Origin of the sequence: Sphingomonas sp. ABOLG (assembly GCF_003950435.1) — a bacterium.
Lineage (GTDB): Bacteria > Pseudomonadota > Alphaproteobacteria > Sphingomonadales > Sphingomonadaceae > Sphingomonas > Sphingomonas panaciterrae.
The window spans coordinates 1-55,746 of sequence record NZ_QQWW01000016.1 but is presented as its reverse complement, the minus strand read 5'-3'; the positions used below and the strand labels follow the sequence as shown (position 1 = coordinate 55,746).

Here is a 55,746-nt window from a genome sequence, read left to right as displayed (position 1 = left end):
GCAACTGGCCGGCGAGGCTGTCCAGCATGATGTCGAGCGCGAGCGCCGAATCGGACGCAACCGCCTCCTGCACGATCCGGGTCTTGATACGGGTGAGGTCGGCGAACAGGCTCTTGCCATAGAGCGGAGCGGGACCGTCATGGCTCGCTTTGGGCTTCGGCTCGGCCTTGGCACGATAGAAGCCACGCCCAAGCGATCCGTCGTGCGCGACCCAGAGCGCCACGCCGCCCACCGCGACCTGCTCGCGATTAAAGGCGCGCAAGCTGTCGGTGATCGCGTCCCGCTCGTCCGTGAGCGGGTCGATGCGTTCGCTGTCCTCGCCTTCGGCCTGTGCGATAGCCTCCATTTCGGCATCGATGGCGGCAAGCCTCGTCGCTTCGTCCTCGGTCGGCTCGCGGGTTGCCGGGTACATGCTGCCCTTCATGTAGAGGTCGTAGGGCCGTTCCAGCGCGGCGCGGACTTCGTGCCACCCGATAGCGCGATACTCGCCGGCGATGGCGTCCAGCTTCTCTTCCGCCAGTTCCCGCACAAGCTCGGGATCGTCCGCGAAGCCTTCGGCCCCTTGGCTGAACAGGTCGATGGTGATGGTGCCGCCCTTGGCCTCATAGGCTTCCCGCCCGACGAACAGGAACGCGCCGCTGGTGGTGTCCACCTTCTCGGTGGTGAGCATCCGGCGGATGGTGTGGGCGTGACCGTTCGCTGCCTTGCAGACCTTGATCTGCTGGTCGTGATCGTCGGTGAGGGTGAGCGCGCGCGCCGCCTCGAGGCTCAACTGGTCCTTGGCGATCAGGTCGATCAGCGCCGGGGCGAGCGCGGACAAGCGGAGCATCTTGTAGACGAAGCTGACCGCTTGCCCGAACCGGGCCGCGATGTCCTCGGCGTCCATGCCGGTGTCGCGGAGTGCGGCGAAGGCACGGATGCTGTCGGCGGGATGCATGTCTTCGCGCTGGAAGTTCTCGGCCAGCGACAGCTCGATGGCTTCTTCCTTGGTCCGCAATTCGACGGGGAAGGTGTCGCTGCTCTTGATCCGCTTGCGCTTCGCCAGGATTTTAAGCGCACGGTAGCGCCGTCCTCCGGCGAAGACCCACAACAGGCCGTCGTCCTCATAAGCGACGAGGTTCTGCAACAGGCCGTGTGCCTCGATGTCGTCAGCCATCGCCTCGACGGCAGATGGCTTCACGCGGCGCTGGTTGAGCGGGGAGAGGCGAAGCTGGGAGAGCTTGGGATGGATGATAGCCATGATGATGATGATGCTCCATGATCTCGATGGAATTGATGCTCGGGGAGGGGGTCAGCCTTCGAGGCTCGCGAGTTCGTCGAACTCGGCCGAGGCGCGCTGCGCGCTGCCGCCTGCGTAGGTGACGCCGGTGCGCGGATAGAAGAACACGCGCTCGCCCTTGGCGTATGGGGTGCCGTCCGCGCTGGTGCCGGGGGACTTAGCCCGCTTCCAATAGGGGTCGCCGGTATATCGGGTGTAAGCCATTGTCCTTTCTCCTTCTTTCGAGGCGCAGCCGGTTGCCGCTGCAACCGGGTCTGCCTCTCCGGCGAGGAGCGGGATGGGGAGGGAGGAGCTAAATCGATGGCCTGGCGCGGGCAGGCCGCCGTAGCGCGGCCGACGCCAACAAGGCGTCGGGTGCCGCGCTTGGCGGACCACACGGGGCTGTCGATTTTGCTTCGGGAACGAAAGGGCAGCAGCCCTTGGTGTTCCCCGCGTCGGCGGGCCTCCAGGGGAGGGCCGGTGCGCATGACCGGCTACGTGCCGCGCGAAAGGCGCGGGGCCATAGGTGTGCCACGTGGCACACCTCACGCGAGGATCGTCACCCGTATGGGCCGAGATGCCGGCACGGTGGCTTGGTCGGCGTGCCAGCGCCGATAGAGCCGTGCCCGGCAGGGTCGCGCCCGCGGGGTAGCTTAGATCAGGCCCAAATCGCCTCTGCGTCCCAACCGGCCAAGAAGCCGCCTTGGATGGGACTTGCGAACGGCATGGCCGGGAACGCCTGCCAGTGACCTTTCATGCGGGCGGGCCAGGATGTCCCGGGATTGATCCGCCCGACGAAGTAGCTCGCGACCGCCGCGGCACCATAGACGCGCGTGCGACGATGGAGATCGCTGCCGATATGGACGAGCTGGGGGGCCTCGAACGGCTTGGGCACCAGCGGCTGATTGATGATGCCCGCGTTCCACAGACGGGCGTGATGCGCGCTGATGTTGCGCACGAACGCGAGCGTCTTGATCCAGCTCACCAATGTGTTGGGAAGAAGGCCGTAGCGCTTGGCGATGGCGGCACGATCATTGGGGTGCGCCATCTCGAGCAACCAGGACAATGTCCCGAAATCCCATGCCTCGACTGCCATCCAGATCGGCACCGGCGGACTGTAGGTGGCGTAGAACTCCTTGATCCAGTCGTCCTTGGAGCGGGCGATCGCGCCATCGGCCTTGGCGAGCCAGTTCTGGTGCCGGGTGCCCCCTCCGGGCATCGCCTGGTTGGCACGACGGGCGTCCAGAAAGGCGGGCGAGCGGTGCGCAAAGGGATCGCGCTTGCCCAGCGCGTGCGCGAGATCCACGCGCAGCGCGACCTCGATCCGCTCGATCGCATCGAGGAAGAGAAGGCGGAGCTGCTTGTCGAACAGGTAGAGATCGACCGCGTGACGGAACTCGGCGCCTGGCCGGAACTGGTCGGTGCGGATGGTCAGCGTCGCATCATTGGGATCGGGGACGAGCTGCTGGAATGGCTGCCAATAGGGCGTGAGGCGCCCATAGCCGATCCGCTGAAGATGGAGGATCGCTCTAGCCGGGTCGGTCACGACCAAGCCGCGCTGCACGAGGAGGGCGAGCTGGTCGGCGAAACTGAGATGAGGTTTGGTATAGGGCGGAAGCATCCGGCCCAGATATGAAGAAGGCCGCCCCTTGATGCCAGCGGCAACAGCGGGGACGGCCATGTTGCGTCCGATATATGCGTGGGCGCATGAGGATTCAATTAAAACCTGAAGCGGGGTCAAGCTCCTCCTGAACCCCTCGGCCGCGATCCGTGCAGCGGATCACCGGCGCCAAGGGCGCCGGTGCCGGTCACGCCAGGGAACGGCGCGGCCCGGCCACCCGCCCGCGAGCGCCCGCCATGATCCCCGGCCCGCGCAAGGGCCGGGGGAGGGCCGGAGGCTATCTCATGCTGCCTCCTCCATCTGGGCCACATTCTCCGCGCCCATCCGGCTCAACAGCCAGTCGGCTGCGGCCTGGGCCTGCGCTGCGGCTGTGAAGATGCACCGTTTGTCGTTGCGCAGCGCCTGCAACCAGCTCGCCAGATACGCGGCATGGTCCTCCCGGTCGTGGAGCTTGATACCGATCGCGCCGCTGACGAACGCCGCGCCTAGTTCGGCGACCAGCTCCTCGCGAGCATAGTCCTCGCGCTTGGTGGACATGAGCGTCAGGCGGGCGAGCCGGTCGACATAGCCCGTCGCGTGGCAAAGCTCGTGGGCGAGCGTCGAATAATAGGCGTCGCTGGCGTGGAAGTCGGCAAACGCCGGCATGACGACGTGATCGCCGCTCGGCTGATAATAGGGCTGCGACCCGTGGTGCCGCACGGTGACGGGTACGCGGGCGAACAGCGCATCAAGCTCGGCGTCCCGCTCGTCCGGATTGGTCGCTGTGATGATCGGGGAAGGGGCCGGGTATTTCGCCTCGATGCCGTCGATCTGCTCGGCGTTGAAGACGGTGTATCGCTTGAGGAACGCGACCTGCCGCTTGCCCTCCTCGCTCCCCTGATCACCCTTGCCGTCGTCCACCTCGATCTTGTTGGCATAGACCACCGTGGAGCCTTTTTCCCCCTTGCGGACGCAACCGCCGAGGGCGAGCGCCTGCTTGAAGGTCAGCCAGTGCGGGGAGGCATAGCCCTTCGTCATGGATGCGACCCACAAGGTCAGCACGTTGATGCCGCGATAGGGAACGCCGGTTGAGCGCAGCGGGATATTGGGTGCGGTGCTGCCGTTCCACGATTTGGACCAAGGCCGGGTGCCCGCCTCGATCATGGCAATCATCTGATCGGTGATTTCCTGATAGACGTCGGCCCGGTTGTCGGTGATCCGTCCCATGATTTTTCCTTTCCTTTGAGGCTGAAAGCCGGTCGCAACAGCAACCGGCTCTGCCTTTCCGGCGAGGAACGGGATGGGGAGGGAGGGCGAGAATCTTGCTCCTGGCGCGGGCGAGCCGCCTTACTGCGGTCGGCGCCTATAAGGCGCCGACCGCAGTTGGCGGATTACACGGGGAGCACGATTGTCGTTCGGGAACGAAAGGGCAGCCGCCCTTGGTGTTCCCTCGAGCCGGCGGGCCTCCGGGGGAGGGCTGCGGCGCCAGCGACACTAGCTGCACGCAAGCGTGCATCCACTGGTGTGCCACGTGGCACACCTCAGTTCCTTCGGCCTCGCCCACCCAGGTCGATGCTGGCCGCCATGGCTGGCGAGTTCTGACACTGATTTCTGACATCGGCAGGCACGTGGATAACCGTGGCTCAACCACCCCCGTCACAACCGCCCGGTTGTGACACCAGCGAAGACCCGTTAGCCGACTTACAGGACTGACTGGTCGCATCTTGGATTCGGACGCCTATCATGCTTGTGCCTTGCTGTATGGTCAGCGAAGGCGTGATTGCGATCACCTGATGTCGCCCCCGGCCTGAAGCGCCTTAGAGCGCGACCCGCAGACGCGCCCTCAAACCCCAAAATAGTGGTCTTCAAATCAACAATAATGGACTTGGCTGACCGCGCGAAACCACCAACAGCATACTGCTGGTGGCCCGACTGAGGGCGACATAGAGCTTCGCGCGGGCCGCGCGGGTGTTGCTGAAATTGGCCGCGTCGCAGGGCAAAAGCATCACGTTCTCAAACTCCAGCCCCTTCGCTTTGTGGATCGTGCTTATCGCCTTCGGGGGAAGCCTGGGCCGCGCGTGGGTGCGACGACGAGCAAGTTCTGCGAACCCTTCATCGGCATTCTCGAATTTGGCGAGCTGTATCGCCTCAGAAAATTCGCGGCCGTGATGAACCCTCACGTCACCGAAGGCAGCCTCGTTCGCCATTAAATCGCGGAGGTGGGCCAAGGCCGCACCAACTCCCCGGTGATCCGGGGTCTCGACGATATGTCGCGCCATTGCCTGAAGGTGCAGCGGCTTGCCTGTGCAATTCGCCACGCAGCCGTTCTGGGCTTCGGTCACGAAGCGGTTGCCGAATGCTGACGGAGAAAAGCCCGTTGCAACGGCTCCCATGAAAGTAAGTGCACCCCTCGCCAGTTCGGTCGGGTTGCCTTGGTTTACATTTGCATGAGCGATCAATCCCGCCAAGCCGTCCCTGACGTGTCCTTCCCATATTGGAATCTGCCTGCCGAAGAAGGCACGAAGCGAAGTCACAGTCGCGTTCTGGCCTGTCAAAACCAAAAGGCCCGCCGCCCCGCCTGATCGGACATAGATCGGTTTCCGGAGATTATCCGCGACACTGAAAGCGCCATGCTGTTGCGCATTGTTGTCAGCGTAGTGGATGGAGAGCCCTTGGGGCAGATTTTGGGTAAGGTCGATCTGGCCGCCGTCGCGAAGCCTGGCGCGGGCGTCCAGTATCCATGCGCCAAGAGCAGGCTGGCTGTTCGCCCACCGGTGCGGCACATCCAATTCTTCAAAACGGTCTGCCGCATTTTTCAGGGCGGCCCACCGTTGGTCGGATGCTTCCATTTGCGCCTGTGTGCCGCCGAATATCTGCTGCATGGGATCGGCAAATATCCGAAGGGCGGAGCCCGCCGCGTGAAGGGTCATGATGACGGCGTGCTGATCCGCGCTTGCGTCCTGATGCTCATCGCAAATGATGATCGGATAGCGATGGGCAAGGCTGGCCGCGATCATCGGATTGGCCGTCAGGAGAGCGGCTGCTTTTTGGGCAACGGCACTATACCCGTTTGCACCCTCTCGCCGCGCCCACGCCCCGACATCGGCAGGAAGGTCCAGCGCCTTGTGATAGGCACAGGCAATCTCGGTGGTCAGGCCGTCGATCGTGCGGATTTCGACCTGACGGCTCATGCCCTTCGTGCGCGATGCGAACACGTCGCAGGCCGCATTGGTGTGAGTGAGAATGAGAAGACGGCCTTGGCCGAGTGTCGGCGCAACATCCCGCGCGTAGCTCGCTCCCTGAAAAGTCTTTCCGCAACCGCCCGGCGCTTCGACAACGACTAGGCGGGCATTAGACCTCAAGGCTTCGGCAACGGAAGCGTCGCTCATCAGTCCACCGTCTGCACCGCTGGCAAACCTATAGCGGCCCGAACGGCGTTTACGAACGGCAGAAGCCGGTCCTGCACCTTCGGCCAAAGGCCGAGTTCAAACACCTTATCGGCAAGCTCGGCGCCACCGGCAGACGATTTGAACCAGCGCTGGCCGTGCCTTTTCCAAGCCTTCTTGGTGGCGTCAGGCAGGTCGTTGGTGACGCTGCCGCAGGCCGCCTCGACCATTAGTTTTAGAATATTGTCCGTTGCAGCCTGGACGGCTGCTAAAGTTTTCTCTTCGGTGCCGGCACGCTCTGCCAATGTCCGCAACCGCTCACCGGCGTCACCGTCTGGATCGCGGATGAAGGCTTCGAGCTGGTCGTCGGTCAGATGGGGAATGACGTTCGTTTCCAAACATCCTTCCGGCCAGCGCATTAGAAGATCCCCTAGCTTCGCCTTCACCTCCGCCCAAAGGCCGGTTTGTGTTCCTTCGTTGTCGGCGAACCCGGCAACTTTTAGGCCGCTATTTGAAAGGCCGCGCAGGACGGTCAAAGCTTCGGAATTGCTCCCGCCGTCGCTAACCCAGATACCGTAGCGGCGCATATCCTCGCCCAACGACCGGTTGATGAGCGTGGTGACAAAGCCGACTTCCGTCGCCCCTTCCGCGATGATCGCAACACGCGCGAGGAAGGTTTCAGGGTCGCGCTTTTGCTGGGGGCCGATCGCGGCTGGCAGTTCGCCAACCGCACCGCCTGCATCGACATACCAAAGGCTGGCCCCGACTGCGGCGTTCACGGCAGGCGCGCTGTGTGTGGTGACGAACACCTGCGAAGGCCGGGCGATCAGTTCTTCCATCAGAATGCGCTGACGGTACGATTCCAGCCCGCGTTCGATCTCATCCACGACCATGACGGGGTGCTCGACTTGATGCGCTGCCGCTACTTCCAACGCGGCCAACCGTCGTGTGCCAGCGCCCCAGCTCGACAACGGGAGCAAGGTGCCGTCCTTGGTCGCAGTCAGGCCGATAAGCGCATTGAGCGAGAAGCCCGGCCCGCCGACGAGACCTAGGCTCAGGTCGGTGGGCAAAGCCCGCTTCTTGAAGCGCTCATCGAGGGTGTTGAGCGCGGTTTTCGCGTCGTCCTGTAGAACGTTCTTCACGTCCGTCTTCGCGATCTCATTGCCGAGCCGGGATCGCAAGGTTTTGTCGCTCAACAGGCGCTCTAACGCCGAGCCTTGGATAAGGCGAAGGTCCCGGTCATTGCGATCATCGCCGCTCAACCGGACCAAGCCGATATTCCTCCGCACTGATACAGGAAAATGATCAACGGTATCGTCTGGCTGCAAAATCTCGTGCTGCAACTCGAAGTCCGGCGTACCGGAAACGCGAAGGCAATAGACAGGATCATCAACGTGGCCGTCGCCCGTCTCAATGTCAGGAACCCTCGCGGTCTTTCCATTCCAATGCCAAGGCCAGACCGTCTTCTTCTGATCGGCAATGCCCGACGATAACGGCAAAGCCATGATGGCGCCGATCTCGAAACCGTCCTCGTATTTCCGCTGCCAATAATCGGAGTCAGACAAGGTGCTGGCGTTGGTCGGGTTGAGCAGCAAAGCGATTGCTTCGAGGATGGTCGTCTTACCGACATCGCCACCGCCGAGAAGAATGTTCACGCCGCGGCCGGGATACCAGATGAGCTTTTCAATCCCCCTAAACCGCTTGATCATCAGCAGGCGAATATAGGGAGCCTCGGCCAAGGGCGGGGCCGGCTGGGCGGGTTGGTCTGGCATCACCGAGTCCTAGCGGAAGGCGCGATCGGAGAAAACGGAAAGGCGATTTCCGTGAGACTAGGAAACGAGTTTTACCACGCCGTAAGGGACAATCGCCGTTGCGGTTGATGTGGAATTTAGAAAGTCCGGTAGTGCGGTCGTCGGTAGCGTGGCGACGGTCTTGTTCACTTCCGACAGCGGGTGCGACAAAAAATGCTGGTAAAGCGCATCCGTGATGGCTTTTTCCTTTCCGGCCTTTGCCACCTCCAAAACGCCTTGTCCGTCCTTCCAATTTATCTCCGATTTGGTCCATTTTGATTTGGTGCTTTGCAGGAGCACCAACGCATCCGGGTCAATCGTGCCGGTCGTCCAAATCTCGAAAACCTGCTTTGCTTCACGCAAGGTTGGGTGGGCGCGTAGATGGCCTCGGATTGTTGGCAGCTTCGCAATCCACTCCTCCACCTCCGCTTTGGAAAGCGATCCGCCGGGCATTTTGCCCTTTGCTTCGATTGTCGCGGCCTCGCTTCCGAGCGCTTTGATCTTTAGAATGTCGATGTCGGCGGTCTTGCCCGTGAAGGGATCGCGGGCTGTCACGCCCATCTCAATCGAAACGGCGTCCCTGCGGGCCAGATAACCCGCCATCAACTCAAACAGGATTCCGCGCAGGTTGCCTGCGCGACCCTCGATCTCAGTCAGGGTGTCGAGCAATTGGGTGAGACGCTCGGGGCTGGTGGAGGCGTAAGCCGCCGCATTGTTCAGCGTTTCCATGAGCGTAACGAGGGCGGCACCGACATGCCGGCCAAACAGATCCTTCGGGGTCGCCATCATGATGCCAGCGGCGTGGCCCGCTTTTAAGGCCGCGCCCGTAAAGCTTTCCGCGACGAGCATCGACATCACGCCGATCTTGGGCAGGAAGGATTTGAGCATTCTCGCCTTGCGGATGAAATACTGGATGTCGGACTCTTCAAGCATCCCCTCGGCAAATGCGTCGGCGACCCAAAATCCCGGTTGCGAGCCTTGGCCCTTGAGCGGCAACAGATAGCTCGGCCCTGCGAGATCGAAGGCGAAAGGTCCGATAGCTTTCAAGTCTGCCTCACCACGAATGCGAATGGAATTGAACCCAGCCATTCCGATGTGCCGCGCCCACTCGCGCACCGCGTCGAGCAGAACGCCTTCGGCAAGCATCCGCGCACGCATGTTTCCGAACCCGTGCGAATGGAGACTGGGCTGTATTTGATAGCACATGCCGTGATCGGCTGTTTCAATCTCCTTGATGAAACTGGCTTTGATCAGCGTCTGAGCGACGACGTCGACCGATAGCTGACCTTCAATTGGCAGAATCGGCGCGCCGCTGATCACCTTGAATGCGTCCTTGGTGACAAGTCCCCCCCGGGCACTCATTCCGTCGATCGCGGCCCCATAGACCGAGCCCGATGCGCGCAAATCGCGCATGAAGTTGTCCCAGAATTTTTCGGTGTTCCGCTGGTCTTGGAGGTAGAGAAAGAATTCGCCTTTCGGCAGGAGGCCTAGCGGAAATGAATAAACCGGCGGCTTTGCTCTGGAGACGCGCTGGCGCGCAGCAGCGGCCGATACACCTTCTTTCTTGAGTGCCGCCACGATCGTGGCGGAACGGCTCGGACCGTGCTCGTGCAGGTAGCTGGAAATGCTGAAAGTCATGATGTCACACTGCTTAATTTATTAATTACCCTACCTTGGGCGACCTCCTTTTTGAAGCCCCGTGTCGGATCGTTTAAAATCAAACAGTTACAAGTCGAATCTTCCGCACTGCCGGGCGTGGGATGTCACAGTAGGGTGTCACAGAGACGTCTGGAGCAACCCTCGCACACCGACAACGCCGAGTGCCAAGATGTGCCACCTGGCACACTCAACATGCGAGGCTATCGAGCTCGATAGCTCGCGGGCGAGACGATCGGCTGACGACTGATCATGAGCGTCTCTGCAATAGACTGGCACCCGTCAAGGCGTGCACCGCCTAGTCGATCGTCACCCGAATGGGCGGAAACCCGCGGGCGGGGTTCCGCGGAGCGGCGCGCCGGCGCCGCGGAGTAGAGCGCGGGCCGAAGGCAGGCCCCGCCTACTTTCGGATCGTCTCGACGGCGCATCCCTGCGGCACCTGTGCCCTGCGGATCGCGAGCTGCCGCATCCCTTCGTAGTCCACACCCCATAGGCCGGCCCGCTGGGCTGCTGCCTTCTGCATCAACTCAACATAAGCCCCGCCCGAGAACATGCGGTAATCCACCGCATAGCCCTGGGCGACCATCGTTGCGCCCACGCTCGCCTTGTTCGCAGGGAAGCGACACGCCAGGTTCAATCGCCCGTAGCTCTTGGGATCGGTCCGGCACTGGTTCTCGCGACGCAGCGCATAATCGAACATCGAAACCGAGCAGTCCAACCCACCGTCGCGTGCCGATAATTGCCGCAGGGCATCGCTCGACAGTGCCTTGAGCCTCGGCAGGTCGTCATCGGGCGCATCGATTCCCACGACCCGCACCCGCCCATTGGAGAAGTCGATCGTATCGCCGTCGATGATCCTCGGGCTCGGCGACGACAGGCGCGTCTTGGACACGTCGGCGAGGGACTGCCGGTTCTGCGAGATGGCATAGCTCGCGACGATCAGGAAGGTCGCGCCCATCGTCCATCGCTGGAACCGCGTCGCTCCGGGGAACAGCTTCATAGCGAGCGGATCTCACGCAAAAGGTCGTTCCAGTCGCCTGCATGGGGCGGCAGCTTGACGACGAGTCGGCGGCCATTGGCCAACAGGTGCGAGGTGGCGCGCTCGATCGCACGCGCCGCCTCGGCGCCATGCTGGCTGTAGATGACGACGGTATGGATGCTCTCCGGAATGGCGACGGCCTGATACCGCTCGATCCCCAGCACGGGCCATACGAAGTGGCCAGCGCCGAGCAGGTTCATCACGCTCGCCGCGTCCTCGACGCCCTCGGCGAGGCGCAAGATGCCGTCGAGCGGGATGCCGCCCCAGCGGACCGCCCCGGCGCCGGGATTGCCGAGCATCCGCTTGGGCTCCTCCATGTCGGCCTTCCAACGGCCATCAAGGGCGAGGAAGGTCCGGTGGATCGCAACGACGCCGGTATCCTCCTCGATCGGCACGATCAGCGCCGGTGCGAACGCCTTGGTGGCACCGGCGCCACACTGGCAGCGCGGATCGAAGCGGGCGTTGATCCCGTCGGGGACGATCGAGCGTCCCTCGCGCAGATAGCGATCGGCAAGCGTGCCGGCGAAGGGCTCGGCGTGGCGCCACACGGCAAGCGCGAGCTTGTTGAAGTTGGCCTTGCCCTCCTGCCGCTGACCGGGGTCATGGTCGGTAGGCGCGAGGATCCTGCCCGAGCGCAGTGCTGCCATGATCGCGTCGGTCGTACAGCCGGCGAAGCAATGGAAAAGCACGGCGCGTTCGCCGACGCGGATCGAAAGGCTGGCCCTGCCATCGGCGTGGGCAGGGCACCGACACATCGCAGACACGCCATGCCATTTACCCCCGAGCTGGCGGACGATGCGGTCGGCCTGTTCCTCGATCGTGGCAGTCTGGCGTTGGGCCATCTAAGATACCCCCGGTGCAGGACGCATAAAGGCTATCGGGGGAGGCCGCAAAGCACCAGCGAAAACAGCATGAATCACTACAGGGGGAAAAGCATGGAATTTGAGCTGCTGCTAGAACGGGAACTGACAACGATGCGACCCCCAGGGGGCACGCTCACTGACGTCCACGTCTGCCAGCATGACGGCGGCAAGTGGCATATCAATGTCCGTGTGAGCTGGCGTGGCACCGCCCTGTACCACGTCGGACTCTACGACAAGAAGCGTATCCGCCTGTATAAAAAGGCATCTTCTGCTATCCGGCACGTCATCCTCGACTATGGCTACGAGGATGTGGTCCACGTCCATCCGTGGCCAGGGCTGCGCGACGAAAAGGCGTTCTGACGCGGCGAGCCGTCCATCCGTTCTGAAACTTTTGTCATTTTCGGGCTAGGCAATCGCGACCGAGCGATTTAGCTTGTCTTCACCGTAGGAGTGAAAACATGGCAAATCGCTTGTTTTCGTATGTGCCAGTTGCTGGCCTCCTGACTGCCTCGATGGCGGCGCTTCCCGCTCGTGCAGCCGATTCGACCTGGGCGTGCGAAGTCCTGCTCTGCGCCAGCAACCCGGGTGGATGGATGCAGTTCGCCGAGTGCGTTCCGCCGATCCGTAAGCTCATCACCCATCTCGGCCTGGGCGGAGGTTTTCCGACCTGCAGCGCGGGCGGGGTCCGCAAGGCGGACTACACGAAGCCCAGGAACGGGCAGCCCGGCTACGTCGTCATGACGATGACCGACGGCACCCGGACCCGCTACACGGTGCCGACCAGTGCGCAGGTCGCACAGGCAGAGGCCACGACACGACCAGGGGCGCCCCTCGGTTCAAGTAGTACGGAGCGGTAATGACGCTCCCCGCCGCGGTCATCATGGGTCTCGCGGCGCAATGCGCACCTAGTGTGGCACCCGCGACCATTGCGGCAATCGTGCAAACGGAAAGCCGGGGTTTCGAGCTGGCGATCGGGGTCAACGGCCTTGCTCGCCAGCCCGCGCGTGCCTCCAGCGTCGCGCAGGCGGTCCAAACCGCCCGCTACTATGTCGGCAAGGGCTATTCGGTCGATCTCGGTCTCGGGCAGATCAACTCCCGGAACATGAAAGCCCTCGGCCTGACCTGGGACAACGTGTTCGATCCCTGCACCAACATCGCCGCGGCGGGTGCGGTGCTGTCCGGGAATTACCACAGCGTGCGTGCGGGGCTGCATCCCCAGCGCGCGCTCCGCATCGCCCTCTCCATGTACAATACCGGGTCGCAGTCGCGTGGCTTCTCCAACGGCTATGTCGGCAAGGTGGTCGGCAATGCCGGCGTCTCCGACGGCATCCGGCCCGTCGCGGTTCGCGTGAGCGCGTTCACAGACGCGACGAACACTGGCGAAGCGTCGAGCGCGGCTGCGCAGCTCGCCGCGCTGGTTGAGGAAAACACGTCCGATGCGGGACAGCGACAAGCTGCGCCTCCCCCACCGCCGCCATCGTGGGACGTGTTCGCGAGGGCGGAATATGAGCGAGCGCGGCTCGCCGGAGAAGGAGAAAACCGATGAACCTCGCATCTTTCGGCGGGCCCGCGCTCGCCCTCCGAAGCCGTATCACCGGCTATATCGACGCACTGACGCCGCCTCAGCGCAAGGCATCGCGGCTGCTGTCGATGTTCGGCCTGGTGGCACTGACGTCGCTGCTCTCAGCCGAGCCGGCGTTCGCCCAGACCAATCTGGAGAGCTTTGGCACTGCCGTCCTCGGCCTCCTGACCAACGGCCTGCTGCGCACGATCGCGATCCTGGCGCTCATCGCGGCGGGGTTCGGGTGGCTGACGGGCCGGGTCAACACCGGGGCGCTCGTCACCGTCATCATCGGCATCGCGATCATCTTCTCGGCGCCGTGGATCGTCGATCAGCTCGCGGGCTGATCTCTATGGAAGCGGGGCGTCCCCCACGCCCCGTTTCCGCCTGTGTTTCCTGGAGTGCGTAGCGTGAACGAAGAACGGGAAGTGATGGCGCGCAACACGCTGTTCCTGGCGGTGACGCGACCCGCGCTGTTCGCAGGCATCCCGATCGAGGCGGCGGTGGTGATCCTGCTGGCCTCAGTGATTACCCTGATCGGCACGACAAACCCCATCTATGGCCTGGTCGTCGCCGCGGTGATGTTCGGCATTTCGCGCCTCGTGGTGCGCCACGACGTCAACGCCTTCCGGCTGATCTTCCTGTGGGGTCGCACCAAGGCCGCCAACCGCAACCGCGTCTTCTGGGGCGGGTCGAGCTACACGCCGCTCCCCTTGAAAGGCATCAAGCGGAAGGGGTTCGGCCGCAATGGCTAGGGCCAATCGCCTCTCCGAACAGGTGCCGATGAAGGTCGCACTCAAGGAAGTGATGCCGACCAAGTTCCTGCCCTATGCGCGGCATGTCACCGATGAGGTGGTGATGCTCGATTCCGGCGCGATCATGCTGACGTTCGAGCTGCAGGGGCGGGCGTTCGAGACGGCCGACGTGCGCGACCTGAACGACTGGCACGCGAAGCTCAACGGGATGCTGCGCAACCTGCATGACGATCGCCTGTCGATCTGGACGCACCTCGTCCGCGCGCGGGTCGAGCAATACCCGGGTGGCAACTTCCGGTCCCGCTTCGCGCGGGATCTCGATGCCGCGTACTTCGCGCGGATGAACAGGGAGCGGTTGTTCATCAATCGCTTCTTCGTGACGCTGGTGCTGCGCCCCTCGGTCCATGGCGCCGACAAGCTCGGCCAGCTTTTCAGAAACAAGGCACGCGCAGAAGCCGAGGCCGATGCGGTCGACGCCGATCTGCTGGAGGCGCTGGAGGACAAGGCGCGCGATTTCGAGAAGCTGATGGACCGCTGCTCGCCGCGCCGGCTGTCGATCTACGGACACAACGGGCTCAAGTTCTCCGAGACGATGGAGGTCGCGGAAATGGTGATGACGGGCCGGCACCGCCGCGTACCCATCATCCGGGGTCACCTCGGCAGCGCGCTCTATCGCCAGCGCGTCGTCTTCGGCGGCGAGACGGTGGAGGTCCGCGACGCCGATCGCAGCGCCTTCGGCGGCATTTTCGGCATTCGGGAGTATCCGGCGACCACGACGCCGACGCAGTTCCAATCGCTGCTGGCCGTCGATTTCGCGTTTGTGCTGACGCAATCCTTCACTTTCCTCGGCCGCGCTGCGGCGTCGGAGCGGTTCCGGCTGCGGCAGAAGCAGATGGAAAACGCCGACGATCGGGCGGTCAGCCAGATGCTCGATCTCGTCGACGCGGCGGACGACCTCATGTCCAACCGTTTCGTCCTGGGCGATCATCACTTCACGCTCGCGGTCTATTCGGACAGCCTCAAGGGGCTGCGCGACAACATGTCGATCGCGCGCGCGGCGCTTGCCGATACCGGCATGGTCGCGGCCCGCGAGGGGGCGGCGCTGGAAGCCGCCTATTGGAGCCAGCTCGTCGGCAATTTCGCGTGGCGCGCGAGGCCGGCGCCGATCACGTCGCTCAACTTCGCGGCGTTCTCGCCCTTCCATACCTACCCCGCCGGCCTCGCGACCGGAAACCATTGGGGTGACGCGGTCGCGCTGATGAAGACCAGCGCGCGCAGCCCCTATTTCTTTAGCTTCCACAAGCGCGACATCGGCCACACGCTGATCGTCGGCCCCACCGGGGGCGGCAAGACGGTGATCGTCAACTTCCTGATGGCGCAGGCCGAGAAGACGGGCGCCCGCCAGATTTTCATCGACAAGGATCGTGGCGCGCAGATCTTCGTGCTGGCCTCGGGCGGTACTTATCTGACGCTCGAGAACGGCAAACCGACCGGCTTCGCGCCGTTGAAGGCGCTGGAGAACAAGCCGGAGGATCGGGCCTGGCTGTCGCTGTGGGTGCGCCAGCTCGTCCGCGCGGAAAGCCGGCCGATCACGGTCCAAGAAGAGCGCCTGATCGATGAAGGCGTCGCCGCGGTGATGCGGCTCCCGCGCGAGGATCGCTCGCTGGACGCGCTGCGCACGATGCTCGGCATGTCGGACGCGGGCGGCATCGGCGCCCGCCTCGAAAAATGGACCTCGCGCGGGTCGATGGGGTGGGTGTTCGACAACGCCACGGACGAAATGACGCTCGATGCCCGGTTCATCGGGTTCGACATGACGGACTTCCTCGACAATGCCGATATCCGCACGCCGCTGATGCTCTACCTGTTCCACCGGATCGACAAGCTGTTGACTGGCGAGCGGACGATCATCGCCGTCGACGAGTTCTGGAAGGCGCTCGGCGACGATGCATTCCGGAGCTTCGCGCAGGACGGCTTGAAGACGTACCGAAAGCGCAATGCGATGATGGTGTTCGCCACGCAGTCGCCGGCGGACGCGCTCAAGAGCGACATCGCGCATTCGATCCTCGAACAGGTGGCGACCCAGGTGATGCTTCCCAACCCCAAGGGAGCGCGCCGCGACTATGTCGAGGGCTTCTCCCTCACTGAGGCGGAATACCAGCTCATCCGCGAGGAACTGTCGCCAGAATCGCGCAAGTTCCTCGTGAAGCAGGGCCATGACAGCGTCGTGGTCGAGCTGGATTTGACCGGCCTCGACAACGAGCTGGCCGTGCTGTCCGGGCGTGCCGAGACGACGCCGATCGCGGTCCAGGCAACGGCCGAGTTCGGCCCCGATCCGGCCAACTGGCTCCCCGTCTTCCACCAACGTCGCCGGCCAAGCTGAAGGAGAGAGGGACATGCGTAGAATGAAAGCAATCGCACTCGCGCTATCAGGATCAGCGCTCATGCTGGCCGACTCGGCGCACGCCCAAGGCATTCCGGTCCACGACGTCGGATCGATCCTCCAGCAGATCGAGCAGGTGAGACAGGGCGTTCAGGTCATCCAGCAGGGCGCCGATCAGATCCGTGAGGCGCAGAAGCTCTACCAAGACCTCAACAAGATGACGGACATCGGCAACGTCGCCCAGCAGCTCAAGAACGACGTGCTGCGCACTAGCAACGTGTCGTCCAGCTCCCTCGACGGCTACACCAACGGCGATCTCAACGTCGTCGGCGGTCTGCGGGGGAAGGCCAACGACGTCTATCAGGATCTGATCGGGCGCGGCTCGCCAACGATGACGGCCGATCAGCGTGCCGCCTACGAACAAGGTTCGCGCGAGGCGGCCGTTACGACGGGCTTGGCCGGCAATGTCGGTGATGCGGTGACGAGCCGGCGCCAGGGCCTCGAAGCGCTGCGTAGCCGCCTCACCAGCGCGAGCTCGGCCGCGGAACGTGCCGATATGTCGGCGCGGCTCCAGCTCGAACAAGCGCAGATGATGAACGATCAGATGGCGCTTCAGGCGATCGAGCTTCAACGCCGCGCCAAGGCTGAAGCCGATTACCAGCGATATGTGGCCATGCAGCAGGCGGACCGTGCCAGCTTCAAGGCTGGGATGGGGATCGACTGATGTTGCTCACCGCGCGAACTACCACCGTGGTCTTCGCGAGCGTCGCGCTTGCTGCCTGCTCACCATCGGAGCGACAGCAGACCGGAGATGATCTCCGATCTGATATGCCGCTGCGCGATGCCACTTACTACACGCAGCACGAACAAGAGCGCGTGGAGATGGCGGCTATCTGTGAGACGTGGAAAGCATCTCAGCGACCTCCTGCAAGCTGGCCCTCAGTTGTCGTAAACAACTGCAATAACGTGGATACAGCTCGACAACTCCTTCAGTCGAAGATGGATCGAGACGACTTCAAGAAGGGCATGGGCATTTAACTTGTCGGTGCTCGCGGCCGTGTAGCAGTGAAAGGTCGGTGAATGGGTAACCTATTCCAGTCGATGTTCACCTACCTCAACGACGCTCTGGCGGCGATCATCGCGGTCTATGCGGGAGTCGTTAGCTGGATCTCTGGGCCTCTTCGCGTGGGTGTGACGATCTACATCATCCTCCTCGGCTTCGCGATCCTGCGGGGTGCAGTCGAGTATCCATTCCGGGAGTTCGTCTACCGCGGGATGAAGCTCGCCGCGCTCGTCTTTGCTGTCACGACGCTTTACGGTGCGTCGGTCAGCTTGTTCGCCATGAACGGTCTCCCGCGCGATGTCGCTCAGGCCGTTGGTGGCTCAGACGTCAGTGGCCTCGGTGACTTCTTCGATCAGATCGTGAGAGGCGCGTCCACCACCGTCGCTAAAATCACCGAGATTCAGGACGCGAGAACGGCCGCTGCTGGCAAGAATCTAGTCGGCCTGCCTAACAACATTGTCGAGATATTCTTCACGGGGATTTACTGCCTCGTTCTGATGGTAATGGCCATTCTGTCGGCCGCGCTCGGCTTCACCATCTGCGCCTTCGCCCTCTTCGCCCTGGCTCTGCTTGCGGCCGTGGGTCCGATCTTTGTTGCCGCCCTGCTGTTCGACTCCACGCGAGCCTTCTTCTTTGCCTGGCTGGGCTCCGCGATCAGTTATCTCATGCTCGTCGCGTTCGCGCTTTTGCTGACGATCTTCATCCGAAACACGGGCGAGGATTTCATGAGCCAAGCCTTCGCCGGTGATACAAACATCGCCGTAATCGCGATCCGTGCCATCGCATTCTACGTCCTAGGCTTTTTCTTCTTCCTCCAGATTCCGGGTCTTGCTGCTGGGCTTGGTGGAGGCGGCGCGTCGCTCGCGACGCAGTTCGCGAACGCTTCGACTGGCAATGTCGTCCCGTCAGCCGGCCGCGCCCTTTCCTCGGCTCCGGGGAGTATCGCCAGCTTGCCGTCGAGGCTTGGCCGGTCCTCACGCGCATCGCGGGTTGCCGGCGGCACCCTTTACAACAACAGCTAATCGGAGACCCGGCATGAAGCTCGGTTCGGCCTTAGCCTTTCTTGCTCTCGCGGCTCTTACTCCTCCGGTTCCAGCGGTCGCCGCGAAGGACGATAAGCTGCCCCGCTGCAACGGACGGCAGAAGCGTCCTGCAAACCTCTACGGGACGGTTCTTCCATCAATCCCGTCGCGCAACGCCACGTCGGCCGCTGCAACCCCGTCCGCTGCAGGTGTGCCACGTGGCACACCTCAAACAGCCCCAGCGCCGACGACGAACCTTTTCCCGCCCCCAAGTGCGGCAACACGCCCAGAGCAATCGGACACGTCGCAGGCCGGCAAGGTGCCGGCGATCAGCGCGCTCACTCCGAGCGCCGGCCCGACTGCCGCGCTCTCAACCTCATATGCGAGCTGCTGAGATGGCGATCGGCGTGAAGGACAAAGACGAGGATCTGAAGGCGTATTTCGTGGAAGCGGAAAGCTGGGATCGGGACCGGTTCGTGGCCGCGGTCCGCTCGCGCCGCATCGCGTGGATCGTCGCCATCGTCGCGATCGTGTTCGCCGCGATCTGCGCGGCTGCCGTGCTGGCGCTCTCGCCGCTCAAGACGGTGGTGCCCTATGTCGTCACGGTCGATCGATCGACAGGCGCAACGGAAGTCACCCAGGAGCTGCGTGGCGACAAGACGATCACCTACGACGAGGCGATCCGTAAGTATTTCCTCGCCGACTATGTGCGCGCTCGCGAAGGGTGGATTCCCCAAGCGCGGGAGGAGTTCTTCCGCAAGGTGCTGTCGCTCTCGGCACGGGAGGAACAGACCCGTTGGACGGCCTTCTACAAGAAGGACAATCCGGACTCCCCGCAAAATCAGTTCACCGCCAATGACGCCGTGTTCGTGGCGATCCGCTCGGTCGCGTTCATCTCGCCGAACGTGGCGCAGGTCCGCTTCATCAAGAGGCTCCAGCGCGATCAACAGGTGATCGAGACGCCCGCTATCGCGACCATCACATTCGATGTGCTGTCGAAGCCGGAAACGGAAGCCGGTCGCTACGCTAATCCGCTCGGGTTTCAGGTGAAGACATACCGGGCCGACGTGGAGGTTCCGACACGATGAAGACGACCCTGCTCCTGGCCGCAGCGATCGGCGCCGTGTCGGCAGCGCCGGCGCTGGCGCAGACCCCGGCGCAGCGCGGCCCCGACGCCCGTATCCGCGAGGTCCCCTATACCGACGGTAACGTGATCCAGATCCGGAGCGCGTTCCGTACCGCGACGCAGATCGAGTTCGCCCCGGGCGAGGTCATCAAGTTCGTGGCGATGGGCGACACGGTATCCTGGGAGGTCGCTCCCGCTGACAACTCGCTGTTCGTGAAGCCGCGCGAGCGCGCTGGCGCCACCAACCTGATCGTCGTGACGGATTTCCAGGGGACCAAGCGCAACTACACCTTTGAGCTGTCGGCCGTCGCTGGCGCGCGCTCCCGGAGCACCTTCTTCAAGGTCCGGCTCCGCTATCCCGAATACGAGGCGGCACAGGCCCATTTGGCGCAACAGCGCGCGCAGCTCGCCGCGGCACTCGCCGCGCAGAACGGCGCGATCAAAGCCGCGCTGGATATCGGCGTTCTCGAGGGCACACGGAACCTCAACTACAAGGTCCAGGGCTCGTCCGAGCTGCAACCGTCCGAAGTCAGCGACAATGGGCAGTTCACCGTGATGCGCTTCCCGAACCAGCGCGGGATACCCGCAATCTTCACCGTCAACCCAGATGGCAGCGAGGCCACGGCCTCGTTCGACGTCCGCGACGAGTTCGTCGTCGTTCACGGCGTCTACAAGGAGATGCGCCTGCGCCGGGGGAAGGTGGTGCTGTGCATCTACAACGAAAGCCCGAGCTTCTACGGCCGCGATCCCAAGACGGACACGGCATCGGAAGCTGTCGAGCGCACGACGGAGAACTGACGTGTCCGATAAGCGATTTGACGTCGATGCGACGCCCGACGTTGGCGAAATCGACCGCGCTCCCCCTGCGGCCGATCGCCCGAACCGCATCCCGTCCTTGAACGCCGTCCAGTGGGACAACAAGAAGATGGTCGTTGGTGCGGCGCTGGCCGGCGCGGTCGTGTTCGGCGTTCTGTCGCTCGTTTCCGGGTCTGGCGGCGACAACAAGGCGCTCGAAGCGAGGAAGGCCCCACCTCCAGCTGCGGAGGCGCCCTACGATCCGAACTCTGTCATTGCGCCGACGCTGGCGACCGCGCCCCGCGATCCGAACGCCCCGGTCCAGCTCACGGGCGAGCAAGTACCGGCCATCGGCCCCGACGGTCAGCCCATCACTCCCTACGGATCAGCGGGAGGACAGCAGCAGAGCCGTGGCGTGAGCGAGGCGGAGCGGCGCGCCAACGAAGCCCGTGAGTTGCGCGACAATGCGCGGCGATCGACGCTGATTGCCTACAATGGCGACCAGGCCGCCAGGCGCGTGCTCGGGGACGTCGCCGGCGCCGGCAACCCGCAAGGTGACGGCGAAAATGCCCCCTTGAGGACCAGTCTCGACAACCTCAAGCAGACCTCGGTGATCGGGACCGCCACGGCGCGCATGATCGGCGACCGCAATTACCTCGTCACCGCGGGTGCCATCATTCCGTGCACGCTTCAGACGGCGATGGATAGCAGCGTGCCGGGCTACTCGACCTGCATCATTCCTCGGGATGTCTATTCCGACAACGGCCGCGTCGTGCTGCTCGAGAAAGGCACGCGCGTTTTCGGCGAGTACCAGGGTGGGTTGCAGCGCGGGCAAAATCGCCTCTTCGCGATGTGGACGCGGGCGGTCACGCCTCGCGGGGTCGCGATCGACATTGGCTCGCCGGCGTCGGACCCGCTCGGGCGGGCCGGCGTCACCGGCAAGATCGATCGGTTCTTCTGGCAGCGGTTCGGCGCCGCAATGCTGTTCAGCGTTCTCGATGCAGGCGGTCAGATTGCCGGCCAGGCCGTCAGCCCGCAAGGCTCGACGGTGTTCCGCACCCCCGGCGATACGACGTCGCAGATCCTCAATGACACACAGCAAATCCGCCCAATCGTCCGCGTCAACCAAGGGACCGAGATGGCGATTACCGTCGCCAAGGATTTCGACTTCTCGCAAGTCTACGGGCTGGGCCTCAAATGAACGCCCCGTTCCGCAACACGGCCATCCTCGATCACGCCGTCCGCCCGCTGCGCCAGTATCTCGATGACGATCGCGTGACCGAAGTCGTGATCAACGAACCGGCGATCGTCGGCGTCGAGCGGCATGGTGGTTGGACCTGGGAGCGCGAGGACGATCTGACCCTCGATGCGCTCAACCAACTGGCCCGGGCAGCAGCCGCGTTCACGTCGCAGGACGTGACGCGCGAGAATCCGATCTGCTCGACGATCTTCCCGACCGGCGAGCGCGTCCAACTCGTGCTTCCGCCCGTGGTGCCCGACGGCACCGTGTCGATCACGGTTCGCAAGCCGTCGACGAAGACACTGACGATGGCCGATTTCGAGGCAAGCGGCCTGTTCACGGAAACGAAGGTTGCCACCAAGCGGGTCAGCCCCGTCGAGGAACGGTTGCTCGGCCTGCTCCACGCGGGTCAGCACGTGGAGTTTTTCGAGCTCGCGGTGCGCAGCCGGCTCAACATTCTGATTTCTGGTGCCACGGGATCGGGCAAGACGACGTTCTCCAAGGGGCTTATCAAGCTGATACCCGAAAATGAGCGGCTGCTGACGATCGAGGACACGCGCGAGCTGGTCGTGCCTCACAAGAATGTCGTCCACATGATCTACAGCAAGGACGGCACTGGCACCGCCAAGGTGACGGCGAAGGAGCTGCTGGAAAGCGCGCTGCGCATGAGGCCCGATCGCATCCTGCTCCAGGAGCTGCGCGACGGGACCGCGTTCTTCTACCTCCGTAACGTCAACAGCGGCCACCCCGGCTCGATCACGACGATACACGCGGACTCGGCCGAGTTAGCGTTCGAGCAACTGACGCTGCTGGTGAAGGAAAGCGAGGGCGGCGCAGACTTGGCGCGCGAGGACATACGCTCGCTGCTCAAGATCCTCGTCGACGTCGTGGTTCAGATGAAGAAGGTCGACGGCAAATTCCGGATGACCGAGATCTACTATGATCCGTCAGGCCGTCATGCCGCCTAGGAGGGGCGCAGTCCTAGCTCTCGGCATCCCAGTCGGGATCTTCGTCGCTTTTCTCATCACGTCGGTCGTTGCGTGGATCTACCTCGGACTCCCCAGCGCAAAGTTCAACATACTCAAGATGCCGGCTTTCTTCTGGTATTACCGGCATGATCCGGTGGTGCTGAAAGCTTTCGCCGCGGGTGCCCTCGTGGGCACCATCATCGCCGGGTTCATGCTGTGGTGGGTCGCCAAGCAAAAGCCGCCCCTGCACGGCGCCGCCCGCTTCGCGAAGGAAAGCGAAATCCGTCGCGCTGGCTTCCGTGCCAATGACGGCATTGTCCTCGGTAAGAAGGGCGGCAAGTTCCTGACCTTTGGCGGCAGCGAACATTGCATTGTCGAGGCCCCTACCCGCTCGGGCAAGGGCGTCGGCATCGTCATCCCGAACCTCCTGTCCTGGCAGGAGTCGGTCGTCGTCCTCGATGTGAAGCGCGAGAATTGGGACGCGACGGCGGGTTTCCGCATGAAATACGGGCAGGCGGTTTACCTGTTCAACCCGACCCATCCGGAAGGCCGGACCGCCCGCTACAACCCGCTCGGCTACATCGACCGCACCGATCCCGATCAGGTGGTGATCGAGCTGCAGAAAATCGCAACGATGCTGTTCGTGCCTCCCGAGCGCGGCGAGCCGTTCTGGACGGATTCGGCGCGGACCGCCTTTGTCGGCGTCGGCGCTTACCTCGCCGTGGCCGACCATCCCTTTACCATCGGCTCAATCTATCGGCTGATGACGACGGGTGATACGCGCGGGTTCTTCAAGCGCGTCCTCGACGATCGCTCGCTCGATCTGTCGCAAGGGTGCCGGAACGCGCTCGCCGACTTCACGTCCGGGGCAGACAACACGTTCGCCGGGATCGTCCAGACCGTCACGTCGAAGCTGAGCCTGTGGCTCAACCCGCGCGTCGACGCGGCGACGGAGGAGTCGGACTTCGATCTGCGCGAGCTGCGCAGCAGGCCCATGTCGATCTACCTCGGCGTGTCGCCCGACGAGCTGGATCGGGTCGCGCCACTCTATAACCTTCTGTTCCAGCAGCTCGTCGACCTGAATGTGCGCGATCTGCCCGACACGGCCACCCCGCTGAAGATTCTCGTCATCCTCGATGAGTTCGCGCGGATCGGGCGGGCGCAAGTGATCGCCAGCGCGTTTTCCTACGTCGCCGGCTACGGCATCCGCCTTCTCCCCGTCATCCAGTCCCGATCGCAACTGCGGGCTGTCTATGGCGAGCATGTCGCCAATGAGATCGTCGCTAACTGCGGTGTCGAGGTTGCGTTCACGCCGAAAGAATTGCGCGTCGCGAACGAGCTGTCCGAACGGATCGGCTACGTCGGTCAGGAATCCGTCACCAAGTCTTTGACGATCCACGGCGTCCTGGCGAACCGCTCCAAGTCCATGTCGGACCAGCGCCGCGCCCTCCTGCTGCCCCAAGAGCTGATGCAGTTTCCCGACAGCGAATTGCTCCTCCTCCGGGGAGGCATCCCGCCGATCCACGGCGACAAGATACGCTACTATTCGGACGGGCTCTTTCGGGCGCGCGTCGAACCGGCCCCGGAAGTCCCCCCAATCCCCCGCACGCTGCGCGACGACGAGGACCTGCCCGACTGCGCGATGCCGACATTCGATCAGCTCACCGATCCAGACCCGTTCACGTTCGCGATGGATTGCGTCGTCACCCAGGATCATCCCGACATGCTCATCGACGTGTCGGCCGAGCAACGTGGAAATGAGGTCGTTGGTGTAATCGAACAGGAGCGATGACATGGCTGAGTATGTCGAGGTTGCTGGCGCTGGCAAGGAAGGCGAGAGCCGACGCAAGCGGCCGATGGAAGTACCTGCCGAGCTGCACTCCCGATTCCTCCGGGTCGGCAACAAGCTCTATCGCAGCGCGCACGACAAACAGCCGGTTGCGACCATCACGCCGGATCGCATCAAGGCAAGGGACCGCGACTCCCTCCCCGATCTGATCCGGCTCGCGAAGGAAAACGGGTGGACGTCGATCAAGGTCAGCGGCGATGCCGAGTTCCAACGCGCCGCTTACCTTGCCGCCTCCGCGCAGGGCATCAAGGTCGACGGCTACAAGCCCGACGATAAGACGAAAGCCGCAGCCGAGCGCGAGCAGGCGCGACAGGCGGGCGTTCCCGACAACCAAGCTCAATCGACGCGGACTGCCAACCAGGCGCGCGACACCAAGGAGCAGGCTGAGCCGTGCACTGATCTGGCCGAGCGTTTTCGCCGGCAGTCAGACGTCCAGAACGCGAAAGACCCCGAGCTGCGCAAGGCGCAAAGCCATGTCGCGCTTGCGATGGCGGTCGCGGCCGAACGCTTCTCCAACGATCACGAGAAGCGACGCGAATTCGTGGCAGAGCGCAAGGAAGAGGTCGCGGCGCGGATCGGCCGCGGCGAGGCCGTTGCTGGCATTGAGGTCAAGGCTAGGCAGGAACAGCGGGTGCGCGAGATGGCGCAGGATCAGGTCTTGCAAAAGTCCCGGTCTCGATAAATTGGGTCGCCTCTTCCCCTACAAGCAAGCCGAGGTGTGCCTCGTGGCACACCAACAGCAGGACAGCTAACGACCCTTCCGGCCGTTCGCCGCAAGACGAAGCTGCTGAAGGACATGGCGCCTTGTATTCTCGACCAGCATGGCGGCGAAATCCCCAGACGCGCGAAGGGTTCGGGACCGGCTGCGCGCCGCCTATGACCACGCACCGCCCAGCTCATCGCCGCTTCCCAAGTGGCCGCCACGCACTTCCAGACGATCGTGGTGGCCAACAACTACTGGCGGGCGTGATGGCCCGGTCCAAAGGCCGATAGCGGAGCTGCGCAGGCAATGCGGCAGCATCGCACATTGGAGCGAGCGCGGTTGCCGCGCCTATTCTGCCAACCGTTCGATGATCGGGCAATCTGGCCGGTCATCGCCGTGGCAGGCTTGGGAGAGCCCGGTAAGTGAGCGGCGCATGGCCTCCAGCGCGCGCGCCTTGCGGCCCAGCTCGTCAGCGCGCGCTTCCGCCAATGCCTTCACTTCAGCGCTTGACCGACCGCGATCCGACCACAGCCCAAGCAGCGTGCGGATTTCCTCGATCGGAAACCCCAAGTCGCGCGCATTGGCGATGAACCGCAGCCGGTGAACGTCGGCGTCGGAATAGTCCCGATAGTTCCCGCGCCGTGGCGGCGCGGGAACGAGCCCGATCTTTTCATAGTGGCGGATCATGCGTTGGGAGACGCCGCTGGCGCCCGACGCCGCCCCGATGTTCACAGCTTCACCGCATTGAGCCGCAGCGCGTTGAGGACGACGGCAAACGACGAGAGCGCCATCGCCGCGCCGGCGATCATTGGCGACAGCAGCAAGCCGGCGATCGGGTAGAGCACGCCGGCCGCGATCGGCACGCCAATTCCGTTGAACAGGAATGAGAAGAACAGGTTTTGCCGGATATTCCGCATTGTCGCGTGCGCGAGCTTGCGGGCGCGCACGATGGCGGAGAGATCTCCGCGCGTGAGCGTCATGCCAGCGCTTTCGATCGCCACGTCCGTTCCCGTGCCCATTGCCAGCCCCACATCCGCAGCCGCTAACGCCGGCGCATCGTTGATGCCGTCGCCAGCCATGGCCACCCGTGCGCCGCTCGCTTTCAGCTCGCCTACGATCCGAGCTTTATCTTCCGGCCGCAGATCGGCGCGGACCTCATCGAGGCCACCCACGGCGCGCGCGACGGCATCGGCCGTGGTGCGATTGTCGCCGGTCAGCATGACGACCCGCAGCCCCTCCTTACGGAGCGCGGCAATAGCCTCCCTGGCATTGCCGCGTACCGGATCGGCGACTGCGACCATGCCGGCGAGCTCTCCGTCAACCGCGACCAACATGACGCCTGCGCCGTCGCGCCGATAACGATCGGCGGCTTCGTCGAGCGGGACGGGATCGGCCCCCACCCGGCGCATTTGCGCGGCGTTGCCGATCGCGACCTCGCGGCCGCCCACCTGGGCGCTGACCCCCAGCCCGGTTTGCGAGGCGAAGTCCGCGACCGCGCCGAGCAGCAATTCGCGTTCCTTGGCTGCAGTGACGATCGCATGGGCGAGCGGATGCTCGGATTGCGCCTCGACCGCAGCTGCAAGCGCAAGCAGTTCGCCTTCGCCGATCGTGCCCGTCGCCTCGATTGCGACCAGCTTGGGCTTGCCTTCCGTCAACGTGCCCGTCTTGTCGATCACCAGCGTATCGACCTTCTCGAGCCCTTGTAGCGCTTCCGCGTTCTTGACCAGCACGCCGGCGCGAGCGCCGCGCCCTGTGCCGACCATGATCGACATGGGCGTAGCGAGCCCCAAGGCACAGGGGCAGGCAATGACGAGGACAGCGATGGCATTGAGAAGCGCATGGCCCATGCGCGGCTCAGGGCCGACCAGCGACCACACCACGAACGTCGCGATCGAGATCAGCACGACCAGCGGCACGAACCAGCCCGACACCCGATCGGCGACCGCCTGAATCGGCGCACGACTGCGCTGCGCTTCTGCGACCATCCGGACGATGCGCGCGAGCATCGTATCGGAGCCGACCGCACGCGCTTCCATGACCAGGCTTCCCGTAGTGTTGACGGTGCCCCCGGTGACAGCCGCCTCGACTTCCTTGAGCACCGGCGCGGGCTCCCCGGTGAGCATGGACTCATCGACCGAGGACCGGCCCTCGACCACGATCCCATCGACCGGAATGGCTTCGCCAGGGCGGACCCGCAGCCGATCGCCGGCGGCCACGTCGGCAAGGCCGATTTCTTCCTCAGAGCCGTCCGACCGCAACCGGCGCGCCATCTTAGGGGCCAAGTCCATGAGCGCGCGGATCGCGCGTCCCGTCGCCGCCCTGGCGCGCAGTTCGAGCACTTGCCCGAGCAGCACCAGCGTCACCACGACGCCGGCAGCCTCATAATAGACCGGCACCATTCCGCCATGCGTGCGGAACGTGGCAGGGAACACGCCCGGCGCAAGCGTCGCTATCAGGCTGTAGAGGAACGCAGCGCCCACCCCGATCGCGATCAGGGTGAACATGTTGAGGTGGCGGGTGCGGAGCGACTGCCATCCTCGTACGAAGAACGGCGCACCCGCCCACAGCACGATTGGAGCGGTGAGCGCGAGTTGGACCCAGGGCGAGGCGTCCGGGCTAACGACATGCAGCCCGAGCATTTCGGCGACCATCGAGACGATCAGCAGCGGTATCGCGAGCACGCCCGCGATCCATAGCCGTCGCGTGAAATCGACAAGCTCGGGATTGGGCGCGTCGTCGATTGACGGTTCTTCCGGTTCGAGCGCCATGCCGCAGATCGGGCAGGTTCCCGGCCCTTCCTGGCGGATTTCCGGGTGCATCGGGCATGTCCACATCGCCCCTGGCGTACCCATCGGCTCAGGACGTGGCTTGGCGCTCAGATAAGCGTCAGGATCGGCGACGAACTTGGCCCGACAACCCGCGCTGCAAAAGTGATAGGCATGGTCGGCGTGCTCGGCATGGTGGGCCGTCTTTGCCGGATCGACCGTCATCCCGCACACCGGGTCGATCACCGTCGCCGCGACATCGCCTAGCTTTTGGCCCGAGCAGCAGCCGCCCGCCTTAGCGTGATGATGTTCATGCTCGACGAGAGCCGCAGCGGCCGAGTCGCCCGTGCAACAGGATGAGGGCACCGCAGCAGGAGCAACAGCCGGTTTAGCCGCAGCCTTTGAGCAGCCGCAGCTTCCGGCACGAGCATGGGAATGAGGGTCGTTCATAGCGTAAGACTCCTTCGGCCAAGAGCATGTAGGGTCTGACACCATGTCAAGGTCAAGGCCTGAACCTGCAGGCCGCACCGTCAGCTCTACGATCGCAGGTCCGATGACGACCGTCTTTTGACTGTGAAAATCACCTTGGTTGCGGCTAACGCGTGTCCGGAACACCAAGGAGTACACCATGTCGAATACACCTCACACGCTTGGCGATGAGTTTCCGGATGAAATGGACAAGATCCATGCCCTGAAGATCTCGGACGCCAGATTTGCGCAAGCACTATCCGAGTATGATGAGGTGAACGACGCGATCCATCTGGCTGAAACCAACGTTCAGCCGACTACGCAGGAGCATGAAACGGAGCTGCGCAAGCGCCGGCTGGCGCTTAAGGATCGGATTGCGGAAGCGCTTGCGCAAAATACCTGATGGCTTCTGATGGCAGGGTGCCAGTCCACTGACGTCTAGCGCGACATCAGGCCAGGAGCGTGACATCGTCGATGAGATCACGTGTCACGCCTCCGAGCAGTATGTCCCGGATCCGAGAGTGCGCGAAAGCCCCGATGGCGAGCAGCTCGGCACCGGTATCACGCGCGACTAGGCCATGCATCAGACTCTTGGTTGCGCGGATTGATTGCGGTGATTGACACTTCCCTGTCAACTTGGCGGCGGCATGTAATCCGGATCCCGCAACGTTAGCATGTAGGTGACAAGATCATCCACCTCTTCTTCCTTGAGCGAAAAATCCATTTCTATCGGATAATTGTGCGCGCCGCGTAGCCAGAAGGTAAGGGTCTCCCGCGTCAAACCCTCCTTGTTGACCAGCTCCGGGAACGGGGGCGCCATTGAGTTTGACGACATGCCGGCACGTCCGATGGCATGGCAGCTCCCGCAAGAAGCCTGTGCAAAGATTTGGCCCGTCGAGGGCGCGCTTGCCTGTGCGATCTCGGCTGGTGGTAGCTTCTGACAGGCTGCCAAGAGCAACGTACAGCAGAGCAGGTGCAGGCGCTTCATCGACATCTCCAGGTGGGGAGGTGGTCATATCTTAGCTCAGAACGAGGCTTTCGCCAGTCTGTCTCGGCGCGGCTGCTTCTTGGCGCCGCTAACGAGCGTTCAAAAGGGTCTGCGACTGGGTCATCCAAATAGGTTTGCGGACCCGGCCCATGACGGATTTGTTCATGGCGTAGCCGATGCCCATGCCGTCCGGATAAACCGGAAAATCGCTCGATCATGGTGATGACGGGGAAGCGTGCAAAGCCAATCAGGCGCGTGCAAGATGCGCCGCCGCTTTGGCGACCGCGAGTTCCTCATCCGTTGGAATAACCAACACCTCGACAGCAGAGCCCTCGCTGCTGACAACTTCATCGCCGGCACGATTGCGAGGAGGGTCCAGGCTCAGCCCCAGCCAAGCCGCCGCCGCACATATCTTCGCGCGGATTTCAGGGGCGTTTTCCCCGATCCCTGCCGTGAACACGAGGGTGTCGAGGCCACCGAGCGCCGCCACCAGTGAACCGATCTCTCGAGCGACGCGGTAGACGAAAAGCTCGACCGCCTCGACGGCATGCGGATCGGCCAGAGTCAGCAGGGTGGCCATGTCTCCCGAGATCCCGGAAACGCCCAGAAGCCCAGAGCGCTGGTAGAGCATGGCGCTGACATCGTCGGCCGACATCCCGCGATCCTGCAGCAGGTAGAGTATGATCCCCGGGTCGAGGGAACCGCATCGTGAGCTCATCACCAGGCCATCGAGGGCGGAGAATCCCATCGTGGTCGCGACGCTGCGGCCCGCTGACATAGCGCAAAGGCTCGCTCCGCTCCCAAGGTGCGCGACGATCGCGCGCCCGCCTGCATGGTGCGGATCGCGTGCCTTAAGCACGCCAGCCACGTAATCGTAGGAGAGCCCGTGAAAGCCGTAGGCGACGAGCCCCTGGCTGATGAGTTCGCGGGGGAGGGCATAGAGCCGTTCCAGCCAGGGTCGGGTTGCGTGGAAGGCCGTGTCGAAGCATCCCACCTGAGGCGCCTGAGGGACGCGCTCACCCGCAAACTCCACGATGTCGAGGTTGTAGGGCTGATGGAGTGGGGCGAGCGGCGTCAGCCGCCGTAGGGCCTGCAAAACCCCCTCATCCAGGATAACAGGATCGACGTAGCCGCCGCCACCGTGAACGATCCGGTGGCCTACGGCTTCAACACCCGCGAGCAGTCCCGCATGGTCTAGCCACGCGAACACCGCCTCTGCGGCCACCGTGACAGAGATGGGGCCGGCGAGCGGGCAGTCGGCCATGACCTCGTCGCCGCGCTTGACGCGGAGGCGCGCGTCCGGCTCGCCGAGGCGCGAGGCCGCGCCCTTCGCGAGCAGCCGTAGCGGCTCGCCTCGAGCGTAGATCGCGAACTTCAGGCTCGATGAGCCCGCGTTGAGGACGAGAACGGTCTGATTCACCGGGGGGGCTTTGACCGCTGATGTTGCGCAACCAGCATAGCGGCGGCGCAGGAAGCCAGTCGTGACAGGCGGCCATCGGCGCGACTGGTGAGGATGATCGGTACGCGCGCGCCCATCACCAGCCCCGCTGATTGAGCGTTGGCGAGATAGGCGAGTTGCTTCGCCATCATATTTCCCGCCTCGATGTTCGGGGCGATCAACACGTCGGCGCGTCCGGCCACCCTGGAGACGATGTGCTTGGTGTCCGCCGCTTCGACGGAGATGGCGTTGTCGAAAGCCAGCGGGCCGTCGATGAGACCGCCGATGATCTGCCCACGCTCGGCCATCTTGGAAAGCGCCGCCGCATCGATGGTCGCTTGCATGCTCGGGTGGACGGTTTCGACCGCCGCGAGAACGGCGACGCGCGGCTCTTGAACTCCCAGCGCCAGCGCACAGTCGATGGCGTTCTGGACGATGTCCTTCTTGATGGCGAGATCCGGGGCGATGTTGATGGCCGCATCGCTGAGGAACAGCGGCCGTGGGTAGTTAGGCACATCCAGGATGAAGATGTGGCTCATGCGCCGGTCGGTCCGCAGGCCCGTTGTTCCGTCGATCACCGCCTCCAGTAGTTCGTCGGTGTGCAGGCTGCCCTTCATGATCGCCGAAACGGCGCCTTCGCGGGCCAACCGGCAGGCCTCCGCGGCAGCGGCATGGCTGTGCTGGACGTCGACGATCTCGGTCTCGCCGAGCTCGACGCCTGCGGCTTCGGCCGCCGCCAACACCTTGTGTCGGGGGCCGACAAGGACGGGCATGATCAAGCCCATCCGAGCCGCTTCCATGGCGCCGCTCAGGGAGACGGCATCGCACGGGTGAACGACCGCGGTCGGCGCGGCTACCCGCGCCTTGCCCATCGCAAGAAGCCGATCGAGCTGCGATCCGTATTGTTCGCTTTTGTCGGCGTCCGAGTTCGTCATCAAGAGCACAACTCCTCAATCCATCCGTGGGCCGCACCGATGCCCTCTCAACTTCTCACCATCAACGCCGCAGCGATGGCAACGATCAGGTGTCGTCGGTACGCTTAGCAGGCCCGTGTCGAACAAGGCGTGCATCAAAGGTGCTGAAGCGAACAGCCGTTGCGATCACAAGGACGTAGAAGGCGCGAAGCGCTCCAGTTCGCTGCGCGTGGAACGATGCGAGCAAAAACCGATTATAGACTCTCTCAACTCAGCTTGAGTCTCGCGCGCGAAGACATGCTGCACGACCCCAAGGCCCCGCTGCTGTTGTCGCACTGGGCGGGCGCCAACCTCGCCAGGCAATTAGGAGTCAGATATGTCGCAGATGATGAAGGCCGCAGTGTTTGTGGAGCCGAACCGGATCGTCCTCGACGACAAGCCGGTGCCCGACGTCGGCCCGCTCGACGCCCTGATCCGCGTCACGACCACCACCATCTGCGGAACCGACGTCCATATCCTCAAGGGTGAATATCCCGTCGCCCGCGGGCTCACAGTCGGTCACGAGCCGGTCGGGGTAATCGAGAAGCTGGGTTCGGCGGTGCAGGGGTATGTCGAAGGACAGCGGGTGATCGCCGGCGCGATCACGCCCAGCGGATACAGCGCCGCGTGCCTTTGCGGCTATCACTCCCAGGACGGCGCGGGGACCCGCCACGGGTTCAAGCCGCTCGGGGGATGGCGGTTCGGGAACACCATCGATGGCGCCCAGGCCGAGTATCTCCTCGTGCCGGACGCCATGGCCAACCTCGCGCCGATTCCGGACGAACTTAGTGACGAGCAGGTTCTGATGTGCCCGGACATCATGTCAACCGGCTTTTCGGGCGCGGAGAGCGGCGGCGTGAAGATCGGCGACACCGTGGCTGTGTTCGCGCAAGGTCCGATCGGCTTGTGCGCTACGGCCGGCGCTCGCCTCATGGGCGCAACGACCATCATCGGCGTCGACGCCGTTCCGGCGCGGATGGAGATCGCCCGTCAGATGGGCGCCGATCATCTCGTTGATTTCAGCAAGAGCGATCCTGTCGCCGAGATCATGCGTCTGACAGACGGGCGGGGTGTCGATGTCGCAATCGAGGCGCTCGGCCGTCAGGAGACCTTCGAGGCAGCGCTGCGCGTGCTGCGGCCTGGCGGGACGCTTTCATCCCTGGGGGTCTATTCGACAGACCTGAAGATCCCGCTCGATGCCTTTGCTGCCGGCCTTGGTGACCACAAGATCATCACGACCCTGTGCCCCGGCGGCCAGGAGCGCATGCGCCGGCTCATGGCGACCATCGCTGCTGGCCGGTTGGATACTCGCCCGCTGGTGACCCATCGCTACGCCTTGGACGATATCGAAGCGGCGTACGAGCTGTTCGCCAATCAGCGCGACGGAGTCCTGAAGGTAGCGGTGACACCTTAGCCTGATCCTAAGCCACAGCGAAGCGGGTGCGATCGAGACCGGCAATCCGGAACTGTAGCAGGCGGCCGCGACAGGCAGAACGACTATGCTGACTTGGCAAGATTGACGGCTTCATCCTAGGTTCCGAACGATGACCCTCCGCACCATTCTGTTCCCGACAGACTTCAGTGGTCGCTGCGACAGGCCCCGCGCCCGGGCCGTTCAGCTGGCGCGCCAGTCGGACGCGCAGCTCGTTCTGCTCCACGTCCTGACCGAACCCGATACTGAACTCATGGCAAGCGAGCGGTGCGCGGAGCTGGAGCATGTCGAGGCGAGGCTCCGTGCAGAGGTGGATGACGTGACTGTCACGGTCACGACGATCCTTGCCCATGGTGACGTGGCGAATGCGATCCTCACGGCCGCCAAGCGGGTGGAAGCAGATCTGATCGTGGCCGGCATCTCGCGACACGACGAAATCGGTGACTTCGTGGTCGGGACCACGGTGGAACGTCTGGTGCGCCATGCCCACGCTCCTGTTCTGGTCGTCAAGGAATCGGCACGACAGGATTACCAAAGGATGATGGTCGCCACGGATTTCTCCGACTGCTCCGCCGCAGCGCTTCGCACCGGCCTTGCCATGTTTCCAGACGCGGAAGTCACCCTTCTTCACGCCTATAGCGTCCCGCTCGAGACGCTGCGCGGACGGGAAGGACCGGCTGCAGCGCTTCAGGCGGAGATTGCGTTCGAACTGTCTTCCTTTGTGGAGAGTCTCGACATCGGCGAGGAAGCGCGCGAGCGCCTGCAGGTAAATATCGACTATGGCCCTGTCTCGCAGGTTGCCCGCGACCATGTTCGAACGAGCGATACCGATCTTGCCGTCGTCGGGACACGTGGGCGGACTGCTTTAGTGGCTGCGGCGCTGGGCAGCGCGGCGCGATCCCTGCTCGCCGATCTGGAATGCGACGTACTGCTCGTGCGGCAGCGTGGCGATGGTTGAACCGGGCATCGGAGCGCTAGAGCAGGAGGAATCGCTTCCCCAAGGCCGCGCCCGGCGGGTTCATCTGGCCGTTCTTATCGTCCTGCAACTGGTCCTGGCGGGCGAGTTCGTATTCCTCGTGCTCGACCGGCAATGGCTCCATGTCTTTCTCGTCGCTGCCATCACCGCGATGATGCTGCTGCCGGTTCTGCTGGGGCGGCGGCTATCCGTGACAATACCCTCAGAGATCCAGATCCTCGCGATCCTCTTCATCTTCGCCACTTTGTTCCTGGGCGAGGTGCGCGACTATTACGAGCGCTTCTGGTGGTGGGATCTGGCGCTCCATGCCACGGCCGGACTGCTGCTGGGCCTGTTAGGGTTCATGATTGTCTACATGCTGAACGAAGACCGGCAGGTGGACATGCACATGCGTCCCTCGTTCCTGGCGCTGTTCGCCTTTTGCTTTTCACTCGCGATTGGAGCGGTCTGGGAAGTGTTCGAGTTCGCCATGGACCAGATCTTCGGCATGACCATGCAAAAGCCGATGCTTGGGGATGCTTCTGGCCTGACCGACACGATGTGGGATCTCATCGTCGATGCGGTCGGCGCCGCGATCATAAGCCTTGCCGGCTGGCGCTATCTCAGTCGGGCGCGAACCTCCTACGTCGATAGCTGGGCGAGACGGTTCATCGAGCGCAATCCCCAGATATTCGGCGATTGAACCCGGCGCGGCGCGAGGAAACAGCTGTTCTGTATGATCGCCGACAGAATGGCAGGCGAGGCAGGCCTTCAGTGCGAGAGGAACACGGGTACGGTCGCGCTGGTGAGTATCGTGCGCGTGGCGCCTCCGAGCACAAACTCCCTGAGCTTCGACTGGCCATAGGCGCCCATGACTAGCAATTCGCCGCCGGATGTGTGGGTGAAGCGGACGAGCGCCGATCCAGCGTCCTCCCGCCTGGCCTCCTCCGCATGCGCGCTCGCCTTGATGCCATGATTGGCCAGGTGCGTCAGCAGGGCGTCGACCGAAGCGCTTGCAGGGAGCTCCTTATCCCCCGTGATCGATACGACCTTCACCGCAGCGGCGCTGCGCAGCAGCGGCAAGGCGTCGTGCACGGCACGTGCTGCTCCTCGGCTACCGTCCCAAGCAACGACAATGCTGCCGAACGGCTGGCTGCCCACCTCTTGGGGTAGCAACAGCACGGGCCGCCCTGAGGAGAAGATCAGAGATTCCACGACAGACTGGGTCTCGGGATGGCCATATGCAGGAACGATCGTCAGGTCGAAGACGCGGGCATGCTCGGTAAGCACCCTGGGGTCTATGATGTGGCCGCACTCGATGAGCATCGGATCGCTCCCGGCGTCCGCCCCAGCGCATTCCTGAAGCGCATCGATCAGCGTCTGCGCATTGTCACGGCTCTTTAGGTTCTCCTCGGCGATCGCGTCATTCGCTCCAACCAGTCGATCAGCCAGAAAGTTCGAAACCTTGGGAATCCCGACAATGCACATGCCGCCTGAAACCTTCGCGCCGAGATGACGACCGATATTTACGGCGCTCTCAATGGCCCACCGAGGTGTGGGCTCAGGATGGCTTTTCAGGGTGAGCAGAATGTCTTTCATCATGTCTTTCCGTTCTCGTGCGCCTCAATGCGCCAGGAGTACAGGCACCGGCAGATCTAGGAGCATGTGACGCGTGACGCCGCCCAACAGCCACTCGCGCGCCCGGCTCCGGCCATAAGCGCCCATCACGAGATAGGCGGGCTGCCGATCCGCCACTTCCCGTAGCAACGAGGAAGGAAGGTCCCCATCCGTGACGATGACGACTTCGAGCGCGACCTTGATCCCGTGCCGGGAGAGGTATTTTTCAAGCTCGAGTGAGGGGACGTCCCACTTCCCCCCCGGCTCCTCTGCGGTGAGCACTGTCACTTCGGACGCTTTGGTCAACATGGGCAGGGCCGCACGAACGGCCGCGGAAGCTTCTGGGCTTCCGTTCCAGGCTATGACTGCCCTGCCAAGCGGATCGAACGAGCGGCTCTCGGGCGGCAGCGCCAGCACCGGTGCGGAACTGGTCAAGGCGAGTTCCCCGACATGCCCGATGCGGCCGTGGTACTGCTTTTCGCGGCCAGGCTTCGCCACCAGCACGAGATCGACGAACCGCGACTGCTCCGCGATCACCGAACTCGCCGCCCCCCTCCCGCTTCGAAATTCCCAGCTGATGCTTTCGTTCGCCATTGCCGCTTCGAAGGCTTCGCGGGCCTTGTTCTCTTGCTCATCAGCCGCTTCGAGCAGAGACGGAAGGGCATAGGCGCCGCCGAAGGGATCTAGGCTGACGTAGGCGTCAAGCGGCGTAATGTGGAGGCCAATGACATAACTGCCGAAAGCGCGCGCCAGGTCGGCAGCGCAGTCGAGCAACCCATCGTCACCGATGCCGGCACCCAGTTCGATAAGGATCGTCTTCAAGGTGCCTCCGATTGCTGACGATAGGACGACATTACCTAACAGCCCGTTGCCGCGATGTCACGGCGACCGCGACAGCGAGAGCGAATCCTCGGCTAGGTGCGTGCCGCGATCAGATAGGCGAGGTAGGCGGCGTAGGCGATTACGAACATGAAACCTTCCGCACGGCTGACTTGCCGCCCGCTGTAGAAGACTGGAACGCAGACGAGGGCAACCGCAATCATTACCGGGATGTCGATCGAGATCAGAGCCTGTTCTACGGAAATGGGGGTTGCGGGCACGATGCAGGTAATGCCCAGGATGACGAGAATATTGTAGACGCTGCTGCCGATCAGATTGCCTACCGCGATGTCACGGTTGTTGCGGATCGTCGAGACAATGGTGGTCACCAATTCGGGCGCCGATGTTCCGATGGCGATGACCGTAAGGCCGATGAATGCGTCCGAAACGCCCCACAGCCTGGACAGCTCGACCGAACCTCCGACGAGGAGGTGAGCGCCACCCACGATGATTGCTACCCCGATGGACAGGATGAGTGCCTCACCTGCAGCTCCGGCCCAGACGGCCTTCAGCCCCGAAACACCCAGACCCGCCGCAAAGGCGCGTTTGGTCGCGAAGCTCTCTTGCCGCGCAGCCCGCATCACCAACCACGTGAAGGCAAGCCCCAGTGCGAGAAGGAGAGTCCCATCGGCGCGTGAAAGGATTCCGTCGAAGGCGAGCAGCCCAAGAGCCAATGAGGCAATAACGATCGCCGGAAGCTCTCGCCGTAGTGTTTGTAGGTGGAGGGAAAGGGGCCGAAGGGCGGCGCTCAGCCCCAGGATCAGCAGGATGTTCACGATGTTCGTGCCCGCGATGTTGCCGACGGCAAGTGAGCCCTCGCCCTCAACGGCGGCTTGGATGCCGACCCCGAGTTCAGGCGCACTCGTTCCTAGAGCGACAAATGTCAGTCCAATGATCAGCGGGGAAACGCCCATGCGGCCAGCAAGATTGCTTCCGCTACGTACGATCATTTCGGCTCCGGCCACCAACACGATGAGCCCAATGAGCACCGAGGCTACGGCTAGGAGCATCTCAGCCGGCGGCGTCCCGGGCCTCGATCCTGGAACGGTCGGGGACGAGCAGCACGTCCCCCGGCACTGAGTCGATGATCTTCCGCGCCGTGCTGCCGATCAGCGTTTCATAGATTATGCCGCCGCCATGGCTGCCGACGACGACCAGATGGCGGGTAGATTTTTCACCGTAGTCGCGCAACAGGACTTCCGGCGACCCATGTTCGATCAGGCGATCAATCGAGCTTGATGCGATGCCCTGCAGATCGGCCTCCGTCAGGAATTTGTTGGCTGCGTCGATACCCAGAGCGTCAAACTGGCGATTAATTTCTTCGCGACTGAGGTAGGAAGCGAACGGCACGTCATAGGCATGGAAGAGCACCATGTTGGCGTCGGCAAACCATGTCGCAGCTGTCTCGAGCGAGGCGCGCGAAGGGGGAGCAAAGTCCGTCGCAACCACGACCCTAGGGTAGGGCGCGAAGGCTCGGTCCCTTACGACCAGCAGCGGCACGGGTGATTTGCGGATCAGCCGATCGACCGTCGAGCCGAGCCACATGCGCTCAAGGAGCTGCGAGCCGGACACACCTGCCACGATCAGGTCGGCGTGCTGGGCTTGGGCGGCCTCCAACACAATCTGGGACGGGGTTCCCCGCTGAACAATGACATTCACGTCGAGACCGAAACCTTCGTCAGCAAGGTCGCGACGAAGGCGGTTCCGAACGGTGTTGCAGGGGTCGGTCGACCTGCGCCAGGATGGCAGGTCATCCCATCCATAGATGTGATGGTACTCGTCGAGTTTTTCCTCGATCGCATGAACGATGACGAGCGTCGCCCCCCATTGGTGGGCGAGCTGCACTGAGCGGTCGAGGGCCCGATCGGACCGATGGCTCAGGTCTGTCGCCAAAAGGATCCGGCGCGGCTTGAGGTTGGGCATCCAGGCTTCTCCTATTCGATACTACTCCGCCAACTCGTCGAACCATCCAAGTCGACGCATCAGCAGCTTTTCGCCCTCAAGAAGGATCATCAGAAGCACGCCGATCCCGATAATCAGCATGCCGTCGGCGAAGGTCAGCGGACGGCTCTCGAACACGGCGTTCATGATCGGCGCGTAGGTGAAGAGCAGCTGCAAGGCGACGAGGACACTGATGGCGATCCAAACCGCTTTCGTGCCGAGGACGCCCCGCCAGCTGAACGAACTGAGGTGCAGATAGCGGACGTTGAAGAGGTAGAAGATCTCCCCCACGATGAACATGTTGACCACCATGGTGCGAGCGACTTCGACGCTGCGACCCTGCCCTTGCGCATAGAAGAAGATGCTGAGCGAGGCGATGGTGAGGAGGACGGAGACGATCACCACACGCCAGAGCAGGAATGGCGACAGCAATGGCGCATCACGAAGCCGTGGCCGGCGCCGCATGACACCAGGCTCCGGCGGCTCGAACGCCAGCACAAGGCCGAGCGTGGCGGCAAGGACGAGGTTTACCCAAAGGATCTGCGTCGCGCTCATGGGGAGTGCGAAGCCGAAGAGAATCGCCAGCACCACCGCAAGCGTTTCGCCCCCATTCGTGGGGATTTCCCAAGAGATGACCTTCCGGATGTTGTCATAGACGGTACGACCTTCGCGGACGGCGCTGACGATCGATGCAAAATTGTCGTCGAGCAGCACCATTTCGGCGGCCTCCTTTGACGCTTCGGTGCCCTTGATGCCCATCGCTACGCCCACGTCCGCCTGCTTGAGCGAGGGCGCATCGTTGACACCATCTCCGGTCATAGCGACGGTGAGCCCATTCGCCTGGAGGGTCCTTACGATGCGTAACTTGTGCTCGGGGCTGGTGCGGGCGAACACTGCTATGGTGCCGACCCGCGCTGCCAGTTCCTCGTCGGTCATCGTCTCCAGCTCGGCGCCGGTGATTGCGTGCGGATTAGGGGCAAGGTCGAGCTGACGGGCGATCGCGAGCGCAGTGGCGGCATGGTCGCCGGTGATCATCTTCACGTCGATACCGGCCGATCGCGCCTCGGCGATGGCCGCGACGGCCTCTGGACGGGGCGGATCGATGAAGCCGACTAGGCCGAGGAACTCGACGTCACAACCTATCACTTCGAACGACAGAGCATCGGTGCTGTCGCTGACACGCTTCATGCCAAAACCGAGAACGCGCTCACCATCTTCAGCGGCGTTCGCAACGGCGTCGGACCACGGCACTGGGTCGAACGGCGCTCCTGCCATTCCGAACAGGGTTTCAGGCGCGCCTTTGATGAAGACGATCCGGTCTCCCTTCGGACCAGCGTGCAATGTCGCCATGAATCGATGGGCGGCATCGAATGGGATCTCGTCGATGCGTTTCCATTGCCGCTGCGTGCGGTCTGGATCGATGCCAGCCTTCATCGCCATTGCGAGTAGGGCGCCCTCCATGGGATCGCCTTCCACGCGCCATTGACCATCTGTCTGACCCAGAGCGGAGTCATTGCACAGCTGCACACACAGCAGCAGGTCGGCGGCCGCGCTCGTGTCAACCGGTTCCAAGGCGCCTGTCTGGGGATCATAGCCAGAGCCGGTCACCATCCACCGATGACCAGCTGTGACGATGCGCCGCACAGTCATTTCGTTCCGGGTCAGCGTTCCCGTCTTATCGGTGCAGATGACGGACGTGGCGCCGAGTGTTTCCACGGCAGGCAGCTTGCGGATCACTGCATTGCGCTGTGCCATGCCGCGCACGCCGATCGCCAGAGTGATCGTGATGACAGCCGGCAGGCCTTCCGGGACGATGCCGACAGCGAGCGCCACTACCGCAATCAGCGCCTCCACCCAGTCGTACCCACGCGCGAGCACTGCGAAGGCGAACAACAGCGCTCCGCCTGCAAGTACGAACCAGGTGAAACGCCGCGCGAAGCGATCGATCTGCCCGAGCAGTGGCGTAGTCATCACTGTCACGTCGCTGAGGAGCGTGCTGATTTGCCCGATCTGCGTGTCCTTGCCAGTAGCCACGACGAGCCCAGTCGCTTGGCCAGCGGCGACGAGCGTGCCCGAAAAGGCCATATTTCGCCGATCACCGAGTAGAGCCCCGGGATCGAGCACCGCCTCCAGCTTCTCAGCCGCTACCGACTCGCCCGTGAGTAGTGCTTCGTCGATCAGCAGCCGGCGCGCGTGAAGCAGACGCAGGTCCGCAGGCACACGGTCGCCCGCTTCCACCATCACGACATCGCCTGGAACGATCTCAGCCACCGGAACAGTAGCACGGCGGCCGTCGCGGAAAACACTGGCCTGCGGGGCTATTAGACCCTTGAGCGACTCCAGCGCCTGCTCTGCACGCCCCTCCTGCACAAAGCCGATGATCGCGTTTACGACAACCACCGCTACGATGACGGCGGCGTCGACGACGTGGTCGAGTAAGGCGGCCGCCGCTGCGCCGCCCAGAAGCACGAAAATTAGCATGTTGTTGAATTGGGCCACGAAACGGCGAAGTGCGCTCCGTCTGGGGGCTGTGGGAAGCGCGTTCGTGCCGTGGCGTCGCAGTCGTTCAGCAGCCCCTGCCGGAGTTAATCCGTTGGCGGAGCTTTCCAGCGCGGCAAGCGCCTGCTCTGTGGGCAGCGCGTGCCACGCGCGTTCAGCGCTTTCTATGGTGCTGTTCAAGGCCTTGGCCCATTCTTCTGCATCATTCGACAACCCTCTAACTCGGACGCTTGGCGGGACGGCATGGGAGGGCGCGCGCCGGCTGGCGACGGATCGTCTCCACCTTGGCACCCGAGCGTGCCGGATCGCGGGCCTCTTCTTCGTGGGCGAAGAGCCGCGCCCCGTGCCCTGTCCCGACATAGAACGGCGTGCCCAAGCCACCAAACTTTGGCTCCCCGTCCGGCATGCGCAGCAGGTAAACGTAATGCGGACCACCACCAGAGGCGGCGATGAGCCGGGCCAAATCGGCGCGATCCCATATCAATTGGGCGCTCATAACCTGCCCTACGCCAGAATGTCTTCTAACGAGTCTGCAGTCTCATAACGCGTCATTACTCAGCGATCCTTTTCAGCTCGATATCGAAAATCCCATCTTCCTGAGCTTGCAGTCGCAGTTGTTCAACAAGTGTCTTTTGATCATTGAACTCGCAGTTGGTGACCGATTGAGGGTCCCGGCTGACCGAACCTCCAGAGCGACGCACAACCTCTGCAATCTCGCCGTGGCAGCGAAGCACCGACACTCGGTAACGGTCATCCTGGTTATCCAGCAGCAGGAAAAGCGCGTTGCCAGCACCTAGCGCGGGGCCTTCAAGCTGGATGATATACCGATGATCCTTCGCGTCCTGGTTCAGGCGCGCCACGATCGCGCGGGCCGGCATCTCGGGACCATCCAACCGGACGGAGCCGTCAGGCTGTCGTGAGATGCCCACTATTTCGCCGGTTTCAGCTGCCTCGCCTTTTGCCTCTATCCTGTAGCGGCCATCAGGAATGACGTTCACAGCGTCTGACGCGGTGAACCACGGCGCGCCCGTCCAACAGCCGGACAAGGGCAGCAACAAAGCCGCAGCTACGAGGATGCGGTTCATCCTTCCTCGTCACCCTTCCATGCATCATGGTGGCACGTGTCACCACCTCCGGTTGAACGGATGATCGTTTTGGCGCGAAAGTCGTAGGTGTCGTGAAAAGCCCTCCGCCTCTTCTGGCCGGGGCGCTGCCAATAGACTGTGCGAACGACGATATGCCCGCTCCTCACATGGGTGGCGAAAGCGTCCTCCGGTCCCTCGTCGTCCTGGGTCCGGCTAAGGAACAGCATTTTTCCTGCGGTAGAGATCCTCACGATCCTAGTCCGCCCATGTCGCAGGAGGTCGTTACCCCGAACCTCGTAAAAACTCGCGTGAGGGCTGGGACTGCCGCCATCCATCTCGTGGCAATCCATCATCAACTTCGGACTTTTTGCACCGGCCGAAACGGCAATCGGACCTAACAGGGAGATTACCATGGAGGTGGCGAGAAGACGTGATTGCATGGAAATCTCCCGAGGATAGCTTGTGGCCGTACATCGCCCGCTCGTGCGTGGCCGTATTGATCCAAGCGGTTCCGATCGTAATCGCTAACGCGGAGTGCCCAGCGCTGCTCCTTGAGCATCTACAAGGGGAGCTCCCGCGCAGAAGCGCGCTCCGATCTCCTCGACCACTGGATTGTCGCTAAACCAGGGACTAATCTGCCTCCTTTCGGAAGCGTTCTGGCATTCACACTCGGTAATCAGCGGTTCCTAGTAGGCGGCACAGGTGTGCCACGTGGCACATCTCGATCAGGTTGATGCTCCGTTCCCTGCCGGGCCTGAGCAGTTCTTACGCGCGCCTCTGCTTCGCGTAACATTCGGTCCGGAATTGTTTCGATATTGGCCCGTTCCTGGAGGAACCGGCGGATATCGCCTCCGAGCCGGCGATCTTCCCGATCCGGGCTCCGGTCCAGGCTATCGGCTGCTGCCTCATACCGCTGCTTCGTCTCCTGCCAGCGCGCCCGGGTTTTAAACACAAATGTGGGCTGCTCGGCCCTACCAAGCGCGACCTGCATCGCCTCGCGCGCTTGACGTAGATCGGCCTCGGTCGGCTGACGGGAAGCGCCCCTGCGTATCCGCGCGCGCAACTGCGTCAGTGCCATGCTTGTGCCGGCCCTACCCTGACCGCGCGTATAGCGCGGCGTCGCTTCCGCCTCGATACCGCGGCTTCGGAGCGCCTCGGCGAACGCTTCCCGAAACCGAAACAGATCCTCGCGCCTCGGATCGAACCGCTTGCGGTCGATCCCTTCGGCTTGGACAGTCAGGTGGACGTGCGGGCGCGGCGTGTCCGTGTGGAGCGACATGAGATAATCATGGTTGTCGCCAATCATCCGCTCGGCCGCCTCACGCACCGACTGCTTGACCGTCTCGGGGTCGGTCCCCGCCGGCATCGAAAATACCATCGCAACGGCCGAGACGGTCGTGCCCCGTCGCCAGTAAAGCGGATCGGACCATTCGTCCGCGATCCGATGCGCTTCCTCCTTCGTCGCGATCTGCTCGCCATCCCGCGTCTCAAGGGGAATGTCGCCGTGGCGGCCGATGTAATCGAGATGGGCGGCGAGATGCTTGGCGCCCTTCTTCCGCCCCGTTACCTTGACCAGCACCTCCGGCGCGCGCCGCACGACACGCGCGAGCGTGGCCCGTGCATCCCCTTGGGTGCGCGAAGTCGCCGGTGACCTGCTGGCGAACGGCCCGAAGCCGTTGACCAGGTCACGGGTATATTTAAGGTTCGGATCACTGACGGGGCGCGGCTTGAAGCTCGGCTTCATCGCCTCCCAAAGCTCGTCCTCGCGATCCCCGAACGACATCAGTCGGCGACCTCCCAAAAGGTGGTCTCACCACGCAGCACGTCCGCCAGCGCCGTGATCTGCTCGTTGATCTCCTCTCGCATGTCCGCAATCCGGCGCAGCTCGCGATCGATCTGCAACCCGCTGTCGGCCATCATGGCAGCGTTGCCGGCCTTCATCGCTTGATTGAGGTTTCGGCCGATGCGCTGAAGCTGCATCCGGATCGGCGCGATGGCACCGCGCAGGCCATCGTCGACGCCCGCCTTTAGCGCAATGTGCCGGCGCACAAGCGCCTTGATCCATCCGGCGCGATCTACGCCCCTCTCGGCCGCGCGATGATCGAGGACCGCCGTTTCAACGTCAGTGAAGGTGAGCGACACGCGATTGCCTGCGCTGTCGGCGCGGGGCGCGATCCGCGGCGCGTCGGCCACGTGCTTCAAGGCTTGCTGAAGCACGGTGCGCAGGAGCGCGCTGCGCCCTCCCCTGCCCTCCGCGACGGCGTCGAATGCGGCAAGCAGCTCGCGATCGACGCGCGCCGTCAACATCGCTGAATCTTTGGTGGGGGATGAAGATTGCGGCGCAAGCGACATGGTGCTGCAAAGGTAACGTAATACAGCAAACGCAGCAACACCTATCCTGCCATCAAACATTCCCCACTAAAATCAGCCCTCAAGTGTGCCACGTGGCACACCCAATCCATCTCGGAAGTGATGAAGTCGCGGAAGGAAGGATTGGACCTGAGCGCGAGTGCCGGTCGCTACCGACGCTCTCCGCTACCCGGCGCGATCAGCGCCAGCTTACGATGCGGGGCTCCGCCTCATCCTCGAAGTGCAGCAATGCCTCGACGACCATCGCGCGCTTGCCCTCGATCTCGATCGTCGGGCGCTCCACCCGCTGCTTTCCCTGCCTGGACTTCGACGGCGAGCGAGGCGCAGGGGCAGGGGCCTCCGCAAACGCACTATCTGCCAGTGCTGGACCTACAGGCACCGGCACTTCGTCCATTGCACGATCGGCCTCCTCGTCCCGGATCACATCCGTCGTCGGTGCTGCTTTGCCTCCTTCACCCGCTGCCGGATCATCTTCGCCTGTGGCCGGTGTTGTCTCGGCTTGAGGGGTGGGGGTGGGCGCAGGCTTCGGCGCCGACTTCTTTGCGCCAACCTCGCGCGCGAACCGCTCACACGCCAGCACGGTCATGTCTTCCGCCGCGGTGTTGGCGACAAAAGCCCGGGTCGCCGCGTCGTCGGTCTTCGCGGCCTGGGCAAGCGCGACTGCGCTTCGCATGGATATGTCCGCGAAAAGCGCAGCGATGTAGTCGGGGGCCTTCGCGAGCCCCTGGTAGCGGGTCAGGAGCGTGCGGTTGCGACCGGTCGCCCGGGCCAGCTCGGCGAGCGAGCGCCCCTTCGCGACCTGTGCCGTGACGAACCGGATCATGTCGGCTGTCGACAAGTCCTCGCGCTGGTCGTTCTCGATGAACTGATCGATCCGCACCTGCTCGACGTCATCGGTCTTGCTGACGATCGCGCGGACCTGCACGCCGAGCTTCTGGCACGCGCGCCAGCGTCGCTCGCCGTACATGATCCGATAGCGTCCTTCGGCATCCTTCGGCGCGACCGTGATGGGCTGAAGCTGGCCTCGCTCCTTGATCGTCTCTGCCATTTCGTCGATCTTGGCAGGATCGATCTCGCTGCGGACGTTTTCGGGATCGGGATACACCAGCTCGGGATCGAGGAGCTGAACGCGATCGGCATCTGCCACGGCCGCCTTCTCGCTGAAAACGTCGAAACCGGAGAAGTCTGTCATTTGTGGCTCCCGATCCGGGTCATGGCTTCCTCGAGAAAGGCGCGCATGGGCGGAAGCGAGGTCCGCACATCCTTATCGAACCGCCATACCGGCACATGCTCTTGAATAGCCTGGCTGTAGTGCGCCCGCTCTGGAAGGAAGTTTGTGAACAGGTTGCGCCCGATCTTCTCTTTGATCGCAGCGAGCATCTTCATCTGATGCGTATCGTTGGCGCGTACCCGGTTGGGCACGAGCCCTACGACGTGGATTGGCGTCTTCCGGCGCTGGTTCACGGTTGCGATCGAATCCGAGACCTGCTTGGTCGCTGCCGGTCCGAATGGCCCCAGTTCAACGGGGACAATCAGATGATTGCACACCAACAGAGCCGCGAAATTGATCCACGACCAGGAGGGCGGCGTGTCGATGATGCAGAAGTCGAAAAACGGATCAAGCGCGGGGAAATTGGCGTTTAGAGCCGACAGTGCGCGCGGGTAGTCCGCGTCGTATTCCCCGCCCATGCGATTGGAGTAGATCGCGAGCCGGGGGAATGGAGCCGGCGGGGCATATTTCGGCTCGAACAGCGGCTTGCATGTGCCGAGGCTCTCGAACTCGGCCAAGGCATCGGTCGCGTTGCACTGGCGATCGAGATCGAGGAACAGCACACGATGGCCGGCGTCGGCCAGCAGCCATGCCAGATGGCAGGCGATCATCGTCTTGCCGGCGCCGCCCTTCTCGACATTGATGGCGATGGTCTTCACGCCCTACCAGCCTCGATCAGAATTGTTGTTCCAGTGCTCATAGCCGCGATAGCTGGAATCCGTGCGGGTGTTGCGACGCGCCTCCTCGTCCGGAGTATCGCCACTCCAGATGCGCGGGGTAGAACCGCCACCGCCCCTTAGGACGGCCCACGCGATCAGGACGAACAGCCCGATCGTCAGCAGATTACCCAACATGGCCTTCCTCCGTCGCCTTGATGAAAGGCGCAGCCTGTAATATACGATACCGCAAATGCCGTCAATATGCGGTATCGGTAATTACTAGGGCAATGGATGACGTCTAGCAAGGTCCGTTCCGTTGGTCGCCCTCCGATGGAGGATCAAACGCTCGCGCGCTTTCCCAAAGGCACGCTGGGGCGCATCAAGTCTGTTCTGCGGGAAAGCGAAAGCCAAGCCGACTTCATCCGGGAAGCGGTCGAGCTGGAGCTTCGCCGGCGAGAAGGGCCGCCGGTAGGCGGCCCCGACCGCGCCTAGTCGCGATCCTCGGAACCCTTGGCCAGGACTGCGAAACCGTCAGCGATCAGCTCCACCGTGTAGCGCCGGCCTTCGGTCGTGTCGTAGGAGTTCTGGCGGACGCGGCCCGTAATATGCACCAAGTCGCCCTTTTGAGCCTTGGCGGCGCGCTCGATCAACTTGCCGAACAGCGTCACCTCGTTCCAGTGGGTGTCCGTGACCCACTCGCCATTCTCCTGGCGGTTATAGTTGGCGGCGACGTTCACCTTCGTCACCTTGTCATGCTCGATGGTCTTGCCGACCCGGCCGATGATCCGAAACTCCGCGATGTTCTGCATGGTCCTGTCCTTCGATCGATCAGGCTCATTCCTGATGGGAATTGAAGGGGCGTGCAGACGCCGCGATCAAGCGAAAAAACGGAGGGTCCGCGTAGCGGAAGCCGTAGGCGCAGCCGGTTATTCGCTTGATCGTAGAAGGCGGCCAGCGTCCATTTTCCCATCGATCAAGGAATAGCCGATCAGAAGGGTGCGAACGGGATACCCGTGCGGGGTTTCGGCGGGTCGAGCAGAAAGCGACATCCTTGGTGATGATCGGCCGGCTCGCCCGGGGGCCGGGAAAGGCGGATCGCGACGATCCTTGAAGAGGGAGGATGCCGGTTCCCAATCGCGCAACCTCGTCCTGGAGGCTGGCGCTACGGTCGCATTCGACGCCAACAAACAGCTGAACCGGGCACCAACGCAGCCATTTGAGCGCCACAGAAAACGCATGCTCCTCCCGGGAGCACCGCGACGCGAAGCGGCGCGTCCGACGGTTCGGCTTGGTGGTTTTGTTTGAATGCAGTGTGCCGGTTCGTCTTGGGACTACATCGCCGTCAGGCGTTAAAGCGTTGGCCGTCTAGGCCAACTCCATCTGTGCTTAGAACATATGAATCTGGGAGCGGTTGACCATTTTTTTGAGACTCTTGCTTCTCGATTGCGATGGCGAGGCTGTCCAACACACGACGAAGGCCGGCGTCCTCGATCTCCTCGGCCACAACCTGGCGGGGCGTGCGCCATAGACGCATCGCCTCGATCTCCTCAATGCGGTCGGTTTCGCGCTGCACCACGTCGTCGGGAAGCGGGACGGGCCGAAGCCGCCGCGGAAGGAAACGGGCGAGCCGGTTGGGGAAACTCATCCGATAGACATTGGACGTCTGTGCGTTGCGGGCCTTCGGACGATCGGCGGGAGGGTCGATTGGTACGCACCGGCGCTGCTTGTCGAGCAAGCCCATCTTGGCAAGGATCGACAGCCCGCGCCCGACGCTCGCACGTGAGAGGCCGGTGTGCGTCTCGATCCATTCCCAGGTCGGGAATACCTTACCGGCACAGGTGCGCGCGAGATGCGTAAGCTGCTCGAACACGCGGACTGCCGCGGGCGTAATCAGCGTGACAAGCCGTTCGTCCTCGGTGAGCTGGCGCCCTTCGGAGCGGGCAAGACGCCGGATAGCGTTCTTGCGCTTCAGCAGCTCCACCGCCTTCTTGTAGAGCCGGTCGGTCTCACCCTTTGCGTAGGTGTAGAAGAAGTCATCCTCGAAGGTGCCGGCTCTGCGACTGTTCGGATGCACGTGCGCACGTGTGGGGTTTGGTGCGCCCGATCGTGACCTCGGCCGCGCCCGTTCGATGCGGTCGAGCGCCATGAAGCTCGCCCGCGCGAGTGTAACAGCTCCCATCTTCCGTCCCCTTCTTGGGGCCGGGACCAGGCAAAACTAGAGCGTGGCGCGAAGCGCGCTCCCTTGAACCAAGGCTCGGGAACGGGTATGAGAAGGGTGTCTTATGTCCCGATCGATGCCGCCAAGCATCGCTCATCACGTTCCAGGGTGCCCGGCCTTCGTGCCGGGCATTCGTTTATGTGGTCACGGCCGATCCCCGTTTCTGCCGCGCGCGGTTCGCGTTCGACGATGGCGATTTTTGCAGAAATCACGGCGCCAGCGAACAACAACAATTCGTGCTTTGGCGGACCGAAGCCTGAAAAAGTTCGTGCTTTGGCGGACCTGAGCGCCTTGCGTTCGTGCTTTGGCGGACCGGTATTCGTGCTTTCACGGACCCGTGTTCGTGTTTTCCCGGACCGCATGGCCCTGACCGAACAGATCGATTCGGAACGCCCTGTTAGGCAGCCGACAGCGATGGCTTGGGGGTAATCGTCACAGTTGTAGCCGTGGTCGTTCGCCGTTTGGTCGTCGACATTTCAGCTGCGAGGCCATCACCCATGACGATGTGATAGTCCGGGATGGCGTTCTCTTCCGAAATGCCCTTCATCACGTGTCGGAAGTGCTTCAGCGAATTCTGATAGCCGAGTTGAAGGCGCAGGTCGTCCAGCCCCACTTGAACTGCCCCGGCCGTACACGTCGATCGAGCAACTTCGTAAAGTCTGCGCTCAACCGGTCCGAGCTGGAAGTAGGACGGAGAATATTCCAGAACGCGCCGGTCGCGCAGGATCGCGCGATAGAGCCAATCGCACAGTCGGACCTTGACGCCCTTGAGGCGCTTTTCGCCCCGAGCATTCTTCTGGTAATGAAGCTGGGCTTCCGACAGCCAGGAGAAAAAGCCTGCCTGTCCCTCGCCACCGGCCTCGATGTTGGTCTTGATCTGCGTACCCTGCAGTCTTTCCAAGGCATCCGACAGCCGCGAATAGGAGCGCGCCGAGCCATTGACGCCGGTAACGCGGAACAGATCGTGGGCGGTGAAGTAAAAGTCCTGCGCGACGGTCTCCCCGGCATCGAGCTTCGCCACTAGAAGGCTGGCGATATAGAGCAGCACTTCCTTGTCGTAGATGGTCGCAACGCCACGGGGACCGGGCCCGATCTCGATCGACACTGACTCCGTCTTGTAGATCAGTGATCGCTTCCACGCTGTCTTAGTCAGCGCGAAGAAAGGGTAGGCCATCAACGACTGCTCGCCACGAACCTCCGTCAGCAACGGGCTGTCGAGGACGAACAGGTCGCCTTGCCCCGCATCACGCCCGGTCATGCAGCGACCTCCAGAGGCAGCCCGATCGCTGAGGTCCGCGAAAGCACGAAAGAGGGGCGGCGGTGGTCCGTGAAAGCACGAAACGTGGCGCTCGCTCTCTCGGGAGAGGCAGGCAGGACGCCAAGCTGGCGCCCGTTTTCGTGCTTTCGCGGACCCGCGTTAGGAGTGGCAGCGATCGCACGACCCCGTCTCGCAAACGATCGATTTTGATGCGCTACCATGTGAGAATGTCTAGCAGGGGTCATGGGCGTATCAAAACACATTCTCGATTGGTGGTGCCCGTGCTAGGCACGCGAGATGAGTTTTGAGAACGCTTCATGCTGATCGGCTATGCGAGGGTCTCGACCCCCGAACAGGATCTGACGCCCCAGCTCGACGCTTTGCGCGACGCGGGTTGCGAACGAACCTTCAGCGACAAGGCAAGTGGCGCGAAGGCGAACCGCGTCGGCTTGGCCGACGCGCTCTCCCATGCTCGACCCGGCGATGTGTTGGTCGTGTGGAAGCTCGATCGCTTGGGCCGCACGATGAAGGGGTTGGTCGATCTGGCCGCAGATCTGGCCGAGCGCGGCATCGGGCTCCGATCGCTGACCGATGGGATCGACACAGCTGGGACTGCCGGCAAGCTCGTCTTCCACATCCTGGCGGCCATGGCTGAAATGGAGCGCGACCTTAATCGCGAACGCACAACAGCCGCCTTGGTGGTCGCGCGGCGCGAGGGAAGGGTGGGTGGCCGGAAGACGGTGATGACGCCCAACCGGCTCGCGGCTGCTCGCAAGCTCTTGGCCTCGGGAATGCCGATGCGTGAGATCGCGCCTGCGATCGGGGTATCGGTCCCGACCTTGTACCGCCATTTCCCGGCACCGGACCCGGAAGCCATCAACGCGGAAGGCTGAGGTGCGAAAGGGCAGATCGAAGCGACTAGCTCTCACCAATATATCCGCTATGCTGGATCTATGGAAATCGATTCAGCCATAACTGCGTTGGGCGCGCTCGCGCAAGCGACGCGCCTCGACGTCTTCCGTCTGTTGGTACGGCATGAACCGGACGGCATGGCAGCAGGCGACATCGCTCGTCAGCTCGACGTGCCACAGAACACCATGTCCGCACACCTCGGCATTCTGGCGCGGGCGGGCCTCGTGCGGTCCGAACGACGCAGCCGCTCCATCATCTACCGCGCCGACTTGGACGGCCTGCGCGCGCTCACACTGTTCCTCGTCAAGGACTGCTGCGCCGGCAATGCCGCGCTGTGCGCGCCGCTTGTCGCGGAACTCACCCCCTGCTGCTGAAAGGACGCCCTCATGGCCGTCGATATCGTCATCTATCACAACCCCGAGTGCGGTACCTCGCGCAACACCCTCGGCCTGATCCGCAATGCCGGCATCGAGCCGCACGTCGTTGAGTATCTCAAGACTCCGCCCTCGCGCGCGCTGCTGGTCGAGTTGATCGGCCGTGCGCGCATCACCCCGCGCGATCTGCTGCGCGAGAAGGGAACGCCCTATGCGGAACTGGGGCTGGGTGACACTGCGCTCTCCGACGAAGCGCTGGTGGACGCGATGATGGCGCACCCGATCCTCATCAATCGCCCGCTCGTCGTCTCGCCACTGGGGGTGAAGCTCTGCCGCCCGTCAGAAGCGGTCCTCGGTCTGCTGCCGGTAGGCCAGTTAGGCGCCTTCGCCAAGGAGGATGGCGAGCAAGTTGTGGACGCCTCGGGTCAGCGCGTAGCCTGATGCTTCTTGCCGTCCTGATTTTCGTCGCCACGATTACGCTCGTTATCTGGCAACCGAAAGGGCTCGGCATCGGATGGAGCGCGATGGGCGGTGCCGTTGTCGCTTTGCTCGCTGGCGTCGTCACCCTCTCGGACGTGCCGGTAGTTTGGGGCATCGTCTGGAACGCGACCGCTGCTTTCGTCGCGATCATAGTCATCAGCCTGCTGCTCGACGAAGCCGGGTTCTTCGAATGGGCAGCACTCCATGTCGCACGATGGGGGAAGGGGCATGGCCGGAGGCTGTTCGTCCTCATCGTGCTGCTGGGCGCGGCAGTATCCGCGTTGTTCGCCAATGACGGCGCGGCGCTGATCCTGACGCCGATCGTCATCGCCATGCTGCGGGCGCTGGGCTTCAAGGACAAGGCGACGCTGGCGTTCGTCATGGCAGCCGGCTTCATCGCCGACACCGCGAGCCTGCCGCTCGTCGTCTCGAACCTCGTCAACATCGTGTCGGCCGACTTCTTCAAGATCGGCTTCGGTGAATATGCCGGTGTGATGGTGCCGGTGAATCTGGTGTCGATCGCGACGACGCTCGGCGCACTCCTGTTATTCTTCCGGCGCGACATCCCGCAAGCCTATGACGTGGGGGCGCTCCGGCTTCCGCGTGAAGCGATCCGCGACGCCGCGACCTTTCGCGCCGGGTGGATCGTCCTGGCGCTGCTGCTCGCGGGATTCTTCCTGCTCGAACCTCTTGGCGTGCCGGTCAGCGCCGTAGCCGCTGCCGGCGCGGTCCTGCTGCTGGTGATCGCGGGCCGGGGTCCCGTAATCCAGACCGGCAAAGTGCTGCGCGGCGCACCGTGGCAGGTCGTGATCTTCTCGCTGGGTATGTACCTAGTCGTCTATGGCTTGCGAAACGCAGGCCTGACCGATCATCTCGCCGCGCTGCTCGATCGCACCGCCCAGGGCGGTGTCTGGGCCGCCGCGCTCGGAACCGGTGTGATCGCGGCCGTCCTGTCTTCGGTGATGAACAACATGCCGACCGTGCTGGTGGGCGCGCTCTCGATCGACGCTAGCCACGCTACGGGCCCGATCAAGGAAGCGATGATCTACGCGAACGTGATCGGCTGCGATCTGGGTCCCAAGCTGACGCCGATTGGTTCGCTTGCGACGCTTCTGTGGCTTCATGTGCTTGGTCAGAAGGGCGTGCGGATCGGGTGGGGCTATTACTTCCGGGTCGGTGTCACGCTGACGGCGCCGGTGCTACTCATCACGCTCGCGGCGCTTGCGATCAGGATCAGCATCGCATGACGGGCGTGGTCGTAACCCCGCTTCGATCCGGCGATCTGGACGAGATGGCAACCCTTTTGGCGGCAGTCAAACTGCCGATCACAGACCTGGGCGAACCCGGCCGCTCCTTCTTCCGTTTTGACGATGCCCAAGGCCTGATTGGATATGGTGGTTTGGAAGGAGAGGGAGCCGATCGCCTGCTTCGCTCGGTCGTCGTCGTCACCGATCGCAAAGGGCGCGGCATCGACCGTGCCATGATCGCCGCGCTCGAACAGCAAGCTCGCGAATCCGGAGTGCAGCACCTCCACCTGCTGACAACGACGGCCGCGTCGTTCTTCCGGAGCCTCGGGTTCGCCGATGCAAGCCGGGAGTCCGTTCCGGCGACCATCACCGCCTCGCTTGAGTTCACCGCGCTCTGCCCCGCCTCGGCCGCCTACCTCATGAAAGCTCTCTGATGCCGCTTCGTTCGTTGACCGACCCTGACAGCTTCCCCGCGCTCGATCCCGCCTTCGTTCACCAGCGACCCGCGCTGGGCTTGGGCGCCCTCGATCCGGCACCGCGCATCCTGTTGCTCTACGGGAGCCTGCGCGGGCGGTCGTTCTCGCGGCTCGCTGTCGAGGAGGCCGCGCGCCTCCTGCACCTGTTCGGGGCCGAAACGCGCATCTTCGATCCATCGACGCTGCCGCTTCCCGATCAGGTGAAGGACGACGATCATCCTGCGGTCCACGAGCTGCGCGAGCTGTCGATGTGGTCGGAGGGACAGGTCTGGTGCAGCCCTGAGCGACACGGCCAGATCACCGGCATCATGAAGGCACAGATCGATCATCTGCCGCTCGAAATGAAGGGAATGCGCCCGACCCAGGGGCGCGCGCTCGCGGTCATGCAAGTGTCGGGCGGATCGCAGTCGTTCAACGCGGTCAACACCCTGCGCCTGCTCGGCCGCTGGATGCGCATGTTCACGATCCCGAACCAGTCTTCCGTCGCCATGGCGTACAAGGAATTCGACGAAGCGGGACGCATGAAGCCGTCGAGCTATTATGATCGAATCGTCGACGTGATGGAGGAGCTGGTACGCTTCACCGTCCTCCTGCGCCCCCATGCGGTCCAGCTCGTCGATCGCTATTCAGAGCGCAAACAGGCCGGCGTACCGGTCGACGAAGCTACCGACCTGTCGAGCATCGCCATCGCGCGCGCCTGAACCTCATGCGTGATCGAACGCTTGGAGGATCGGACACGGCCCGGCCGAACCGCTTCCGCACTCTCTCGCGAGCCGGCGAAGGGAGGCGCGCACCCGCTCAAGCTCCTGGATCTTGGCGTCCAGCGCTGCGATCCGCTCATTGGCAAGCTCGCGTGCGCGGGCACGATCGTCAGTTGCGTCGAGCGCCAACAACTCGCCGATCTGCTCCAGCGTGAACCCGGCGGCTTGCGCCGAGCGGATAAAGCGCAAGCGGCGCACGTCATCGACACCGTAGCGCCGAATACCGCCGCTCGCGCCGGCGCCTCCGGGCCGGTCTGGCGTATCGAGCAAACCCCGGCGCTGGTAGTAGCGCACGGTCTCGACGCCGACGTCCCCTTCACGCGCGAGACCCGCAATCGTCAGCGTCGCCATACCTTGACTCCGTACTATAGTACGGACCCTATATAGGCTCCGCGAACAGCACGGAGAAGTGAGATGGCGACCGCGGCACCCAAGAAAGCGACAATCTACCGCATGGTGATGCCGGCGCACACCTGCCCTTATGGCGTGAAGGCCAAGGACCTGCTGCGCCGGCAAGGTTACGAAGTCGAGGATCATTGGCTGCGCACGCGCGAGGAGACGGACGCGTTCAAGGCGGAGCACGGCGTCAAAACCACGCCGCAGACCTTCATCGGAGGCGAGCGGGTAGGAGGCTATGACGATCTGCGCCGCTTCTTCGGCAAGGCGGTGCGCGATCCCAAAGCCGTCACTTACCGGCCCGTAGCCGCGGTGTTTGCCATGGCCGCGCTGATGGCGCTCGCGGCCAGCTACGCCGCCTTTGGTGCGCCGTTCACGGTTCGCGCCGGCGAATGGTTCATCGCTTTCTCGATGTGCGTGCTCGCCATGCTGAAGCTCCAGAACGTCGAGAGCTTCTCGAGCATGTTCCTCAACTACGATCTGCTCGCCAAACGCTGGGTGCCTTATTCCTACGTCTATCCTTACGCGGAAGGTGCCGCGGGCGTGCTAATGGCGGCGGGTTTGCTCACCTGGCTGTCGGTGCCTATTGCGCTCGTCATCGGGACGATCGGCGCCGTGTCCGTCATCAAGGCGGTCTACGTCGACAAGCGCGAACTCAAGTGCGCCTGCGTGGGCGGGGATAGCAACGTACCCCTCGGCTTCCTCTCGCTGACCGAGAACGTGATGATGGTCGCCATGGCGCTATGGATGGTGATCGCCCCGACTGCGCTCTCGATGCCGCACTGAGCCGTTGACTTTAGGTCGAAAAGGCTGCCGGTAGCTGGCGTGAAGTCCGGGTCTCGTCCTCTTGTCAGCGTCTCTCGCATGGCCGTCCTGGCCGTGCTTGCGATGATGCTGCTCGTCCGGTTGGGGCCGATCTGCGAGGCCAGCGCTCAAGCCGCGCCGATCGCCTCGGCAATGGCTGGGTGCGACGAAAAAGGCTCTTCGGCGCCCGACAAAAAGGCGCCGCAACCCGCGTGCGCGACCCCCTGCATCGCCGTCCCGGGAGACGCCCTGGCGAGGATCGAGCCGGCATTCTCATTCCCGATCGCACCGTGGCCGTCGCCGGCCTCTGTCATGAAGAGGGCATAGCGTGGATGGTACGCTAAACAACGCTAAGGGCGAACAATCAGCGAACGCTTAGGCGGCGCGGCTATCCGGCGGCAGATTGAGGGCCTTGCGGCCAGCGGAAGCGGCTGCTCGATCCCA

Annotated in this window: 57 protein-coding genes (1 of these 57 only partly in view); 28 read left to right on the top strand and 29 right to left on the bottom strand. The window is 63.3% G+C overall.

What is annotated here, in order from left to right:
- The 9 genes from CA236_RS15750 to CA236_RS15710 all read right to left on the bottom strand — a co-directional run.
- On the bottom strand, positions 1-1,240 hold the 5' portion of the coding sequence (locus tag CA236_RS15750; RefSeq protein WP_125946309.1) for a ParB/RepB/Spo0J family partition protein. It extends 608 nt beyond the left edge of the window; 1,240 of the gene's 1,848 nt are visible here — the first part of the coding sequence; it begins with the start codon at positions 1,238-1,240; its stop codon lies off the left edge, out of view.
- Between the two features lie 51 nt (positions 1,241-1,291).
- Positions 1,292-1,483, bottom strand: a complete 192-nt coding sequence (locus CA236_RS15745) for a hypothetical protein (protein WP_125946308.1) — start codon at positions 1,481-1,483, stop codon at positions 1,292-1,294.
- Positions 1,484-1,916: 433 nt separating this feature from the next.
- Positions 1,917-2,939, bottom strand: a complete 1,023-nt coding sequence (locus CA236_RS15740; protein WP_241212711.1) for an Abi family protein — start codon at positions 2,937-2,939, stop codon at positions 1,917-1,919.
- 222 nt (positions 2,940-3,161) lie between these two features.
- A complete protein-coding gene (locus CA236_RS15735; RefSeq protein ID WP_125946307.1) occupies positions 3,162-4,085 on the bottom strand; it encodes a zincin-like metallopeptidase domain-containing protein in 924 nt (307 codons plus the stop codon).
- Positions 4,086-4,723: 638 nt separating this feature from the next.
- Positions 4,724-6,247, bottom strand: coding sequence for a UvrD-helicase domain-containing protein (locus CA236_RS15730; RefSeq protein ID WP_125946306.1), 1,524 nt, complete (start codon positions 6,245-6,247; stop codon positions 4,724-4,726).
- Positions 6,247-8,016 carry an ATP-binding protein gene (locus CA236_RS15725; protein ID WP_125946305.1) on the bottom strand — a complete coding sequence of 590 codons (1,770 nt, stop codon included), beginning with the start codon at positions 8,014-8,016 and terminating at the stop codon, positions 6,247-6,249. Before CA236_RS15725 ends, CA236_RS15730 begins: the two co-directional genes overlap by 1 nt.
- Positions 8,017-8,073: 57 nt before the next feature.
- A complete protein-coding gene (locus CA236_RS15720; protein ID WP_125946304.1) occupies positions 8,074-9,672 on the bottom strand; it encodes a hypothetical protein in 1,599 nt (532 codons plus the stop codon).
- Positions 9,673-10,090: 418 nt separating this feature from the next.
- Complete coding sequence (locus CA236_RS15715) at positions 10,091-10,648, bottom strand: thermonuclease family protein (protein WP_125946303.1); 558 nt, start codon at positions 10,646-10,648, stop codon at positions 10,091-10,093.
- 38 nt (positions 10,649-10,686) lie between these two features.
- Complete coding sequence (locus CA236_RS15710) at positions 10,687-11,571, bottom strand: toprim domain-containing protein (protein ID WP_241212710.1); 885 nt, start codon at positions 11,569-11,571, stop codon at positions 10,687-10,689.
- 93 nt (positions 11,572-11,664) lie between these two features.
- On the opposite strand from CA236_RS15710, the gene CA236_RS18840 reads away from it, so the two are divergent.
- The 16 genes from CA236_RS18840 (at position 11,665) to CA236_RS19360 (ending at position 25,324) form a co-directional block, all read left to right on the top strand.
- The gene (locus tag CA236_RS18840; protein ID WP_164518964.1) at positions 11,665-11,952 is read left to right on the top strand and encodes a hypothetical protein; all 288 of its coding nucleotides are present in this window, start codon (positions 11,665-11,667) and stop codon (positions 11,950-11,952) included.
- Positions 11,953-12,050: 98 nt separating this feature from the next.
- The gene (locus CA236_RS15700; RefSeq protein ID WP_206430600.1) at positions 12,051-12,449 is read left to right on the top strand and encodes a hypothetical protein; all 399 of its coding nucleotides are present in this window, start codon (positions 12,051-12,053) and stop codon (positions 12,447-12,449) included.
- Complete coding sequence (locus tag CA236_RS15695) at positions 12,449-13,138, top strand: lytic transglycosylase domain-containing protein (RefSeq protein WP_125946302.1); 690 nt, start codon at positions 12,449-12,451, stop codon at positions 13,136-13,138. The genes CA236_RS15700 and CA236_RS15695 overlap by 1 nt, the downstream gene beginning before the upstream one ends.
- Positions 13,135-13,500 (top strand): TrbC/VirB2 family protein, encoded by a 366-nt coding sequence (locus CA236_RS15690; protein WP_241212709.1) that lies wholly within the window; start codon positions 13,135-13,137, stop codon positions 13,498-13,500. The genes CA236_RS15695 and CA236_RS15690 overlap by 4 nt, the downstream gene beginning before the upstream one ends.
- Positions 13,501-13,584: 84 nt before the next feature.
- Positions 13,585-13,908, top strand: a complete 324-nt coding sequence (locus tag CA236_RS15685) for a VirB3 family type IV secretion system protein (protein ID WP_037487042.1) — start codon at positions 13,585-13,587, stop codon at positions 13,906-13,908.
- Positions 13,901-16,291: a VirB4 family type IV secretion/conjugal transfer ATPase gene (locus CA236_RS15680; protein ID WP_125946301.1), complete on the top strand. Its 2,391-nt coding sequence runs from the start codon at positions 13,901-13,903 to the stop codon at positions 16,289-16,291. Before CA236_RS15685 ends, CA236_RS15680 begins: the two co-directional genes overlap by 8 nt.
- 61 nt (positions 16,292-16,352) lie before the next feature.
- Positions 16,353-17,015: a type IV secretion system protein gene (locus CA236_RS15675; protein WP_241212708.1), complete on the top strand. Its 663-nt coding sequence runs from the start codon at positions 16,353-16,355 to the stop codon at positions 17,013-17,015.
- Entirely contained in the window at positions 17,015-17,329 is a 315-nt protein-coding gene (locus CA236_RS15670; RefSeq protein ID WP_125946299.1) for a hypothetical protein, read from the top strand. The genes CA236_RS15675 and CA236_RS15670 overlap by 1 nt, the downstream gene beginning before the upstream one ends.
- A 42-nt stretch (positions 17,330-17,371) precedes the next feature.
- Positions 17,372-18,376: a type IV secretion system protein gene (locus CA236_RS15665; RefSeq protein ID WP_125946298.1), complete on the top strand. Its 1,005-nt coding sequence runs from the start codon at positions 17,372-17,374 to the stop codon at positions 18,374-18,376.
- A gap of 395 nt (positions 18,377-18,771) precedes the next feature.
- Entirely contained in the window at positions 18,772-19,464 is a 693-nt protein-coding gene (locus tag CA236_RS15660; protein WP_125946297.1) for a VirB8/TrbF family protein, read from the top strand.
- On the top strand, positions 19,461-20,300 hold the full coding sequence (locus CA236_RS15655) for a TrbG/VirB9 family P-type conjugative transfer protein (RefSeq protein ID WP_125946296.1): 840 nt from the start codon (positions 19,461-19,463) through the stop codon (positions 20,298-20,300). The genes CA236_RS15660 and CA236_RS15655 overlap by 4 nt, the downstream gene beginning before the upstream one ends.
- 1 nt (position 20,301) lies before the next feature.
- Entirely contained in the window at positions 20,302-21,498 is a 1,197-nt protein-coding gene (gene virB10 / locus CA236_RS15650) for a type IV secretion system protein VirB10 (protein ID WP_125946295.1), read from the top strand.
- Positions 21,495-22,505, top strand: coding sequence for a P-type DNA transfer ATPase VirB11 (gene virB11, locus CA236_RS15645; RefSeq protein WP_125946294.1), 1,011 nt, complete (start codon positions 21,495-21,497; stop codon positions 22,503-22,505). The genes virB10 and virB11 overlap by 4 nt, the downstream gene beginning before the upstream one ends.
- Entirely contained in the window at positions 22,477-24,297 is a 1,821-nt protein-coding gene (locus CA236_RS15640) for a type IV secretory system conjugative DNA transfer family protein (protein WP_241212706.1), read from the top strand. The genes virB11 and CA236_RS15640 overlap by 29 nt, the downstream gene beginning before the upstream one ends.
- A 1-nt stretch (position 24,298) precedes the next feature.
- Positions 24,299-25,036: an LPD7 domain-containing protein gene (locus CA236_RS15635; RefSeq protein WP_125946293.1), complete on the top strand. Its 738-nt coding sequence runs from the start codon at positions 24,299-24,301 to the stop codon at positions 25,034-25,036.
- 231 nt (positions 25,037-25,267) lie between these two features.
- Complete coding sequence (locus CA236_RS19360; protein WP_346962777.1) at positions 25,268-25,324, top strand: hypothetical protein; 57 nt, start codon at positions 25,268-25,270, stop codon at positions 25,322-25,324.
- A gap of 81 nt (positions 25,325-25,405) precedes the next feature.
- Here the strand turns inward: CA236_RS19360 and CA236_RS15625 are convergent, their stop codons facing one another.
- Both CA236_RS15625 and CA236_RS15620 read right to left on the bottom strand, forming a co-directional pair.
- Positions 25,406-25,789 (bottom strand): Cu(I)-responsive transcriptional regulator, encoded by a 384-nt coding sequence (locus CA236_RS15625; protein ID WP_125946292.1) that lies wholly within the window; start codon positions 25,787-25,789, stop codon positions 25,406-25,408.
- Positions 25,786-28,056 carry a copper-translocating P-type ATPase gene (locus CA236_RS15620; protein ID WP_125946338.1) on the bottom strand — a complete coding sequence of 757 codons (2,271 nt, stop codon included), beginning with the start codon at positions 28,054-28,056 and terminating at the stop codon, positions 25,786-25,788. Before CA236_RS15620 ends, CA236_RS15625 begins: the two co-directional genes overlap by 4 nt.
- 394 nt (positions 28,057-28,450) lie before the next feature.
- Here CA236_RS15620 and CA236_RS15615 point away from each other — a divergent pair, with 394 nt between their 5' ends.
- Positions 28,451-28,693, top strand: coding sequence for a YdcH family protein (locus tag CA236_RS15615; RefSeq protein ID WP_125946291.1), 243 nt, complete (start codon positions 28,451-28,453; stop codon positions 28,691-28,693).
- Between the two features lie 228 nt (positions 28,694-28,921).
- Here the strand turns inward: CA236_RS15615 and CA236_RS15605 are convergent, their stop codons facing one another.
- The 3 genes from CA236_RS15605 to CA236_RS15595 form a co-directional block, all read right to left on the bottom strand.
- Entirely contained in the window at positions 28,922-29,278 is a 357-nt protein-coding gene (locus tag CA236_RS15605) for a cytochrome c (protein ID WP_241212705.1), read from the bottom strand.
- A 247-nt stretch (positions 29,279-29,525) separates the two neighbouring features.
- A complete protein-coding gene (locus CA236_RS15600) occupies positions 29,526-30,698 on the bottom strand; it encodes an acetate/propionate family kinase (protein ID WP_125946289.1) in 1,173 nt (390 codons plus the stop codon).
- A complete protein-coding gene (locus tag CA236_RS15595; protein ID WP_125946288.1) occupies positions 30,695-31,651 on the bottom strand; it encodes a bifunctional enoyl-CoA hydratase/phosphate acetyltransferase in 957 nt (318 codons plus the stop codon). Before CA236_RS15595 ends, CA236_RS15600 begins: the two co-directional genes overlap by 4 nt.
- A gap of 355 nt (positions 31,652-32,006) precedes the next feature.
- Here CA236_RS15595 and CA236_RS15590 point away from each other — a divergent pair, with 355 nt between their 5' ends.
- The 3 genes from CA236_RS15590 (at position 32,007) to CA236_RS15580 (ending at position 34,759) form a co-directional block, all read left to right on the top strand.
- Positions 32,007-33,083 carry an NAD(P)-dependent alcohol dehydrogenase gene (locus CA236_RS15590; RefSeq protein WP_125946287.1) on the top strand — a complete coding sequence of 359 codons (1,077 nt, stop codon included), beginning with the start codon at positions 32,007-32,009 and terminating at the stop codon, positions 33,081-33,083.
- Between the two features lie 130 nt (positions 33,084-33,213).
- A complete protein-coding gene (locus CA236_RS15585; protein WP_125946286.1) occupies positions 33,214-34,059 on the top strand; it encodes a universal stress protein in 846 nt (281 codons plus the stop codon).
- The gene (locus CA236_RS15580; protein WP_206430599.1) at positions 34,052-34,759 is read left to right on the top strand and encodes a hypothetical protein; all 708 of its coding nucleotides are present in this window, start codon (positions 34,052-34,054) and stop codon (positions 34,757-34,759) included. Before CA236_RS15585 ends, CA236_RS15580 begins: the two co-directional genes overlap by 8 nt.
- 68 nt (positions 34,760-34,827) lie before the next feature.
- Here the strand turns inward: CA236_RS15580 and CA236_RS15575 are convergent, their stop codons facing one another.
- The 11 genes from CA236_RS15575 to CA236_RS15525 form a co-directional block, all read right to left on the bottom strand.
- Entirely contained in the window at positions 34,828-35,658 is an 831-nt protein-coding gene (locus CA236_RS15575) for a universal stress protein (RefSeq protein ID WP_125946285.1), read from the bottom strand.
- A 21-nt stretch (positions 35,659-35,679) separates the two neighbouring features.
- Positions 35,680-36,495, bottom strand: coding sequence for a universal stress protein (locus tag CA236_RS15570; protein ID WP_125946284.1), 816 nt, complete (start codon positions 36,493-36,495; stop codon positions 35,680-35,682).
- 92 nt (positions 36,496-36,587) lie between these two features.
- Entirely contained in the window at positions 36,588-37,562 is a 975-nt protein-coding gene (locus CA236_RS15565; protein WP_125946283.1) for a calcium/sodium antiporter, read from the bottom strand.
- A gap of 1 nt (position 37,563) precedes the next feature.
- Entirely contained in the window at positions 37,564-38,475 is a 912-nt protein-coding gene (locus tag CA236_RS15560) for a universal stress protein (RefSeq protein WP_125946282.1), read from the bottom strand.
- 21 nt (positions 38,476-38,496) lie between these two features.
- Complete coding sequence (locus CA236_RS15555; RefSeq protein ID WP_241212703.1) at positions 38,497-41,172, bottom strand: HAD-IC family P-type ATPase; 2,676 nt, start codon at positions 41,170-41,172, stop codon at positions 38,497-38,499.
- Positions 41,173-41,543: 371 nt separating this feature from the next.
- On the bottom strand, positions 41,544-42,077 hold the full coding sequence (locus CA236_RS15550) for a hypothetical protein (protein WP_125946280.1): 534 nt from the start codon (positions 42,075-42,077) through the stop codon (positions 41,544-41,546).
- A 676-nt stretch (positions 42,078-42,753) separates the two neighbouring features.
- Positions 42,754-43,821: a relaxase/mobilization nuclease domain-containing protein gene (locus tag CA236_RS15545; protein WP_241212702.1), complete on the bottom strand. Its 1,068-nt coding sequence runs from the start codon at positions 43,819-43,821 to the stop codon at positions 42,754-42,756.
- Between the two features lie 38 nt (positions 43,822-43,859).
- On the bottom strand, positions 43,860-44,489 hold the full coding sequence (locus CA236_RS15540; RefSeq protein ID WP_241212701.1) for a hypothetical protein: 630 nt from the start codon (positions 44,487-44,489) through the stop codon (positions 43,860-43,862).
- Positions 44,490-44,625: 136 nt separating this feature from the next.
- Positions 44,626-45,639, bottom strand: coding sequence for a ParB/RepB/Spo0J family partition protein (locus CA236_RS15535; RefSeq protein WP_125946278.1), 1,014 nt, complete (start codon positions 45,637-45,639; stop codon positions 44,626-44,628).
- Positions 45,636-46,376 (bottom strand): ParA family protein, encoded by a 741-nt coding sequence (locus CA236_RS15530; protein ID WP_037487008.1) that lies wholly within the window; start codon positions 46,374-46,376, stop codon positions 45,636-45,638. The genes CA236_RS15535 and CA236_RS15530 overlap by 4 nt, the downstream gene beginning before the upstream one ends.
- A gap of 3 nt (positions 46,377-46,379) precedes the next feature.
- On the bottom strand, positions 46,380-46,571 hold the full coding sequence (locus tag CA236_RS15525; protein ID WP_037487006.1) for a hypothetical protein: 192 nt from the start codon (positions 46,569-46,571) through the stop codon (positions 46,380-46,382).
- Between the two features lie 135 nt (positions 46,572-46,706).
- On the opposite strand from CA236_RS15525, the gene CA236_RS18835 reads away from it, so the two are divergent.
- Positions 46,707-46,868 carry a YlcI/YnfO family protein gene (locus tag CA236_RS18835; RefSeq protein WP_161604098.1) on the top strand — a complete coding sequence of 54 codons (162 nt, stop codon included), beginning with the start codon at positions 46,707-46,709 and terminating at the stop codon, positions 46,866-46,868.
- Here CA236_RS18835 and CA236_RS15520 read toward each other — a convergent pair.
- The 3 genes from CA236_RS15520 to CA236_RS15510 all read right to left on the bottom strand — a co-directional run bounded on the left by CA236_RS15520 (position 46,865) and on the right by CA236_RS15510 (position 49,852).
- On the bottom strand, positions 46,865-47,185 hold the full coding sequence (locus tag CA236_RS15520) for a single-stranded DNA-binding protein (protein WP_125946277.1): 321 nt from the start codon (positions 47,183-47,185) through the stop codon (positions 46,865-46,867). The two genes, CA236_RS18835 and CA236_RS15520, sit on opposite strands and share 4 nt — an antisense overlap.
- Positions 47,186-47,718: 533 nt before the next feature.
- Positions 47,719-48,522, bottom strand: a complete 804-nt coding sequence (locus tag CA236_RS15515) for an RNA replicase (protein ID WP_241212700.1) — start codon at positions 48,520-48,522, stop codon at positions 47,719-47,721.
- 469 nt (positions 48,523-48,991) lie between these two features.
- Entirely contained in the window at positions 48,992-49,852 is an 861-nt protein-coding gene (locus tag CA236_RS15510) for a replication initiator protein A (RefSeq protein ID WP_037486997.1), read from the bottom strand.
- Between the two features lie 317 nt (positions 49,853-50,169).
- On the opposite strand from CA236_RS15510, the gene CA236_RS15505 reads away from it, so the two are divergent.
- Genes CA236_RS15505 through arsH form a run of 6 tightly spaced genes read left to right on the top strand, consistent with a single transcriptional unit; the run spans position 50,170 to position 54,042 of the window.
- Complete coding sequence (locus CA236_RS15505) at positions 50,170-50,745, top strand: recombinase family protein (protein WP_125946275.1); 576 nt, start codon at positions 50,170-50,172, stop codon at positions 50,743-50,745.
- A 60-nt stretch (positions 50,746-50,805) separates the two neighbouring features.
- Positions 50,806-51,138, top strand: a complete 333-nt coding sequence (locus CA236_RS15500) for a metalloregulator ArsR/SmtB family transcription factor (RefSeq protein WP_125946274.1) — start codon at positions 50,806-50,808, stop codon at positions 51,136-51,138.
- A 12-nt stretch (positions 51,139-51,150) separates the two neighbouring features.
- On the top strand, positions 51,151-51,579 hold the full coding sequence (gene arsC, locus CA236_RS15495) for an arsenate reductase (glutaredoxin) (protein WP_125946273.1): 429 nt from the start codon (positions 51,151-51,153) through the stop codon (positions 51,577-51,579).
- Positions 51,579-52,865: an arsenic transporter gene (locus tag CA236_RS15490; protein ID WP_125946272.1), complete on the top strand. Its 1,287-nt coding sequence runs from the start codon at positions 51,579-51,581 to the stop codon at positions 52,863-52,865. The genes arsC and CA236_RS15490 overlap by 1 nt, the downstream gene beginning before the upstream one ends.
- Positions 52,862-53,299, top strand: coding sequence for an arsenic resistance N-acetyltransferase ArsN2 (gene arsN2, locus CA236_RS15485; RefSeq protein ID WP_206430598.1), 438 nt, complete (start codon positions 52,862-52,864; stop codon positions 53,297-53,299). Before CA236_RS15490 ends, arsN2 begins: the two co-directional genes overlap by 4 nt.
- Positions 53,299-54,042 carry an arsenical resistance protein ArsH gene (arsH, locus tag CA236_RS15480; RefSeq protein ID WP_125946271.1) on the top strand — a complete coding sequence of 248 codons (744 nt, stop codon included), beginning with the start codon at positions 53,299-53,301 and terminating at the stop codon, positions 54,040-54,042. Before arsN2 ends, arsH begins: the two co-directional genes overlap by 1 nt.
- Positions 54,043-54,045: 3 nt before the next feature.
- On the opposite strand, the gene CA236_RS15475 is transcribed toward arsH, so the two are convergent.
- Positions 54,046-54,453: a MerR family DNA-binding protein gene (locus tag CA236_RS15475; protein ID WP_125946270.1), complete on the bottom strand. Its 408-nt coding sequence runs from the start codon at positions 54,451-54,453 to the stop codon at positions 54,046-54,048.
- 63 nt (positions 54,454-54,516) lie between these two features.
- Between CA236_RS15475 and CA236_RS15470 the strand changes: the two genes are divergently transcribed.
- Positions 54,517-55,284 (top strand): glutaredoxin, encoded by a 768-nt coding sequence (locus tag CA236_RS15470; RefSeq protein WP_125946269.1) that lies wholly within the window; start codon positions 54,517-54,519, stop codon positions 55,282-55,284.
- Positions 55,285-55,746 lie beyond the last annotated feature (462 nt).

What these genes read in the sequence shown, in the direction of transcription:
- CA236_RS15745 (WP_125946308.1), bottom strand. Translation starts at nt 1,483, where the DNA reads ATGGCTTACACCCGATATACCGGCGACCCCTATTGGAAGCGGGCTAAG.
- CA236_RS15740 (WP_241212711.1), bottom strand. Translation starts at nt 2,939, where the DNA reads ATGGCCGTCCCCGCTGTTGCCGCTGGCATCAAGGGGCGGCCTTCTTCA.
- CA236_RS15735 (WP_125946307.1), bottom strand. Translation starts at nt 4,085, where the DNA reads ATGGGACGGATCACCGACAACCGGGCCGACGTCTATCAGGAAATCACC.
- CA236_RS15730 (WP_125946306.1), bottom strand. Translation starts at nt 6,247, where the DNA reads ATGAGCGACGCTTCCGTTGCCGAAGCCTTGAGGTCTAATGCCCGCCTA.
- CA236_RS15725 (WP_125946305.1), bottom strand. Translation starts at nt 8,016, where the DNA reads ATGCCAGACCAACCCGCCCAGCCGGCCCCGCCCTTGGCCGAGGCTCCC.
- CA236_RS15720 (WP_125946304.1), bottom strand. Translation starts at nt 9,672, where the DNA reads ATGACTTTCAGCATTTCCAGCTACCTGCACGAGCACGGTCCGAGCCGT.
- CA236_RS15715 (WP_125946303.1), bottom strand. Translation starts at nt 10,648, where the DNA reads ATGGGCGCGACCTTCCTGATCGTCGCGAGCTATGCCATCTCGCAGAAC.
- CA236_RS15710 (WP_241212710.1), bottom strand. Translation starts at nt 11,571, where the DNA reads ATGGCCCAACGCCAGACTGCCACGATCGAGGAACAGGCCGACCGCATC.
- CA236_RS18840 (WP_164518964.1), top strand. Translation starts at nt 11,665, where the DNA reads ATGGAATTTGAGCTGCTGCTAGAACGGGAACTGACAACGATGCGACCC.
- CA236_RS15700 (WP_206430600.1), top strand. Translation starts at nt 12,051, where the DNA reads ATGGCAAATCGCTTGTTTTCGTATGTGCCAGTTGCTGGCCTCCTGACT.
- CA236_RS15695 (WP_125946302.1), top strand. Translation starts at nt 12,449, where the DNA reads ATGACGCTCCCCGCCGCGGTCATCATGGGTCTCGCGGCGCAATGCGCA.
- CA236_RS15690 (WP_241212709.1), top strand. Translation starts at nt 13,135, where the DNA reads ATGAACCTCGCATCTTTCGGCGGGCCCGCGCTCGCCCTCCGAAGCCGT.
- CA236_RS15685 (WP_037487042.1), top strand. Translation starts at nt 13,585, where the DNA reads ATGGCGCGCAACACGCTGTTCCTGGCGGTGACGCGACCCGCGCTGTTC.
- CA236_RS15680 (WP_125946301.1), top strand. Translation starts at nt 13,901, where the DNA reads ATGGCTAGGGCCAATCGCCTCTCCGAACAGGTGCCGATGAAGGTCGCA.
- CA236_RS15675 (WP_241212708.1), top strand. Translation starts at nt 16,353, where the DNA reads ATGCTGGCCGACTCGGCGCACGCCCAAGGCATTCCGGTCCACGACGTC.
- CA236_RS15670 (WP_125946299.1), top strand. Translation starts at nt 17,015, where the DNA reads ATGTTGCTCACCGCGCGAACTACCACCGTGGTCTTCGCGAGCGTCGCG.
- CA236_RS15665 (WP_125946298.1), top strand. Translation starts at nt 17,372, where the DNA reads ATGGGTAACCTATTCCAGTCGATGTTCACCTACCTCAACGACGCTCTG.
- CA236_RS15660 (WP_125946297.1), top strand. Translation starts at nt 18,772, where the DNA reads ATGGCGATCGGCGTGAAGGACAAAGACGAGGATCTGAAGGCGTATTTC.
- CA236_RS15655 (WP_125946296.1), top strand. Translation starts at nt 19,461, where the DNA reads ATGAAGACGACCCTGCTCCTGGCCGCAGCGATCGGCGCCGTGTCGGCA.
- virB11 (WP_125946294.1), top strand. Translation starts at nt 21,495, where the DNA reads ATGAACGCCCCGTTCCGCAACACGGCCATCCTCGATCACGCCGTCCGC.
- CA236_RS15640 (WP_241212706.1), top strand. Translation starts at nt 22,477, where the DNA reads ATGATCCGTCAGGCCGTCATGCCGCCTAGGAGGGGCGCAGTCCTAGCT.
- CA236_RS15635 (WP_125946293.1), top strand. Translation starts at nt 24,299, where the DNA reads ATGGCTGAGTATGTCGAGGTTGCTGGCGCTGGCAAGGAAGGCGAGAGC.
- CA236_RS15615 (WP_125946291.1), top strand. Translation starts at nt 28,451, where the DNA reads ATGTCGAATACACCTCACACGCTTGGCGATGAGTTTCCGGATGAAATG.
- CA236_RS15605 (WP_241212705.1), bottom strand. Translation starts at nt 29,278, where the DNA reads ATGAAGCGCCTGCACCTGCTCTGCTGTACGTTGCTCTTGGCAGCCTGT.
- CA236_RS15595 (WP_125946288.1), bottom strand. Translation starts at nt 31,651, where the DNA reads ATGACGAACTCGGACGCCGACAAAAGCGAACAATACGGATCGCAGCTC.
- CA236_RS15590 (WP_125946287.1), top strand. Translation starts at nt 32,007, where the DNA reads ATGTCGCAGATGATGAAGGCCGCAGTGTTTGTGGAGCCGAACCGGATC.
- CA236_RS15585 (WP_125946286.1), top strand. Translation starts at nt 33,214, where the DNA reads ATGACCCTCCGCACCATTCTGTTCCCGACAGACTTCAGTGGTCGCTGC.
- CA236_RS15580 (WP_206430599.1), top strand. Translation starts at nt 34,052, where the DNA reads ATGGTTGAACCGGGCATCGGAGCGCTAGAGCAGGAGGAATCGCTTCCC.
- CA236_RS15575 (WP_125946285.1), bottom strand. Translation starts at nt 35,658, where the DNA reads ATGATGAAAGACATTCTGCTCACCCTGAAAAGCCATCCTGAGCCCACA.
- CA236_RS15565 (WP_125946283.1), bottom strand. Translation starts at nt 37,562, where the DNA reads ATGCTCCTAGCCGTAGCCTCGGTGCTCATTGGGCTCATCGTGTTGGTG.
- CA236_RS15560 (WP_125946282.1), bottom strand. Translation starts at nt 38,475, where the DNA reads ATGCCCAACCTCAAGCCGCGCCGGATCCTTTTGGCGACAGACCTGAGC.
- CA236_RS15550 (WP_125946280.1), bottom strand. Translation starts at nt 42,077, where the DNA reads ATGAACCGCATCCTCGTAGCTGCGGCTTTGTTGCTGCCCTTGTCCGGC.
- CA236_RS15545 (WP_241212702.1), bottom strand. Translation starts at nt 43,821, where the DNA reads ATGAAGCCGAGCTTCAAGCCGCGCCCCGTCAGTGATCCGAACCTTAAA.
- CA236_RS15540 (WP_241212701.1), bottom strand. Translation starts at nt 44,489, where the DNA reads ATGTTTGATGGCAGGATAGGTGTTGCTGCGTTTGCTGTATTACGTTAC.
- CA236_RS15535 (WP_125946278.1), bottom strand. Translation starts at nt 45,639, where the DNA reads ATGACAGACTTCTCCGGTTTCGACGTTTTCAGCGAGAAGGCGGCCGTG.
- CA236_RS15525 (WP_037487006.1), bottom strand. Translation starts at nt 46,571, where the DNA reads ATGTTGGGTAATCTGCTGACGATCGGGCTGTTCGTCCTGATCGCGTGG.
- CA236_RS18835 (WP_161604098.1), top strand. Translation starts at nt 46,707, where the DNA reads ATGGAGGATCAAACGCTCGCGCGCTTTCCCAAAGGCACGCTGGGGCGC.
- CA236_RS15520 (WP_125946277.1), bottom strand. Translation starts at nt 47,185, where the DNA reads ATGCAGAACATCGCGGAGTTTCGGATCATCGGCCGGGTCGGCAAGACC.
- CA236_RS15515 (WP_241212700.1), bottom strand. Translation starts at nt 48,522, where the DNA reads ATGGCGCTCGACCGCATCGAACGGGCGCGGCCGAGGTCACGATCGGGC.
- CA236_RS15510 (WP_037486997.1), bottom strand. Translation starts at nt 49,852, where the DNA reads ATGACCGGGCGTGATGCGGGGCAAGGCGACCTGTTCGTCCTCGACAGC.
- CA236_RS15505 (WP_125946275.1), top strand. Translation starts at nt 50,170, where the DNA reads ATGCTGATCGGCTATGCGAGGGTCTCGACCCCCGAACAGGATCTGACG.
- CA236_RS15500 (WP_125946274.1), top strand. Translation starts at nt 50,806, where the DNA reads ATGGAAATCGATTCAGCCATAACTGCGTTGGGCGCGCTCGCGCAAGCG.
- arsC (WP_125946273.1), top strand. Translation starts at nt 51,151, where the DNA reads ATGGCCGTCGATATCGTCATCTATCACAACCCCGAGTGCGGTACCTCG.
- CA236_RS15490 (WP_125946272.1), top strand. Translation starts at nt 51,579, where the DNA reads ATGCTTCTTGCCGTCCTGATTTTCGTCGCCACGATTACGCTCGTTATC.
- arsN2 (WP_206430598.1), top strand. Translation starts at nt 52,862, where the DNA reads ATGACGGGCGTGGTCGTAACCCCGCTTCGATCCGGCGATCTGGACGAG.
- arsH (WP_125946271.1), top strand. Translation starts at nt 53,299, where the DNA reads ATGCCGCTTCGTTCGTTGACCGACCCTGACAGCTTCCCCGCGCTCGAT.
- CA236_RS15475 (WP_125946270.1), bottom strand. Translation starts at nt 54,453, where the DNA reads ATGGCGACGCTGACGATTGCGGGTCTCGCGCGTGAAGGGGACGTCGGC.
- CA236_RS15470 (WP_125946269.1), top strand. Translation starts at nt 54,517, where the DNA reads ATGGCGACCGCGGCACCCAAGAAAGCGACAATCTACCGCATGGTGATG.